At 69.6% G+C, this 55,731-nt stretch carries 56 protein-coding genes and 1 tRNA gene (2 of these 57 cut by a window edge); 22 read left to right on the top strand and 35 right to left on the bottom strand.

Features of this window, described 5'->3' with window-relative positions; genetic code table 11:
* On the top strand, positions 1-110 hold the 3' portion of the coding sequence (locus JOD67_RS27820; RefSeq protein ID WP_205120662.1) for a helix-turn-helix domain-containing protein. 763 nt of this gene lie to the left of the window's left edge; the window shows 110 of its 873 coding nt (coding positions 764-873); the start codon falls outside the window, past its left edge; it ends in the stop codon at positions 108-110.
* Between the two features lie 80 nt (positions 111-190).
* Here JOD67_RS27820 and JOD67_RS27815 read toward each other — a convergent pair whose 3' ends face one another.
* From JOD67_RS27815 to JOD67_RS27790, 6 genes are all read right to left on the bottom strand, one after another.
* A complete protein-coding gene (locus tag JOD67_RS27815) occupies positions 191-964 on the bottom strand; it encodes an SDR family NAD(P)-dependent oxidoreductase (RefSeq protein ID WP_205120661.1) in 774 nt (257 codons plus the stop codon).
* A complete protein-coding gene (locus tag JOD67_RS27810; RefSeq protein WP_205120660.1) occupies positions 964-2,202 on the bottom strand; it encodes a beta-ketoacyl-[acyl-carrier-protein] synthase family protein in 1,239 nt (412 codons plus the stop codon). Before JOD67_RS27810 ends, JOD67_RS27815 begins: the two co-directional genes overlap by 1 nt.
* A gap of 91 nt (positions 2,203-2,293) precedes the next feature.
* Positions 2,294-2,539, bottom strand: a complete 246-nt coding sequence (locus JOD67_RS27805; RefSeq protein ID WP_205120659.1) for an acyl carrier protein — start codon at positions 2,537-2,539, stop codon at positions 2,294-2,296.
* Between the two features lie 74 nt (positions 2,540-2,613).
* Entirely contained in the window at positions 2,614-3,612 is a 999-nt protein-coding gene (locus JOD67_RS27800) for a beta-ketoacyl-ACP synthase III (protein WP_307782573.1), read from the bottom strand.
* Positions 3,609-4,811 (bottom strand): acyltransferase domain-containing protein, encoded by a 1,203-nt coding sequence (locus tag JOD67_RS27795; RefSeq protein WP_205120657.1) that lies wholly within the window; start codon positions 4,809-4,811, stop codon positions 3,609-3,611. Before JOD67_RS27795 ends, JOD67_RS27800 begins: the two co-directional genes overlap by 4 nt.
* 249 nt (positions 4,812-5,060) lie before the next feature.
* Positions 5,061-6,236 carry a PucR family transcriptional regulator gene (locus tag JOD67_RS27790; RefSeq protein WP_205120656.1) on the bottom strand — a complete coding sequence of 392 codons (1,176 nt, stop codon included), beginning with the start codon at positions 6,234-6,236 and terminating at the stop codon, positions 5,061-5,063.
* A gap of 140 nt (positions 6,237-6,376) precedes the next feature.
* On the opposite strand from JOD67_RS27790, the gene JOD67_RS27785 reads away from it, so the two are divergent.
* Positions 6,377-7,411: a PHP domain-containing protein gene (locus tag JOD67_RS27785; protein ID WP_307782572.1), complete on the top strand. Its 1,035-nt coding sequence runs from the start codon at positions 6,377-6,379 to the stop codon at positions 7,409-7,411.
* Here JOD67_RS27785 and JOD67_RS27780 read toward each other — a convergent pair.
* The 3 genes from JOD67_RS27780 to JOD67_RS27770 form a co-directional block, all read right to left on the bottom strand.
* On the bottom strand, positions 7,408-8,142 hold the full coding sequence (locus tag JOD67_RS27780) for a Type 1 glutamine amidotransferase-like domain-containing protein (RefSeq protein ID WP_205120654.1): 735 nt from the start codon (positions 8,140-8,142) through the stop codon (positions 7,408-7,410). The two genes, JOD67_RS27785 and JOD67_RS27780, sit on opposite strands and share 4 nt — an antisense overlap.
* A 12-nt stretch (positions 8,143-8,154) precedes the next feature.
* On the bottom strand, positions 8,155-8,562 hold the full coding sequence (locus tag JOD67_RS27775; protein WP_205120653.1) for a PPOX class F420-dependent oxidoreductase: 408 nt from the start codon (positions 8,560-8,562) through the stop codon (positions 8,155-8,157).
* Between the two features lie 64 nt (positions 8,563-8,626).
* The gene (locus JOD67_RS27770; protein ID WP_205120652.1) at positions 8,627-9,109 is read right to left on the bottom strand and encodes a GNAT family N-acetyltransferase; all 483 of its coding nucleotides are present in this window, start codon (positions 9,107-9,109) and stop codon (positions 8,627-8,629) included.
* 66 nt (positions 9,110-9,175) lie between these two features.
* Here JOD67_RS27770 and JOD67_RS27765 point away from each other — a divergent pair, with 66 nt between their 5' ends.
* Together JOD67_RS27765 and JOD67_RS27760 are read left to right on the top strand one after the other, a co-directional pair.
* Complete coding sequence (locus JOD67_RS27765) at positions 9,176-9,373, top strand: NfeD C-terminal domain-containing protein (protein ID WP_205120651.1); 198 nt, start codon at positions 9,176-9,178, stop codon at positions 9,371-9,373.
* Between the two features lie 70 nt (positions 9,374-9,443).
* Positions 9,444-10,937, top strand: coding sequence for an SPFH domain-containing protein (locus JOD67_RS27760; protein WP_205120650.1), 1,494 nt, complete (start codon positions 9,444-9,446; stop codon positions 10,935-10,937).
* 112 nt (positions 10,938-11,049) lie between these two features.
* Here the strand turns inward: JOD67_RS27760 and JOD67_RS27755 are convergent, their stop codons facing one another.
* From JOD67_RS27755 to JOD67_RS27710, 10 genes are all read right to left on the bottom strand, one after another.
* On the bottom strand, positions 11,050-11,661 hold the full coding sequence (locus JOD67_RS27755) for a GIY-YIG nuclease family protein (RefSeq protein ID WP_205120649.1): 612 nt from the start codon (positions 11,659-11,661) through the stop codon (positions 11,050-11,052).
* 534 nt (positions 11,662-12,195) lie between these two features.
* Entirely contained in the window at positions 12,196-13,179 is a 984-nt protein-coding gene (locus JOD67_RS27750) for an ABC transporter permease (protein ID WP_205120648.1), read from the bottom strand.
* The gene (locus tag JOD67_RS27745; protein ID WP_205120647.1) at positions 13,176-14,135 is read right to left on the bottom strand and encodes an ABC transporter permease; all 960 of its coding nucleotides are present in this window, start codon (positions 14,133-14,135) and stop codon (positions 13,176-13,178) included. The genes JOD67_RS27750 and JOD67_RS27745 overlap by 4 nt, the downstream gene beginning before the upstream one ends.
* Positions 14,132-15,628: a sugar ABC transporter ATP-binding protein gene (locus tag JOD67_RS27740; RefSeq protein ID WP_205120646.1), complete on the bottom strand. Its 1,497-nt coding sequence runs from the start codon at positions 15,626-15,628 to the stop codon at positions 14,132-14,134. Before JOD67_RS27740 ends, JOD67_RS27745 begins: the two co-directional genes overlap by 4 nt.
* Positions 15,625-16,767 (bottom strand): ABC transporter substrate-binding protein, encoded by a 1,143-nt coding sequence (locus tag JOD67_RS27735; protein WP_205120645.1) that lies wholly within the window; start codon positions 16,765-16,767, stop codon positions 15,625-15,627. The genes JOD67_RS27740 and JOD67_RS27735 overlap by 4 nt, the downstream gene beginning before the upstream one ends.
* 28 nt (positions 16,768-16,795) lie before the next feature.
* Entirely contained in the window at positions 16,796-17,284 is a 489-nt protein-coding gene (locus JOD67_RS27730; RefSeq protein WP_205120644.1) for a VOC family protein, read from the bottom strand.
* A 164-nt stretch (positions 17,285-17,448) separates the two neighbouring features.
* Positions 17,449-18,021: a TIGR03086 family metal-binding protein gene (locus tag JOD67_RS27725; protein ID WP_205120643.1), complete on the bottom strand. Its 573-nt coding sequence runs from the start codon at positions 18,019-18,021 to the stop codon at positions 17,449-17,451.
* Positions 18,022-18,076: 55 nt separating this feature from the next.
* Entirely contained in the window at positions 18,077-19,306 is a 1,230-nt protein-coding gene (locus JOD67_RS27720; RefSeq protein WP_205120642.1) for a WD40 repeat domain-containing protein, read from the bottom strand.
* Positions 19,306-19,797, bottom strand: coding sequence for a SigE family RNA polymerase sigma factor (locus JOD67_RS27715; RefSeq protein ID WP_205120641.1), 492 nt, complete (start codon positions 19,795-19,797; stop codon positions 19,306-19,308). The genes JOD67_RS27720 and JOD67_RS27715 overlap by 1 nt, the downstream gene beginning before the upstream one ends.
* 78 nt (positions 19,798-19,875) lie before the next feature.
* Positions 19,876-20,772 (bottom strand): helix-turn-helix transcriptional regulator, encoded by an 897-nt coding sequence (locus JOD67_RS27710; protein WP_205120640.1) that lies wholly within the window; start codon positions 20,770-20,772, stop codon positions 19,876-19,878.
* Between the two features lie 103 nt (positions 20,773-20,875).
* On the opposite strand from JOD67_RS27710, the gene JOD67_RS27705 reads away from it, so the two are divergent.
* Together JOD67_RS27705 and JOD67_RS27700 are read left to right on the top strand one after the other, a co-directional pair.
* Positions 20,876-22,291, top strand: coding sequence for an MFS transporter (locus tag JOD67_RS27705; protein WP_205120639.1), 1,416 nt, complete (start codon positions 20,876-20,878; stop codon positions 22,289-22,291).
* Positions 22,292-22,417: 126 nt separating this feature from the next.
* The gene (locus JOD67_RS27700) at positions 22,418-23,608 is read left to right on the top strand and encodes a C39 family peptidase (protein WP_205120638.1); all 1,191 of its coding nucleotides are present in this window, start codon (positions 22,418-22,420) and stop codon (positions 23,606-23,608) included.
* Between the two features lie 371 nt (positions 23,609-23,979).
* Here JOD67_RS27700 and JOD67_RS27695 read toward each other — a convergent pair whose 3' ends face one another.
* Complete coding sequence (locus JOD67_RS27695) at positions 23,980-24,801, bottom strand: class I SAM-dependent methyltransferase (RefSeq protein WP_205120637.1); 822 nt, start codon at positions 24,799-24,801, stop codon at positions 23,980-23,982.
* Positions 24,802-24,880: 79 nt separating this feature from the next.
* On the opposite strand from JOD67_RS27695, the gene JOD67_RS27690 reads away from it, so the two are divergent.
* Positions 24,881-25,837 carry a hypothetical protein gene (locus JOD67_RS27690; protein ID WP_205120636.1) on the top strand — a complete coding sequence of 319 codons (957 nt, stop codon included), beginning with the start codon at positions 24,881-24,883 and terminating at the stop codon, positions 25,835-25,837.
* Here JOD67_RS27690 and JOD67_RS27685 read toward each other — a convergent pair.
* Genes JOD67_RS27685 through JOD67_RS27675 form a run of 3 tightly spaced genes read right to left on the bottom strand, consistent with a single transcriptional unit; the run spans position 25,834 to position 29,768 of the window.
* Positions 25,834-26,646 (bottom strand): class I SAM-dependent methyltransferase, encoded by an 813-nt coding sequence (locus JOD67_RS27685; RefSeq protein WP_205120635.1) that lies wholly within the window; start codon positions 26,644-26,646, stop codon positions 25,834-25,836. The genes JOD67_RS27690 and JOD67_RS27685 overlap by 4 nt on opposite strands.
* Before the next feature lie 54 nt (positions 26,647-26,700).
* Positions 26,701-27,357 carry a LysE family translocator gene (locus JOD67_RS27680; RefSeq protein ID WP_205120634.1) on the bottom strand — a complete coding sequence of 219 codons (657 nt, stop codon included), beginning with the start codon at positions 27,355-27,357 and terminating at the stop codon, positions 26,701-26,703.
* Positions 27,348-29,768: an ATP-binding protein gene (locus JOD67_RS27675; RefSeq protein WP_205120633.1), complete on the bottom strand. Its 2,421-nt coding sequence runs from the start codon at positions 29,766-29,768 to the stop codon at positions 27,348-27,350. The genes JOD67_RS27680 and JOD67_RS27675 overlap by 10 nt, the downstream gene beginning before the upstream one ends.
* Positions 29,769-29,930: 162 nt before the next feature.
* Between JOD67_RS27675 and JOD67_RS27670 the strand changes: the two genes are divergently transcribed.
* On the top strand, positions 29,931-30,392 hold the full coding sequence (locus JOD67_RS27670; protein WP_205120632.1) for a hypothetical protein: 462 nt from the start codon (positions 29,931-29,933) through the stop codon (positions 30,390-30,392).
* A gap of 149 nt (positions 30,393-30,541) precedes the next feature.
* Here the strand turns inward: JOD67_RS27670 and aceE are convergent, their stop codons facing one another.
* A complete protein-coding gene (gene aceE / locus JOD67_RS27665; RefSeq protein WP_205120631.1) occupies positions 30,542-33,307 on the bottom strand; it encodes a pyruvate dehydrogenase (acetyl-transferring), homodimeric type in 2,766 nt (921 codons plus the stop codon).
* A 155-nt stretch (positions 33,308-33,462) separates the two neighbouring features.
* Between aceE and JOD67_RS27660 the strand changes: the two genes are divergently transcribed.
* Entirely contained in the window at positions 33,463-33,876 is a 414-nt protein-coding gene (locus JOD67_RS27660) for a YjbQ family protein (RefSeq protein ID WP_205120630.1), read from the top strand.
* Here the strand turns inward: JOD67_RS27660 and JOD67_RS27655 are convergent.
* Positions 33,873-34,508 (bottom strand): dihydrofolate reductase family protein, encoded by a 636-nt coding sequence (locus tag JOD67_RS27655; protein ID WP_205120629.1) that lies wholly within the window; start codon positions 34,506-34,508, stop codon positions 33,873-33,875. The genes JOD67_RS27660 and JOD67_RS27655 overlap by 4 nt on opposite strands.
* A gap of 109 nt (positions 34,509-34,617) precedes the next feature.
* Between JOD67_RS27655 and JOD67_RS27650 the strand changes: the two genes are divergently transcribed.
* Positions 34,618-35,499: a LysR family transcriptional regulator gene (locus JOD67_RS27650; RefSeq protein ID WP_205120628.1), complete on the top strand. Its 882-nt coding sequence runs from the start codon at positions 34,618-34,620 to the stop codon at positions 35,497-35,499.
* A 624-nt stretch (positions 35,500-36,123) separates the two neighbouring features.
* On the opposite strand, the gene JOD67_RS27645 is transcribed toward JOD67_RS27650, so the two are convergent.
* The 5 genes from JOD67_RS27645 to JOD67_RS27625 all read right to left on the bottom strand — a co-directional run bounded on the left by JOD67_RS27645 (position 36,124) and on the right by JOD67_RS27625 (position 39,232).
* Positions 36,124-36,195, bottom strand: a tRNA-Val gene (locus tag JOD67_RS27645).
* A 44-nt stretch (positions 36,196-36,239) separates the two neighbouring features.
* Positions 36,240-36,704, bottom strand: coding sequence for a peroxiredoxin (locus JOD67_RS27640; RefSeq protein WP_307782571.1), 465 nt, complete (start codon positions 36,702-36,704; stop codon positions 36,240-36,242).
* Positions 36,704-37,147, bottom strand: a complete 444-nt coding sequence (locus JOD67_RS27635) for a DUF3052 domain-containing protein (RefSeq protein WP_205120626.1) — start codon at positions 37,145-37,147, stop codon at positions 36,704-36,706. Before JOD67_RS27635 ends, JOD67_RS27640 begins: the two co-directional genes overlap by 1 nt.
* A 241-nt stretch (positions 37,148-37,388) precedes the next feature.
* Positions 37,389-38,078 carry a response regulator gene (locus tag JOD67_RS27630; protein ID WP_205120625.1) on the bottom strand — a complete coding sequence of 230 codons (690 nt, stop codon included), beginning with the start codon at positions 38,076-38,078 and terminating at the stop codon, positions 37,389-37,391.
* Positions 38,075-39,232, bottom strand: a complete 1,158-nt coding sequence (locus tag JOD67_RS27625) for a sensor histidine kinase (protein WP_205120624.1) — start codon at positions 39,230-39,232, stop codon at positions 38,075-38,077. The genes JOD67_RS27630 and JOD67_RS27625 overlap by 4 nt, the downstream gene beginning before the upstream one ends.
* A 125-nt stretch (positions 39,233-39,357) precedes the next feature.
* Here JOD67_RS27625 and JOD67_RS27620 point away from each other — a divergent pair, with 125 nt between their 5' ends.
* The 3 genes from JOD67_RS27620 (at position 39,358) to JOD67_RS27610 (ending at position 42,526) form a co-directional block, all read left to right on the top strand.
* Positions 39,358-40,038 (top strand): YqeB family protein, encoded by a 681-nt coding sequence (locus JOD67_RS27620; protein ID WP_205120623.1) that lies wholly within the window; start codon positions 39,358-39,360, stop codon positions 40,036-40,038.
* Positions 40,035-41,300: an amidohydrolase family protein gene (locus JOD67_RS27615; RefSeq protein ID WP_205120622.1), complete on the top strand. Its 1,266-nt coding sequence runs from the start codon at positions 40,035-40,037 to the stop codon at positions 41,298-41,300. The genes JOD67_RS27620 and JOD67_RS27615 overlap by 4 nt, the downstream gene beginning before the upstream one ends.
* Positions 41,301-41,524: 224 nt before the next feature.
* Positions 41,525-42,526, top strand: a complete 1,002-nt coding sequence (locus tag JOD67_RS27610) for an MFS transporter (protein ID WP_372442370.1) — start codon at positions 41,525-41,527, stop codon at positions 42,524-42,526.
* Here JOD67_RS27610 and JOD67_RS27605 read toward each other — a convergent pair.
* Both JOD67_RS27605 and JOD67_RS27600 read right to left on the bottom strand, forming a co-directional pair.
* Complete coding sequence (locus tag JOD67_RS27605; protein WP_205120621.1) at positions 42,523-43,758, bottom strand: MFS transporter; 1,236 nt, start codon at positions 43,756-43,758, stop codon at positions 42,523-42,525. The genes JOD67_RS27610 and JOD67_RS27605 overlap by 4 nt on opposite strands.
* Positions 43,759-43,777: 19 nt before the next feature.
* Positions 43,778-44,815, bottom strand: coding sequence for a Gfo/Idh/MocA family protein (locus tag JOD67_RS27600; protein WP_205120620.1), 1,038 nt, complete (start codon positions 44,813-44,815; stop codon positions 43,778-43,780).
* Positions 44,816-44,955: 140 nt separating this feature from the next.
* On the opposite strand from JOD67_RS27600, the gene JOD67_RS27595 reads away from it, so the two are divergent.
* From JOD67_RS27595 to JOD67_RS27585, 3 genes are all read left to right on the top strand, one after another.
* Positions 44,956-46,083 carry a Gfo/Idh/MocA family protein gene (locus JOD67_RS27595; protein ID WP_205120619.1) on the top strand — a complete coding sequence of 376 codons (1,128 nt, stop codon included), beginning with the start codon at positions 44,956-44,958 and terminating at the stop codon, positions 46,081-46,083.
* A 163-nt stretch (positions 46,084-46,246) separates the two neighbouring features.
* Positions 46,247-46,471, top strand: coding sequence for a ribbon-helix-helix domain-containing protein (locus JOD67_RS27590; RefSeq protein ID WP_205120618.1), 225 nt, complete (start codon positions 46,247-46,249; stop codon positions 46,469-46,471).
* Positions 46,468-46,881 (top strand): PIN domain-containing protein, encoded by a 414-nt coding sequence (locus JOD67_RS27585; RefSeq protein WP_239554078.1) that lies wholly within the window; start codon positions 46,468-46,470, stop codon positions 46,879-46,881. The genes JOD67_RS27590 and JOD67_RS27585 overlap by 4 nt, the downstream gene beginning before the upstream one ends.
* Before the next feature lie 71 nt (positions 46,882-46,952).
* On the opposite strand, the gene JOD67_RS27580 is transcribed toward JOD67_RS27585, so the two are convergent.
* Genes JOD67_RS27580 through JOD67_RS27570 form a run of 3 tightly spaced genes read right to left on the bottom strand, consistent with a single transcriptional unit; the run spans position 46,953 to position 50,791 of the window.
* Positions 46,953-48,290, bottom strand: coding sequence for a mannitol dehydrogenase family protein (locus tag JOD67_RS27580; protein WP_205120617.1), 1,338 nt, complete (start codon positions 48,288-48,290; stop codon positions 46,953-46,955).
* Entirely contained in the window at positions 48,291-49,703 is a 1,413-nt protein-coding gene (gene uxaC / locus JOD67_RS27575) for a glucuronate isomerase (RefSeq protein WP_205120616.1), read from the bottom strand.
* Positions 49,700-50,791, bottom strand: coding sequence for a LacI family DNA-binding transcriptional regulator (locus tag JOD67_RS27570; RefSeq protein WP_307782569.1), 1,092 nt, complete (start codon positions 50,789-50,791; stop codon positions 49,700-49,702). Before JOD67_RS27570 ends, uxaC begins: the two co-directional genes overlap by 4 nt.
* 226 nt (positions 50,792-51,017) lie before the next feature.
* Between JOD67_RS27570 and JOD67_RS27565 the strand changes: the two genes are divergently transcribed.
* The 6 genes from JOD67_RS27565 to JOD67_RS27540 all read left to right on the top strand — a co-directional run.
* A complete protein-coding gene (locus tag JOD67_RS27565) occupies positions 51,018-51,848 on the top strand; it encodes a sugar phosphate isomerase/epimerase family protein (RefSeq protein ID WP_205120614.1) in 831 nt (276 codons plus the stop codon).
* A gap of 15 nt (positions 51,849-51,863) precedes the next feature.
* Positions 51,864-52,949, top strand: a complete 1,086-nt coding sequence (locus tag JOD67_RS27560) for a Gfo/Idh/MocA family protein (RefSeq protein ID WP_205120613.1) — start codon at positions 51,864-51,866, stop codon at positions 52,947-52,949.
* A complete protein-coding gene (locus JOD67_RS27555) occupies positions 52,946-53,803 on the top strand; it encodes a sugar phosphate isomerase/epimerase family protein (RefSeq protein WP_205120612.1) in 858 nt (285 codons plus the stop codon). Before JOD67_RS27560 ends, JOD67_RS27555 begins: the two co-directional genes overlap by 4 nt.
* A complete protein-coding gene (locus JOD67_RS27550) occupies positions 53,800-54,654 on the top strand; it encodes an alpha/beta hydrolase family protein (RefSeq protein ID WP_205120611.1) in 855 nt (284 codons plus the stop codon). The genes JOD67_RS27555 and JOD67_RS27550 overlap by 4 nt, the downstream gene beginning before the upstream one ends.
* Positions 54,655-54,718: 64 nt before the next feature.
* The gene (locus JOD67_RS27545; protein ID WP_205120610.1) at positions 54,719-55,249 is read left to right on the top strand and encodes a hypothetical protein; all 531 of its coding nucleotides are present in this window, start codon (positions 54,719-54,721) and stop codon (positions 55,247-55,249) included.
* Positions 55,250-55,302: 53 nt separating this feature from the next.
* On the top strand, positions 55,303-55,731 hold the 5' portion of the coding sequence (locus JOD67_RS27540) for a Nif3-like dinuclear metal center hexameric protein (RefSeq protein WP_205120609.1). Its footprint extends 414 nt past the window's final position; the window shows 429 of its 843 coding nt (coding positions 1-429); its start codon is at positions 55,303-55,305; the stop codon falls past the right edge of the window.

Below are 55,731 nucleotides of genomic sequence, written 5' to 3'. Positions count from 1 at the left end.
TCCGCGTCTTCAGCCGTCTCGCGGACGCTGCCGTCTACGGCGCCGAAGCCCGAGCACTCCTCCAACGTGCTCTTGAACATCGCACTACCCACCATGGCCAACGCCGCTGAGATGGCTTCATTGCCTCGCCGCGCATGTGCCGGCGGGCCTGCAACTAGGTCAACGGCGCGGTCGGACAGGCAGGTCCGTATCAGAACAGGGTGAAGCCGCCGTCGATGACGACGATGGAGCCGGTCATGAAGCTGGAGGCCTCGCTGGCGAGGAAGGTCACGGCGGGGCCGAGCTCGTGGGGTTCGCCCCAGCGCTTCAGGGCTGCGGGCTCGACGCAGGTTGCGCGGAACTCCGGTTGATCGACCGGCGACTGTTCGGTGAGGAAGTAGCCCGGGGCGATCGCGTTCACGCGCACCCCGTGCGGCGCCCACTCGGCGGCCAGCGCGCGGGTCAGTTGGTGCACCGCTGCCTTCGAGGCGAGGTAGGCAGGCTGCCACCGTGGCTGGTTGACGATGAACGCGGACATCGAGCCCACGTTGACGATCGTCCCCGGCATGCCCGCAGCCACCAGCCGCGAGCACACCGCCCGCGAGCAGTGGAACACCCCGTCCAGGTTGGTCGACAGCACGTCCGACCAGTCCGACGGCTCCACCTCCAGCGCCCGCCCCGGGATCGAGATCCCCGCGTTGTTCACCAGCACCGACACCGGAGCTCCGAGCGCGTCCGAGACGGCGGACACGGCGGCGTCCACCGACGACGCTGAGCGCACGTCCGCCGAAGTTGCGAACGTACGAATCCCCAACGCCGCAAGCGACTCCGCGGCCGAAGCAACAGCGGCACCGTCGCGCGCCACCAATCCCACAGCAGCGCCCGCCTCGCCCAGGGCACGGGCGATCGCGAAGCCCAACCCGCGCGACCCGCCCGTCACCAGAGCGACGCGGCCGGCCAGCGAGAACGAGTCCAGGACGCCCATCAGACCGTACGGAACGCGATGACCAGGTTGTGCCCGCCGAAGCCGAACGAGTTGTTGATCGCGGCGAGCTGCCCGGTCGCCGGGAGCTCGCGCGGCTTGACCGCGACGTCGAGGTCGATCTGCTCGTCCTGCTCCTCGAGGTTGACCGTCGGCGGCACCACGCGGTGGTGCAGCGCGAGGATCGTGGCGATCGACTCGACCGCGCCGGCAGCGCCGAGCAGGTGGCCGATGCCGCCCTTCGGCGCGGTGACGACGATCTTCGAGGCGTGCTCGCCGAAGACCGCGCGGATGCCGACGTTCTCGGCGATGTCGCCCACCGGCGTCGACGTCGCGTGCGCGTTGATGTGCACGATGTCCTGCGGCGTCAGCTGAGAGTCCTTCAGCGCCTCACGCATCGCCGCCGCGTTGCCCCGGCCCTCCGGGTGCGGCGCGACGATGTGATGCGCGTCGCCGGACGCGCCAGTACCCGCGACCTCGCAGTAGATCCGCGCGCCCCGGGCCCGCGCGGTCTCCTCGTTCTCCAGCACGAGCATGCCCGCGCCCTCACCGAGCAGGAACCCGTCGCGGCCCTTGTCGAACGGGCGCGAAGCGTGCTCCGGGTCGTCGTTGCGCCGCGAGACCGCCATCATCGCGCCGAACGCCGCGAGCGGCAGCGGGTGGATCGCCGCCTCGGCACCACCGACGAGCGCCACGTCGGCCTTGCCCGCGCGGATCAGCTCCACGCCGTGCCGGATCGCCTCGTTGCCGGACGCACACGCGGCGACCGGCGTCTGCACGGCGGCCTGCGCACCGAACTCCAGGCCCACCCAGGCGGCGCCACCGTTCGGCATGATCATCGGGATCATGAACGGGGTGACGTGCCGGGGGCCCTTCTCCTTCAGCATGTCCCAGGCGGTCAGCAGGCTGATCACGCCGCCGATGCCCGACGCGACCGAGACCGCGATGCGCTCGCCCGGCACCTCGGCCTCATACAGGCCCGCGTCCTGCCACGCCTCCCGCGAGGCGATCAGCGCGAACTGCTCGAACCGGTCGAGCTTGCGCGCCTCGACCCGCTTCATGACCTCGGCCGGCTCGACCGCGGCGCGCGCGGCGATCCGCGAGGGGAGGAGCGAGAACTCCTCCTCGGTCAGCTTGCCGCCGTAGGAGCGCCCGTCGAGCATTCCCTTCCACGTCGACGGAACATCGCCGCCGGCAGGGGTCGTCGCCCCCACGCCCGTCACGACAACCTTGGTGCTCATCGGGATCTCCTCCGGTGGTGTTCAAAACTGGTGTCGAGTGCCGGGTGAGGATCGACCCACCCGGCCCCTGACGTACGTACGAAAGAGCGAACTAGCCCTGCGAACGCTCGATGTAGGCGACGGCGTCGCCGACGGTCTTGAGGTTCTTCACCTCGTCGTCGGGGATCTTCACGCCGAACTTCTCCTCAGCCGCGACGACGACCTCGACCATCGACAGCGAGTCGACGTCCAGGTCGTCGGTGAACGACTTGTCCAGCTGGACGTCCTCGGTCGGGATTCCCGCGACCTCGTTCACGATGTCCGCGAGCCCGGCGCGGATCTCCTCGGTGGTGGCCATGTGCCTTGGTGCTCCTTCTTCGTCGGATGTACTTCCGCGCCCATTCCTTGGACCCGGGCGATTAGGTAGCGAGACTAGGGGATTGTGACGACCTGGGCCGCATAGACCAGCCCCGCGCCGAACCCGATGAGCAACGCCGTATCGCCGCTCCTCACCTCGCCGGTTTGCAGCATTCGCTCCATTGCCAAGGGGATCGACGCCGCCGACGTGTTGCCCTGCTCGGCGATGTCGCGCGCGATCACCACGTGCTCGGGCAGTTTCAGCGCCTTCACCATCGCGTCGGTGATGCGCATGTTGGCCTGGTGCGGGATGAACGCGTCCAGGTCGGCCGCCGCCACTCCGGCGCGGTCGAGCGCCTCCTGCGCGACCTTCGCCATCGAGTACGAAGCCCACCGGAACACCGCGTTGCCCTGCATGACGAGGTACGGGTACGCGCCCTCTTCCATCGCGGCGTCCCACGCCACCGGCTGCTCGATCGTCTTGTCCTGCGAGCCGTCCGAGCCCCAGACGACCGGTCCGATGCCCGGCTCGTCCGACGGACCCACGACCGCCGCGCCCGCGCCGTCGCCGAACAGGAACGCGGTCGTCCGGTCGTCGGGGTTGGCGATGTCGGAGAGCCGTTCGACGCCGATCACGAGGACGTACTCGGCGGACCCGTTCCGCACCATGCCCTGGGCGAGCTCCACGCCGTAGCAGAAGCCCGCGCAGCCGGCGCCGATGTCGAACGCGGCGGCGTCGTGCGAGCCGAGGTCGGTCGCGATCGCCGGCGCGATCGCCGGCGTCTGGATCAGGTGCGACACGGTCGAGATGAGGACGCAGCCGATCTGGTCGGGGGAGATGCCCGCGTACGCGAGCGCCTTGCCGCCGGCCTGCACGGCCATCCAGCGAACGGTCTCCTCAGGCCCGGCGACGCGCCGGCTGACGATCCCGGACCGGGTCCGGATCCACTCGTCGGAGGAGTCGATCCGGTCGACGATCTCGGAGTTGGGGACGACCCGGGCGGGGCGGTAGCCACCGACGCCCAGGATCTTGGCGTTGTCTGCTCCTCGTACCGGGCGGATCACCGCCGTCACGGGGTCCCCACCCCGGCCGGATGCGGGTGCAACCGGACGATGGGTTGGCCCGGTGAGACGGGATCGCCGTCCTCCACGAGCCATTCCACGATCGTGCCTCCGTGCGGTGCCGCCACGGGGAGGTCGTCCCGCAGGCTGTGCACGCTGCCGACCAGAGCGCCGGGTTGGAGCTCGGTGCCGGTAGAAGGGTGGTCTTGGGCCACGCTGAACGTGCCCTTGACCGGCGACACGAGCAGCCGCCAGGTCGGGTTGCCCTCCAGCGGGCTGCGTTCACCGTGCTTCTCGACGAACGCGCGGGCGTCGTCGAGCTGGTCCGGGGTCTTGAGCGCGAACGTCTCGACGCCGCGCAGCGCGCGCCGGGCGATGCCGGTCAACGTGCCGGCGGGCGGGATCTCCAGCATGCCGGTGACGCCGAGGTCCTGCATCGCCTGCATGCACAGGTCCCAGCGGACGGGGGAGCTGACCTGCTTGACGATCCGGTCGAGCACCTCGCGGCCGTTGTGCACGACGTGGCCGTCGCGGTTGGACAGCAGCCGAGTACGGGGGTCGTGGGTGCTGATCGCGCGGGCGTACCCGCCGAGCAGCTCGACCGCGTGGTGGACGTAGTGGGTGTGGAACGCGCCGGCGACCTGCAGCGGGACGAGCCGGGTCTTCGCGGGCGGGTTCGCGCTGAACTTCTCCAGGTCCTCCAGCGTGCCGGCGGCGACGACCTGGCCGGGACCGTTGTTGTTCGCGGCGGTGAGGCCGTGCTTCGCGATCGCGTCGAGGACCTCTTCGGGGTCGCCGCCGAGGACGGCCATCATCCCGGTGGGGGTCTTCGCGGCGGCCTCGGCCATCGCCTTGCCGCGTTCGCGAACGAACACCATCGCCTGCTCGGCGGTGATCACGCCGACGCCGGCGGCCGCGGTGACCTCACCGACGCTGTGGCCGGCGGCGAGGTCGATCCGGCGGAACGCGGACGCGGAGGGATGGGGGAACAGCGCGAGGGCCGCGACGAGCCCGGAGGCCACGAGCAGCGGCTGCGCGATGGCGGTGTTGCGGATCGTCTCGGCGTCGGCCTTGGTGCCGTAGTGCACGAGGTCGATGTCGCAAACCGCCGACAACCAACGCATACGTTCGGCAAAGGTGGGGTCCTCGAGCCACGGTTCGAGGAATCCAGGGGTTTGCGCCCCTTGCCCGGGCGCTACGACGACCAGCATGCCTTCCACGATCGCAAGTGAACGGTGGGTGACGGGCATCCTGAGGAGACGAAGATTTGCGGTGGGTTGCTGTGGGGTTCCTACAAGTAGCTTTCAGAAGGTCGCACCGGTCGGCGGCATAAGGCGTCCCCGTCCAGCCACCCCCGCGCGACGACGGCGCCCGGAATGTCCGAACATGTCGCCGCCGCGGTGAGCGCCGTCGGCGCGTTGGTGTCTGGACAGGAACGCCGCCGCCGACTCTCTTGCGACCTAGCGCGCCTCGGGCGCCTGTTCTTCCGGAGCGAGCAATCGGCCGAGCGTGAGGGCGATCCGGAGGGTGTAGGCGTGCCGCGGGTTCGACGGGCTGTAACCGGACAGCTCGGTGATGCGCCTGAGCCGGTAACGCACGGTGTTGGCGTGCACGAACAGCAGGCGTGCGGTCGCCTCGACCGAGCCTCCGGTCTCGAAGAACGCGGCGAGCGTCTCCAGCAACACCGGTCCGGTAGCCGCGAGTGGGGCGTAAACGTCGCGTACGAGCTGCCGCCGGGCGTGGCCGTCTCCGGACAGCGCGCGCTCGGGGAGCAGGTCCTCGGCCGCCACTGGGCGCGGCGCGTCGGGCCAAGCGGGGGCCGCGCGGAGACCGGCGATCGCCGTTCGCGCGGATGTGGAGGCGGCGAGCAGGTCGGCGACGATCGTTCCGAAGACGACCGCGCCCTGGCCGAAGTGGCTGGCGACGCGGCCGGCGGATTTTTGTGGATCTTCCACGCCTCCGAGGATCACGACCATGCGGTCGCCCTGGACGCCGGTGAGGACGTCGAGCCCGGCGTGTCGGCCGTCCCGGCGCATGCGGGCGACGACCGTCTCGGTGTCGCCGCCGGGAGTACGGCCGACGACGACGAGCACCTGGCTCGACTCCGACCAGCCGAGCGCGGCGGCTCTGGACCGGATGGCCTCGTCGGCCTCGCCACGCAGGATCGAGTCGACGATCAACGCCTCGAGCCGGGCGTCCCACGCACCGCGCTGCTCGGCCGCCCGCGCGTACACGGCGGCCGCGGCGAACGCGATCTCGCGGGAGTAGAGCAGCACGGCCTCGCGGACGGTCGGTACGTCGTCCTTCGGGACGATGTCGACGACCTTCTCCTCGACGACCTCGATGCCGATCCGGATCATCTCGACGGTCTGATGCAAGGTCACCTTGCGCGCGATCTCGCGCGGCGCCGTACCGAGCACATCGGCGGTGACGATCGGACCGGGACCGGGATCGCGGAACCAGGCGACGAACGCGGCGATGAAGGTCTGCGCGACCAGACCGATCCAGGAGCGGTCCTGCGGGTTCATGCCGCGGAACCAGTCCAGCCGGTCCTGCATCCGGTCGATCGTCGCGGAGGCGAGCATGCCGGAGGCGCGTTCCAGATGCGCTGCGGTCGTCGCCCGGCTCCTCGGCATGCCGTGGAGTCTGCCACGAGAGTGCTGGTGGGAACCGCTTCATGGTCTGGCGGCGTCTCTTCTCCGGTACGGGCGGGCGCCGGCGTACTGGGGGTCGGCGGCGCCCGCTCCAACCCCACCCACGTGGTAGACACGTGCCTGTGAACGACGTTCTGCCTCCGATCCGGCAGCTGCAGCGGATCGGGTTCCTGCTCGAACGCAAGCGCGAGGAGACGCACCGGGTCCGGGCGTTTCGCAAAGCAGCGTGGGCGTTGCAGAAGCTGTCGCCCAAGGAGCTGGACGCCCACGTCGCCGCAGGATCGCTGACCGACGTACCCGACGTCGGCAAGACCACGGCCAAGGTCGTCATGGAGGCGGCCGAGGGCAGGACCGCCGACTACCTGGCGAAGCTCGAGTCGGTCGTTGGCCCACTCGTCGCCGGGGGAGACGCGCTGCGCTCGATGCTGCGCGGCGATCTGCACACCCACTCGGAGTGGTCCGACGGCGGCAGCCCGATCGAGGAGATGGCCGAGACCGCGATCGAGCTCGGCCACGACTACATGGCGCTGACCGATCACTCGCCCCGGTTGAAGGTCGCGAACGGCCTGTCGATCGAACGCCTCCGCGAGCAGCTCGACGTTGTCAAGCGTGTCAACGCCGAGTTGGCACCGTTCCGGATCCTCACCGGCATCGAGGTCGACATCCTCGAAGACGGCCGCCTCGACCAGTCACCGGAGATCCTCGCCGAGCTCGACCTCGTGGTCGCGAGCGTGCACTCGAAGCTGCGCATGGAGTCCGACGAGATGACGCGGCGGATGGTGATCGCGATCGCCAACCCGAACGTCGACGTCCTCGGCCACTGCACCGGTCGCCTCATCACCGGCGGACGAGGAACGCGGCCAGAGTCGACGTTCGACGCCGAGATCGTGTTCGAGGCCTGCCGCCGCTTCGACGTGGCCGTCGAGATCAACTCCCGGCCGGAGCGCCTCGACCCGCCGAAGCGCCTGCTCCGGCTGGCCGAGGAGATGGGCTGCGTCTTCTCCCTCGACACCGACGCGCACGCGCCCGGACAGCTGGACTGGCAACCGTACGGCTGCCTCCGCGCCGAGGAGTGCGGCGTCCCCGGCGACCGGATCGTCAACACGATGGAGCTCGACGACCTCCTCGCCTGGACCGAGCAGCACTCCGTCGACTAGGGCTGGAACAGCTTCCACTGCCCCGCGGAGACGACCTCGGCGACGCCGTCGACCACCTTGATCGCGGAGTCGTCGTCGATCGCGTACGTCGGCGCGGGAATCCGCGCCGCCCACAGCTCGGCGTTCGGCAACGAGGCGTCGGGATGGTCCGGGTTCTCGAAGTGCGGGATCACCCCGAAGTCGACGAGCCCCGCGCCCTGTCCCGTGACCAGGATCCTGTCCACGTCCCCTTGCGGCGTGGCGAAGACGACAGGCTCGGACTTCAGCGGTCCGTCGCTCTCGCGGGGCGGGTCCACGAACGTCTCGACGAACGTCGAGGTCGCGGCGATGCTCCCGGCACTCACCCCCACATAAACCGCCTCGGAACGCAGCGTCGGCAGCAGCTCGGTCAGCCCGGAGCGCCGCATCCAGTTGGCGAGGAACAGCGGGTCGCCGCCCCCGACCAGTAGGGCGTCGGCGTCCCGGACCGTCGGGACCCACGCGTCCTCCTCGATGCTGGGCAGCACCGACAGCTCCAGCAGGCCCAACGACTTCCACCCCAGGTCGGCCAACCGCGCCGGACTCCCACCGGACATCGTCCGCAGCACGTGCCCGCCCCCGCCGGGGAACGGATAGATGGCGGTGGGGATGTAGAGGGCGTCGCACTCGGCGATCGGCTTGCCCAGCAGCTCGACCAGCGCGTCCTCGATGGTTCCGTTCCTGATCCCGGACGAGGTGAGTAGGACTCGCACGGTTCTCCCTTCCTAGTGGACGGTCTTCGTGGATGGATACCAGGTCTCACCGACAGGTTCCCCTGCAAGGTTCCAGCTCCAGGAGACCGTCGGCGTGATCCGCAGATAAACCCCAGGGCCGACCATGCCGGTACGTTCGAAAGGCTGCTCCCCGATCCCATAGATCCGGATCCCCCGGGCGACGAACGGGTCGAACGAGGGGTGGTCGTCCACCACCACCGCGACCTTCGTCCTGCCGGCGGCGAGATTCCGGAACTTTCGGGTCTTGACGATCCCCGGCGGTCCGCCGACCCACAGGTGGGTGCCGTCGTACTCCACCGCGACCGGCATCACGTCCGGCTGCCCGTCCTCCCCGAGCGTCGCGAGCCGTCCGAGCGTGTGCGCGCGGAGGTAGGCGGCTTCGTCCTCGCTGAACGCCATGCTTTCTCCCTTCGACACTGCTGACACCGCTCACACGAACAGCGTCCGCCCGGATCGACAGGACTCAGGCGAGTTTCAACAGAAAGCTGATGCCCGGCTTGCCGCTGAGCGTGACGTCGCCGGTCGGTTCGAAGCCGACGCGCCCGAGGATGACCCGCGAAGCGGCGTTGTCGAGCGTCGTCTCGGCCCGGATCGAGGTGAGCCCGTACGTCGGCGCCAGCTCCAGCACCTCGCGGACGGCGGCGGTCGCGAGGCCGCGGCCGGCGGCGTGTTCGGCGATCCGATAGCCGAGGTCGGCCGACCCGTCCTCCGTCACGTAGACGAGGTTGACACGCCCGACGATCGAGCCGTCCGGCTCGACGAGGACGTGGAAATGGTCGGTCCCGGCGTCCTGGAGAGCGAGCAGATCGCGATGCCGCTGGTCGAAGCTCGCGAAGAACGCGTCGCCCCGGTCGGGGATCGACGCGGCGAAGTAGGCGCGGTTCTCCCGTTCGAACTCGAGGAGGGCCGGGGCGTGGTCGGCGCGGAGACGCTGGAGTTCAGGCACGGGGAGAAGGCTACGAGACGACCCGTCCGCCGGTAGGGTCAGCCGAAAGGTTGGCGAAGGGGAGCGATGATCGGCAAACAGGGCAGGGTCACCGGGACGATCGGGCCGGGTCTCGTCGGCGAAGTGATGTTGTCCATCCGCGGCGGTGTCGAGGCGTTCTACGCGTACTCGAGCCTCCCCGGCCAAGAGTTCGGGCTCGGCGACCTGGTGGTCGTCGTCGAGTACCACGCGCCCCGCACGGTGTACGTTGCCGCTGCGGTGTGACGGATCCAAATCCACCGCTGACGCGTCGTAGCCCCCATCAGGGGAGGATCTGGCGAGGGGAGCCGGTTCAATGGAGTGGTACGTGCTGTTGGGCATCGCGGCAGGAGCGATCTTGGTGGTCGCGCTCCTGTTCCGAACGATCTGGAAGGTGGCGGAGCCCAACGAGGCGCTGATCATCTCCGGTCTCTGGGCACGCAGTAAGAACGCCGATACGGCGGAAAGTTTGATCTTCAAGATCGTGACGGGAACGGGCACGCTCGTGCTGCCCGGGTTCCAGACCTCGCGGCGGCTGCTGCTCGACTCGCGCGCGGCGACGCTGCAGGTCGGCTGTGTCACCAAGCAGGGCATCCCGGTGCAGGTACGCGGTGTCGTCATCTACAAGGTCGGGGACGACTTCGCGTCGATCGCCAACGCGGCAAGGCGATTCCTCGACCAGCAGGACACGATGGACGCCAAGATCCACGAGCTGTTCGCGGGTCACCTGCGTTCGATCATCGGCAACCTGACCGTCGAGGACCTGGTGCTCAACCGCGAGCGGCTGACGTCGGAGATCCGCGGCTCGTCGGCAGACGAGATGAGCAAGCTCGGTCTCGTGGTGGACTCGCTGCAGATTCAGGAGATCGACGACACCACCGGCTACATCGCCAACCTGGGCAAGCCGCACGCCGCGGCCATCGCGGCGCTTGCACGTGCTGCCGAGGCGCAGCGTGACCAGGAGGCGACGCTCGCCGAGCAGGCCGCTAACGCGGAGAAGGCCGCCGCCGTACGTGCGAGCCAGATCCGGCAGGCGGAGTACCAGGCCGAGGTCGACCAGGCCGCCGCGACGTCGAAGCAGGCGGGTCCGTTGGCCGACGCTTCGGCGAAGCAGGACGTCATCCGGGCCGAGACCGAGGCCGCCCAGCTCGCCGCGAACCTGGCCGAGCAGAAGCTGCAGTCGGAGGTCCGCAAGCCGGCGGACGCCCGGGCGTACGAGACCCGGACGATCGCCGAGGCGGACCGTGACGCGCGGATCTCGGCGGCTCAGGCGCAGGCACAGGAGACCGAGCTGCGCGCCCAGGCCGACGCGACCCAGGTGAAGACGGCAGCGACCGCCCAGGCCGAGGCGACCCGCATGCGCGGTGAGGCCGAGGCGTCGGCGACGCGCGCGACCGGTGAGGCCGAGGCGGACGCATCGAAGGCCCAGGGTCTCGCGTTGGCGGAGGCGGCGCGGGCGAAGGGTCTCGCGGAGGCCGAGGCGATCAAGGCTCGGGCCGCGGCGCTGGCGGAGAACCAGGACGCGGTCGTCGCCCAGCAGCTGGCGGAGAAGTGGCCGGAGATCGTCAAGGCCGGCGCCGGCGCGTTCAGCAACGTCGACCACATGATCGTGATGAACGGTGCGGACGGTGTGTCGGATCTGCTGACCAAGGCGCTGACGATGGGTGGGACCGGGCTCGGGCTCGCCAAGCAGATGCTCGACGCGATGAGCACGACGAAGGACAAGGACAAGGCGGTGGAGAACGGCAAGCCCACCGAGGCGATCCTGTCGTCCACCATCGACCCGCCGGCCGTCCCGCCGGCGAGCTAGACGGGTTCGTTCAACCGGAACAAGCAAGCAGCCGGATCCTCGACACTCTCGTCGACCGACCTACCACGGTCGGACCTAGACTGACGAGGATGAAGAGGATCCGCTGCTTGATCTAAGGTGCAATTTTCTCAAGATAGTGGTCGCGTTCAGACCACCAAATCTGCTCCCACTGAGCTGCGGCTACGAATCCTTCTCGACGCGAGTTTCCAGCATTCAGTGTTCCGAGGGTGTGGATCAGCAAGCTCTCGATGTCCTGCACCGTATTGCGCGATCCGGTGAGCAGTTGACGCGGATGGTTTCGCAGCCGTTGAAGGCCTCGATCATCTGTGCTTGATAACGTGCCGCGCCATCCGAACCAGGAGAATCTGTCCCACTTTCCAGCATGCGGGCTTCGGTTTTTCCCCAAGTAGTGCTGCCGAAGGCGCATCCCAAGACTCATCCCCCCGGCGATGGTCTGGCCGACGTAGTACGGCCCGTGCGCGCTATGCAGCACATAGATGCCCCGTTGGTGCCAGAAGTTGGCCACCTTCAGTCCGGGGCGGTTAATGCCGATCCGCCCGAGGATCTCTCTGTAACGGCCAGTCTCGCTACCTTTCCAGTCGACTTCGTCGGCCTGCCAATGCATTCCGTAGGCACGAATGAAGCCAGCCTTCGAAGTTGCTTGCCGCTCGAGATCGTCCTGACCCATTCCGTTGTCCTCAGGGAAATAGATGTCGACGACCACCCGATGTGGTGTCCGTCAACGGTGCGGTCGAGACGATCGGTTGGCGATCCGAGCCTCAGCCCACCACGTCCCGGCCACGGCCAAGTCATCGTGTGCTCGGGCTATCACAGCATAAGTCGGATAGGCGTCCGCCCGCGGCGGAATGCACGGCTTCGGGCAGACCGAGCAGGGCGAGGGAGCTCTTGAGGCGGTCGCGTTACATGCACCGCCCGGTGAGGTTCGGCGAGAACGCGCCGCCTCGGGAGAGGCCCTTTGTCGAAGGGGCTAGCCTCGATCTTTCGTCCGGCGGTTTGGTTCGCCCGGTCCAGGCCGACCTGGGGCCAACGATCAGGTTTACATGATCGTTGGCCCCTTTACGTGGGGTGGACGCCAGGTAATGGGGCCACTGGCCGCGTAAGGCGGCCACGACGCTCACCCATGGAGTGCCTTCCCGCTCGGATCACTCGAGATGTCGCAATCCCAAGTTCCCCAGCAGGACAGGCACTTCCGTCTTTCACAGGCCAATGTCGCCCACCAACACCTGAAATCCCGAGGCTAGGTGGTGTCCCGCGACGTTCCCCGCGCGTAGAGCCAGGCGAGGCCGAGGATGATGCAGCCGTACAGGACCTGCTTCACCGGCTCGTCGACCGTCAGCAGGTTCAGCATCGTGTCCAGCACCGCGAGGATCAGCGCGCCGAGGATCGTGCCCGTGTAGCCGCCGATCCCGCCGAGGATCGAGGTCCCACCGATCACCGCCGCCGCCACGGACGGCAGCAGGAACGAGCCGGCGAGTTGGAGGTCGACCGACCCCGACCGGCCGCCGATCAGGATCCCCGCCACCGCGGCCAGCAGACCGCACGCCGTGTAGACCGCGGTCTCGACCTGCCACACCCGCACCCCGGCCAGCCGTGCCGCGACGCGGTTGTCGCCGACCGCGTAGACCAGCCGCCCCAACCCCGTCCGCCGCAGCCCGAACACCAGGACGCAGCCGAGCACCAGCCACACCAGCAGGTTCCACGGTACGAAGCCGACGATCGTCCCGCGCCCCAGCTCCAACACCAGCGGCGACATCCGCGTCGCTCCCGAGAGGAACGACTGCGACCCCACCGTCAGCAGCCCGGTCAGGATCCCGGCCATCCCCAAAGTCATGATCAACGGGTTCACCCGAAAGACACCGACGGCGAGCCCGTTCACCAATCCCACCACGAGCCCCACGCCCAGACCGGCGAGGATCGCCACCGCCGGGCTCCCCGACGCGGACAGGACTCCCGTCACGTACGCCGCCGCGGTGGCCGTCATCGCCACCGACAGGTCGATCCCACCGGTGAGCATGCACAACGTCTGCCCGCCCGCCAGCAAGGCCAACGGCGCCGTCACCAGCAACGTGTTCCGCAACTGCCCGGCTGACGCGAAGCTGGAGTCGATGATCGTGTTCGCCACGACCAGCAGAACGAGAATCCCCAACAGGGCAAGCAGCGAACGATCGCCAGAGACGACCCGGGTCACGAACGAACGCTGCCGCGCGTCGACATCGGTCATGCCGGCTTGCCCCTTCCCAGCCGGAGCCAGCCGCCGACCATCACCACGACCACCACGACCACGCCGCCGACGACCTGGCCGTACGACGGGTCGACGCCGAGCCCGAGCATGATGTTCGGGATCAGGTACAGGCACCACACCGCGATCACCGGCCCGACCAGCCCGCCCACGCCGCCGGTCAGCGCCACGCCGCCGAGCACGATCGCCGCGACCGACGCCAGCGTCGAGGTCACCGCGATCGTCGCCTGCGGGCTCCCACCCGCGGTGAACGCCGTCGACGCGAGGCCCGCGAGCCCGCAGAACAACCCCGACACCGTGTACGAGACCACCTTCGTCTGCAGGGGATTGACCCCCGACAGGAACGCCGCGTTCGAGTCACTGCCGACCGCGAAGATCGCGATGCCCGCCTTCGAACGACGCAACGGCAGCCAGATCACCAACAGCGGAACGACCAGGCACGCGAGCGCTGGCCACCAGGCCGTCCCGTCCGCACCCAACACCAAAGCCTGGAAGCCGGGGGAGGCCCCGCCACCCGGCGACGGCAGCACGAACAGAGCCACACCACCGAGCACGAACGACGTCGCGAGCGTGACGATGATGTCCGGCACCTTCGACACGTTGATGACGAACCCGGTCAGAGCCCCGATCCCCGCGGCGACGGCCAGGCAGCCAGCGGCCACCAGGAGCGAGCCGCCGAACGACGTTCCCTCCATGAACCGGGCCGACAGGCAGTTGATCAGCACCAGCATCGCGCCGACGGACAGGTCGATGCCGCCGCCGATCACGACGACCGACTGCGCCATCGCCAAGTACGCAAGGGCAAGCGTCGATGCGAGCAGCGTCTGGATCTCGAACGCGCCGAACGTCGGCACCTGCGTGATGTTCCACACCAACAGCAGCGCGAAGATCACCGTGACCGCGCCGGTCCACGCGGAACGCCGAAGAGTACGTGTCATGCCTGGTCCGCCAACGTCTCGGCCAACCCGTGTGCGGAGTTGAGCAACGTCGCCTCGTCGGCCTCGGCGGATGGCATCTCAGCGACGATCCGCCCGCCGTACATCACCAGCACTCGGTCACACGCCAGCGGTACCTCGCGCAGCTCCGACGTGAACATCAGCACCGACCGCCCCGCGTCGGCGAGCTCCCGGAACAGGTCGTAGATCTGGTGCTTCGTCCCGACGTCGATGCCTCGCGTCGGGTCGAAGCAGAGCAACGTGTCGAAGCCCGCCACCAGCCACCGGCCGATCGCGACCTTCTGCTGGTTGCCGCCGGACAGTCGCTTCACCTGCGCCTGCGCGCGCGTGTCGATCGACAGCCGCTTGATCGCGTCGGACACCTTCTGGCGTTCGCGATCGGCGTTGATCCAGCCCCACTTGCTCGGCCGTGCGTACGTCGGCGTCGCGAGGTTCTCCGCGACGGGACGCTGCGGCAGCAACGCCTCCAGCCGGTCGCCGGGCACGAGCGCCAGCCCGCGCCGGATCGCATCCACCGGGTGCCGGGCGGACAGCGGTTGCCCGGCGACGACGATCTCGCCGCCGGACGCGCGCCGATCCCCGGAGAGCAGGGCGAACAGCTCGTCCTGCCCCTGCCCCTCCAGCCCGGTGATGCCGAGCACCTCGCCCTTCGCGATCGAGAACGAGACGTCCCGTACCCGATGACCGTCGGACAGGTTGCGTACGGACAGCGCCGGCTCGCCGGGCACAACCGAGCGCACCGGCGCGACCTTGGCGGGCTCGGTGACAGCGAGCGCCGCCCGTTCGCCCAACATCGCGGCGACGATCCGCTGTTCCAGGTCCTCCGCCCGCGCGTGCGTGACGACGTTCCGCCCGTCCCGCAGCACGGTCACCTGGTCGCACAGCTCCTGCACCTCGAGCAGCCGGTGCGAGATGAACAGCACTGACCTGCCGTCCGCCTTCGCCCGAGCGATCGCCCCGAACACCTGCTGCGCGTAGTCGGCGGGGAGAGCCGCGGTGATCTCGTCCAGCAGGATCAGCCGCGGGTCGTGCGCGAGACTGCGCGCGAGATCCAGCATGCGCAGCAACGGCAGAGCGAGCTCGCCAGCCCGCGCACCCAGGTCGACGTCGCGGATCTCCAACAGCTCGAGCTGGCGCCGGAACCCGGCGTGCGACGTTCCTGTCAACTTCAGGTTGTCAGCGAGGGTGAGGTCGCGAGCGAACGCCGGATCCTGGAACACCGGCGCCAGTCCCGCGGCCCGAGCGTGCGCCGGAGAACGCAGCCGTACGCGCTTCCCGTCGACCTCGACGACGCCGGAGTCCGGGCGGAGCACGCCGGTGAGGATCTTCACCAGCGTGCTCTTGCCCGCTCCGTTCGCACCGACCAGGCCGTGCACCTCACCGCGCCCGACGACCAGGTCGACCGAACGCAACGCGACGACCGACCCGTACCGCTTGGCGATCTCGCTCGTGTGCAGGAGGGGTGTGTCCGTCACTCCCCGGGACCCTTGCACGCGAACAACTGCTCCGGCGTGTAGTCCGTGTGCGGCTTCACCTCGACCTGCGAGCTGTAGGTCGGGTCGCGGTCGGGGAAGTAGTTCTTCTCCAGCTCGGACTTGGTGGTGTCGTAGTCCCACACCTGCGGGGTCAGCGTGGTCTCGCGCGGGACTTCCTTGCCGTCGAGAACATCGATCGCGAGGGACGCGCCCACGCCGCCGATCGTCGCCGGGTTGGTGACGGCCGCGCCGCGTACGCCCTTGTCGTACTGGTTGAGCAGCTGGTTGAGGAATTCGTTGTTGTCCGCGCCGACGACCGGTACGGGCGGCTTCTTCAGCGTCTGGAAAGCGTTCACCACGGTGTAGTCGATGCCGGACGTCCAGATGCCGTCGACCTTCGTCGAGGTGTTCAGCAGGTCGAGTGCCTGCTGGCCGCCCTTGGAGAAGTCCCAGCCTGTGAAGACTTCCTTGACGACCTTGATGTCGGGGTACTTCGCGAGAGCCTCGGTGAAGCCCTTGTGCCGGTCGTCGTCGGCCGGAACGCCCGCGATGCCGCGCATCTCGACCACGTTGCCCTTGCCGCCGATCGCCTTGGCGAGCCATTCGCCGCCGAGCCGGCCGTACGCGACCTGGTCGTTGGTCGCGACGTGGGCGCTCGGCTCGGTCACGGCCTGGTCGACCGAGACGACCACGATCCCCTTCGCGGTGGCCTGCTTGATGACCGGGTTGAGCTTCTCCCGGTCCGACGGGTTCACGATGATCGCGTTCACGCCTTGGGAGATCAGGCTGCGCAGGTCGGCGATCTGCTCGGTCGGCCCGCCGTTGCGGTTGGTCACGACGACCTTGCTGACCTTCTTGCTGGCCAACGACTCCGCCTTGACGGCGCAGATCATCTCCTCGCGCCAGCCGTTGCCGACGAGCGTGTTGCTGACCCCGATCACGTACTTCTTGTCGCCGGCGCCACTGCCACTACCGCTCCCAGTACCGGTGTTGGTCGAGCCGCCACCGCCGCTGCATGCCGCCGCCAGCGCCATGACAGAGACGGCGAACGCCGCACTCAACGTCACCCGGTAGGGACGACGGGTACCCATGTCCATCTGCAGCCCCTCCTCCTCGGTGATCGCCAAGACTAGTCGCAAGACCACCCCCGAGCGGAAGGTTGGACCGTTAGAGAACCTCGTTGCCGTACATCTCGCCCAACGGGTCGGCGATCAGCTCCACCCGGGCTCCGTCGGGGTCGCTGAGGTAGAGGGAGGTGCCGCTCTCCTCGAGGTACTTCACGCCCGCGTCGTCGAGCCGCTGCTTGGCCTGTGCCCACTGCTCGGGCTCCATCGAGATGCACAGGTGGTGCAGGCCGCCGAGCACCTCCGCGTACGGGCCGAGATCGAGCCCGGGGAAGTCGAAGAACGCGAGCAGGTTGCCGTTGCCGAGGTGGAAGAAGAAGTGGTTCGAGCCGCGGTAGTCGCGGTTCTCGAAGATCTCGGTCAACGGGAAGCCGAGGATGTCCTGGTAGAAGCGGACCGTCTGCTCGACGTCGGAGGACAGCAGCGCCACGTGGTGGACTCCGCGCGCGGACGTGGAGCGTTCGGACTTGATATAAGTCGTGCGAATACGGTCCCGCTCGGCCTCGATGCGGTCCAGGTCGATCTCTGCCATGGCTGCACCCTAGCCTCGATCTTTCGTCCGGCCGTGGGTTCGCCCGGTCCCGCCCCGCCCCGGGGCCAACGATCATGTTGACATGATCATTGGCCGCTTTACGTGGGGTGGACGCCAGGTAGAGCGGGCACTGGCCGGGTAAGGCGACCCCCGAAATTCCGAGGCTAGGGCTGGCGGCCTATCAGGCCCAGCAGGCGGTCCTGGAGGGATGCGTCTGCCGGGACCGACACCTCCGCGCCGAAGACCTCGACATCGGGCCCGAACGCGCCGGGCGTGCGGTACTGCTCCATCAGCTCGGCCGGAGTCGCGGTGGTGCTGGCCCAGAGTCGTTCGACGTCGACCGGATCGATGGTCTCGTCCTGCCCGGTCGCCCGGGCGAGATCCCACCCGTGCAGGGGAAGGTCGTCGCTGACGACGCCGTCGATCTGCGCGGCGAACGTCATCTTCCCGGTGGGCGTCTCGACCTCCTGCCCGGCGACCGCGGGATCGTCGAGGAGGTCCTGAACGGCCTTACGCGCGGCGCGAAAGTCCGCCAGCCGATCCTCCGTCCGCTCCGGCGCGGAGCGGCCGATGGGCCTGAGCATGTAGCCGTGCATGGCGATGATGTGGTCGACGACGTCCCCGGCCGACCACTTCTCACAGGGAGAGGGGTTGTCCCATTGCTCGGCGGCGACCGCCTCGACGTTCGCCTCGAAAGCGTCCGCTCGCCGCTGGTAGCGCTCCACGATCTCGTTCATGCCCCCATCTTGGGCGAGGACGGGTGAGCAGGGATCCGTACGCACCACCTGCCCACTACGTGACGACCACCTGCGGCAAGCCCGGCAACAGGAACACCGGCGGCAGGCCCTCTTCGGCGTCGCGGAGCTCCGAGGCTCGTTCGCACGCGCCTTGGAGCGTGCACCGCACGATCACCTCGGCACCGAAGCCGCCGTTCGGCACCTGGACGACGGCGAGCAAGGAGCCGTTCGGCTCCCACGCGACCTGCGAGAACGCGTAGCTGTCGACGCGCAGCACGACCCGCCGTTCCCGCAGGTCGTAGACGACGAGGCGCCACGCCGTGCTGTAGTCGCCCTGCTCGGGGCCGTCGCCCTCGATCCCGGTGGCGTACCGGCCGTCCGGCGAGAACGAGGTGACGGTCTGATGGGCTGGCCAGAGGTCAGTCTGGGGGTCGCGGAGGTCGACGACACGCTGGTAGATCAGCGGCTCGCCGAACCTGGCGACGAGGCGGGTCCCGCCGCCGGTCAGCCCGACCACGCCGGCGTCGGGAAGGGGCCTCGTCTCGCCAGTACGGGGATCCCACAGTCCGGTGGCGCCGGGCTGGTTCCCCTTGTGCTCGTAGGTGAACGCCACCTTGTCGCCGACGAACCCGGTGAGGTTCGCGATCGGGTAGGGGATCTTGGTGCGCCGGATCTCCTCGCCCGTGGTGGTGTCGTAGGCGATGAACGTCCGTGGGCTGACGGAGTAGATGTTGGTCGAGGTCACCACCGTCCGGCCGTCGCTGGACACCCTGGGGCCGCCGCCCTCGAGCACCTTCGGCGGGGACCCCTTCAGGTCCCAGAGCCTCGTCTCGATCTTGTTCGTCTTCTGGTTGCAGCATTCCTCGGCGACGACGACGTTCTCCCCGGCAGCGAGCAGCCCGGCCCGGGAGCCCGCGGGGAACCTGCCCACCTCGGCCAGTCGGTCGGGGCCAAGGCTGACCTTTCCGTCGTGGTACCAGGGGACGGCGGGGTCGGCGCCGCGTGGCAGTTCTCGCGGCTCCAGCGCTATCGGCTGCCCCGGCGTGGTCGTCCGGGCGGGCTCGATGCCGCCGGGGTTGGTGCCGCGCGACCCCAGCAGGCCGAGGCCGAGCGGGATTCCGACGACGAGGACGATCGCTCCGGCCAACGCCGCGAGCAGGCGGCGGCGCTCGATGCGGCGGCCGGCGACATGTGCGTCCTCGGCGAACGGGCGGGTCGGGGCCTCGACGGAGTCCGCATGCCGCCGCAGCGTCGAGCTGAAGAGCTCCTCGGGCTCGTTCGGCATCAGTGGACTCCTCCCTGGTGGTCGTAGCGGGCGCGGAGCGCGGCAATGGCTCGGTTCGTCTGGCTGGCGACCGTTCCCGCCGTGCAGCCCAGGATGTCGGCGACCTCCGCGGGGGTCAGGTCTTCGTAGAAGCGCAGCACGACCACGGCTCGCTGGCGGGGCGGCAGGCTTCGTACCAGCGCCCACACCTCGTCGCGGTCGGCGAGGTCCGGCTCCGGCGTGGCGGTGGGCTCCGGAACGGCGTCCGTAGGGCGTTCCTCCCGGCGCCAGGCGCGGCGCCACCAGCTGATGTGCACGTTGACCATCGCGCGTCGGACGTACGCGTCCGGGTCCCGCACCCGCGACCAGGCGAGGTACGTCTTCGTCAGCGCCGTCTGGACCAGGTCCTCGGCCTCGTGCCGGTCACCGGTCAGCAGGTAGGCGGTCCGCAGCAGGGCGTGCTGGCGGGCAGCGACGTAGGCGTCGAACGACTCCGCCCCCGTCTCCGCCACCAGCGTCCCCCTCTCCGCATGCGCGTTCACACAGAGGAAGACGCACTGAGAAGGCAGATGCTTGCACGAATCTCCGAACTAGTGCTCGTGGTCGTGGTCGAGCTTCCGTCGCGCGGTCTCCGGGTCCATCGCGCGCAGGTCGGCCATCCGGGCCCGAGCCGCGTCGTCCAGCGGCGTGTAGACGATCATCCGCGCCTCCGGCGGGACCGTGAGCGCCATGCTCGTCGTCATCATCCGGACCTCCCCGAGCGAGGAGTGCCGGAACACCTTCACCCGCGTCCCCGGCGACGCCACGTCGTGGTTGGCCCACAGCCGCGCGAACTCGGGGCTGGACTCGCACATCTCCCGGACGTACGAGGTCCACGCCGGCTCGCCCACATGCCGCCCGAAGACGGCGCGGAGCTGGGCGACGAGGCGGGGCAGCTCCTCGGCTCGGTTGACGAACGGGTTGCAGCACTCCGGCCGCGTGAACAGCAGCCGCAGCACGTTCCGATCCGTCCGGGAGGGATCGCCGAAGCCGCCGAACAGCCGCCGGTACATCTCGTTCGTCGCGAGCACGTCGAACCGCCCGCTGTAGACCGACGCCGGCAGCTCCGTCAGACCGTCGACCACCAGCCGGACCTCGTCCGGCAGCTCGCCCGGGTCGTCCGGAGCAGGCGCCGCGGGCACGCCCGCCAGGTGGTAGAGGTGCGCGCGCTCGTCGGCGTCGAGCTGCAACGTCCGGGCCACCGCGTCGAGCACCTGCACGCTCACGTTGATCCGCCGGCCCTGCTCGAGCCAGGTGTACCAGGTGATGCCGATCCCGGAGAGCTGCGCGACCTCCTCGCGTCGCAGCCCCGGCGTCCGGCGCCGCGGACCGGGCGGCAGCCCGACCATGTGCGGGGTGATCCGGGCGCGCCGAGAGCGCAGGAACGCCGCGAGCTCGGTGCGTACGGCGCGCCGCGGGCGGCGTTCGGCGAGGTCGACGACGGTCACGCGTTCCATCATCGCCCGCGTCCCGAAACCGTGCCAGGTGCTGCCAACACCAGCATCAGCGGACTCCTGTTCCTGGTGTCAGCCACCGGAGAGGGTCGGGCCCATGACCGACCTCCGTGCCAAGCCGGCCGCGGGAACGACGCAGACAAGCCGCGGCTGGCTGCTCGCCACGATCCTCGCCGGACAGTTCATGGCCATCGTCGACGTCACGATCGTGAACGTCGCCGTACCGGCCATTCGCACCGATCTGCAGTCCTCCGGCGCCGGGCTCCAGCTCGTCGTCGCCGGCTACACGATCACCTACGCCGTCCTGCTCGTGACCGGCGCGAGACTCGGCGAGGTCCTCGGCCAGAGCCGCGTCTTCCTCGCCGGCCTCGGCCTGTTCACGCTCGCCTCGCTGCTCTCCGGGCTCGCACCCTCGACCGAGCTGCTGATCGCGTTCCGCTGCTTGCAGGGCGCGGGCTCGGCGCTGATGGTGCCGCAGATCATGAGCCTCATCCAGCGCACGTTCCCGGGCGAGGAACGCCCACGCGCGCTCAACCTCTACGCCGCCGTGATCTCGGCCGGCGCCGTCGTGGGCCAGGTGCTGGGCGGCCTGCTCGTGGCCGCGGACCTGTTCGACCTGTCCTGGCGTACGGTATTTCTGCTGAACGTGCCGATCGGCCTTGCCCTGTTGGCGATCGCGCCCCGACTGCTGCCGAAGCCAGGACCGCGCGCGACTCGTTCGTTCGACCTGCCCGGCCTCCTCACGTTGTCCCCGGCGGTGCTGCTGCTCGTCCTGCCGCTGGTGCTCGGACATGAGCAGGGCTGGCCGGCGTGGACGTGGCTCAGCGTGGCCGGCAGCGCTGTCATGGCGGTGGTCTTCGTGCTGGTCGAACGTCGTGTCGCCTCCCCGCTGCTCCCGGCGCGTGTCCTCGGCGCCCGTGGGCTCGTGCCGGCGATCGGCGCGCTGTTCGGGCTGATGGTGATCTACGCGGGCTTCCTGTTCATCACCGCGGTGCACCTGCAGGGCGGGCTCGGGTACAGCGCGCTCGTCGCGGGGCTGTTCTTCGCTCCCGGCGCGTTGGCGTTCGGTGTCCTCAGCCTGCAGTGGCGCCGGCTGCCGGCGCGCTGGCACGGCCCGATGATCCCGGTCGGGCTGGTGCTCGTCGGTGCCGGCTACGCGTGGACGGCGGCGACGTACGTGGGCGGCCGTCAAGCCGGCGTTGGCACCGTGCTCGCGTCGATCCTGCTCGGCGCCGGGTTCGGGCTGTCGTTCTCGCCGTTGATGGCGCGGGCGTTCGTCAACGTGCCGTTGCCGGACGCCGCGGACGCCAGCGGGATCATGTCGACGGTGCTGCAGCTCGGCCAGGTGATCGGCGTGGCGACGTTCGGAACGCTGTTCCTCAGCGTGCTCGCGGACCGTTCGTCGGCGTCGGCCGTCACGATCACGCTGGTCGCGATGGCCTGCGCCGCGGTCGTCTCCGCGGCCTTCGCAATGCGGGTGATCTCCGCCCAGAAGGACGTTCCGGCGAGGTAAATTTCTGCCATCTTCAGCGTTGGAACTTGACAACAACCTCCCACTCGCGATTCAACAGCGGCAGGAGGTGCTGCCATGGGCACGTGGCCGCGGACTGTCGTGGTGGGACTCGTTGTCGGAGTGAGCATGGTTGCTGTGGCCCCGGTGTCGGCCGCCGAGGAACAGGGCGCCTGGCCGACCGACTTCCACGCGTGGTCGAGTCGTGCGGACTTCGCCCGCGCCGACCTCGGCCGCGGCGTGATCCTCGGCGCGAACGGTGCCGGCTCGGTCACGCTGGCCAGCGGCGCGACGCGGGGAACGTGGACGTCGGACTGGTACGCGACGCCGACGGACTTCTCCGAGCTGGTGCCGTCCTGGCAGGCCGACACGCCCGCGGGCACGTTCGTCTCGATCGGGCTGCAGGCACGGACGGCGACGACCGAGAGTCGCTGGTTCGTCATGGGGGACTGGGCGTTCGACACCTCTGTCATCCAGCGGCGGTCGACCGACGGGCAGTCGGACACGGTCGGGCGGATCCTCACCGACACGTTCCGTTCGCGCACCTCTCCTCCGGGCGGGCAGCCCGTCGCGTACCGGCTGCGGGTGACGCTGAACGGGACGTCCTCAGCGAAGCCGGTGGTGCGGCAGCTCGCGGCGACCACGTCCCGCAAGAGTGCGCTGCCGGCGGTGGGGAGTAGGCCGTTGGCGAACGAGGCGGTCGAGCTCGCGGTGCCCTCGTTCTCGCAGACGATCCACAGCGGGGAGTACCCGGACTTCGGCGGCGGTGGCGGCGTGTGGTGCAGCCCGACGTCGACCGCGATGGTGGTGAAGTACTGGCAGACGGGGCCGTCCGCCGAGGACCTGGCGAGCCTGCCGCCGGACCCCAAGTTCGACGAACGCGGCCGGCACGACCCGGAGGTCGCGTGGGCGGCGCACCAGGTGTGGGACTACGTGTACGAGGGCGCGGGGAACTGGCCGTTCAACACGGCGTACGCGTCGGCGTACGGGCTGGACGGCTCGGTGCGGCAGTACTCCACGCTGCGTGGGCTCGAGGCGTGGGTGCGGCGCGGTGTGCCGGTCGTGGTGTCGATCAACTGGGACAACACCGACGCCGATCCTTCGAACAACCTCGATGGATCCTCGATCACCGGGACAGACGGGCACCTGATGGTCGCGGTGGGCTTCACCGCGTCGGGTGACGTGATCGCGAACGACCCCGCGTCGCCTTCGAACGCGGCGGTGCGGCACGTGTACAAGCGGGCGCAGTTCGAGCGGAACTGGCTGCGAGCTTCCAACGGCACGACGTACGTGATCAAGCCTTCTTCGCTTGCTGGTTGAGGTTTGTCCACAGGGCTTGCGTTCGTGGACGCCGTTGTCGGTCGGACCTGACAGGATCGTCCTCGTTGGGCATGGCAACGGGGAACGGGGTCGGTCGATGAGACGCATCGGGTTGTTCGGCGCGCTGTGTGCGCTGCTGGTCGCTACGGGACTGCCGGTCGGCGCTTCCGCCGCGGCCGCCGATCCGCTGCCCGCGCCCGCGTGCAGTGCCTGGGTCGGCCCGGAGGAGGCTGGATCCACAACACGCCGCCCGCCGGTCGCCCCTCGGTCCCGTTGTACCGGTGCTACTGGCCGGGCAACGACGACCACTTCCTGTCCACCCACACCGACTGCGAAGCCGTGCCGGGAGTGCGCCGCGAGGGCCTGATGGGCTACGCCGAGACCTTGTGAGCCCGCAGACCGTAGGTCAGTGGCAGGTCCTGCCCGCCCACCGGCAGGCGGTACCAGCCGTCCGGGTCACCCACCATGACGCCTTCGCGATGCTGCATCTCGTCGCGGACGTACTCGGTGAGGCTGTCGACCTTCAGACCCGCCCGCACCGCGGCAGTGACGACCTCGCCGATGCCGTGCGGATAGCCGACCGAGGGCTGCGACAGCGACACGTCACCGTCGGAGTACGTGCCCTCCCACTGGTCGTGCTGCGCCACGCCGCCGAGATACGCCGACCCGAACACCAGCGGTGAGGTCGAGTCGAGCATGAGCGACAACGGGTGGATCTCGACCACGACGAGTCGTCCACCAGGACGCAGCGCGCGGGCCGCGCCCGCGAACCAGGCGCCTAGGTCCGCGATCCAGCAGAGCGCCCCGTTCGACGCGAAAACCACGTCGAACCGCCCGTCCAGCTCCGCCGGCAACAGCTGGGCATCGGCCTCGACGAACGCCGCCTCGAGCCCGGCCCGCGAAGCCAGATCCCGCGCGTACGCCACCGCGGCCGCCGAGAAGTCCACGCCAGTCACCCGCGCGCCTTCCCGTGCCCACGAGAGGGTGTCGAGCCCGAAGTGGCACTGCAGATGTAGCAGGTCCAGCCCGTCGACCGGTCCCAGCTCGGACCGGACGATCGACGTCAGCGCGGAGCGCCCTGCCAGGAACCCCTCGACGTCGTAGAACGTCGTGGCACCCGTCGTCGTGTGGATCTCGGTGAGCCGCTCCCACAACGACCGGTTCACCTCGAGGTTCGCCTCGTGCTCGCTCATAGCGGTCACCGTGGCAGAGTCCCCGACCGCCGGCATCGGTGTCGACTGCCCATCTTTGAACTGGCATTAGTCTGACCCGATGGCCACGCACCCGTCGCTGTCCGCGTTGCTCTCGCAGGTGTTGATCTCGCTCAGCCTCGCGTTCGAACGAGCCGGGTCCGGGAAGCACCCCCTGCCCGGGTTGGAGGTCTGGTCCAACCTGCTGCGCTGCGTCGACGACGACGGCCTTGTCGAGGGGGACCTCCCGGAGGCGACGCGGCTGTCCAAGCGGGCTGTGCGCTCGCGGGTCGGGAACGCGATCCGGCAGGGCTGGTTGCGAGTCGAGAGCGGCAAGCCCGGAACCAGGAACGCCCACCTGAGACCGACCGTGCAGGGGCAGGAGGTGCGGCAGTCCTGGCCAGGGCTGACCTCCGACGCGTTGGCCGTGTGGACAGACCAGGCGGGCACGGACGCCGCGGCGCTGAAGGCGTCCCTCAGGGCGCTGGTCGGCAAGCTCGAGCTGGAGCTCCCGCACTTCCCGGCGAGCTACGGCGGGGTCGACTGGAGCGTCACCGGGAACGGCGGGCAGGACTGGCGCCCGGTCCGGCGAGCTGCCGGCGACACCACGAAGGACCTCGAGCTGCCGGCGCTGCTGTCGCAGGCGCTGATGGCGTTCACGCTCGAGTACGAGGCCGACGCCGGCATCGCCAGCTGTCTGGCGCTGGACGCCAACGTGATCCGCTTCCTCGGCGCCGAAGGGCGGCCGGTCACGGTCCTGCCCCGCCAGCGCCGCGACGGGCTGGACACGATCGAACGGCACGGGTTCGTCGAGCGGTACGACGAGGGCGGCACCACGTACGTCCGCCTCACCGTCCGCGGACAGGAGGCTCACGACACCTACGCCGCACGCCTGGCCGCGGTCGAGAAGGCTTGGGACGAGCGCTACGACGTCGCCGCCCTCCGCAAGGCTCTCGAGGCGATCGTCCACACCCTCCAGCTCGACCTCCCGCACCACCCGATCGGCCTCTTCGACCCGCGCACGGGCGTGGTGGTCTAGCTCGGCTTGCTGGCTCGCAGCGAGTACGTCACGGGCAGGTCCTGTCCGCCCATCGGCAGGCGGTACCAGCCGTCGTCGTCGCGCACCATGATGCCGAGCCGGTTCTCCTTCTCGTCGCGGAGGAACTCCGTCAGCGCGTCGACATGGAAGCCCGCGCGGATCGACGCGGTGACGACCTCGCCGAGACCGTGCGGATAGCCGACCGAAGCCTGCGAGAACGAAGCCGAGCCGTCCGCGTACGTGCCCTCCCACTGGTCGCGCTGCGCATCGCCGCCGAGGTACGCCGTGCCGAACTCGACCGGCGACGTCGAGTCCGTCATGAGGAAGATCGGGTGCACCTCGACGACCACGAGCCGCCCGCCCGGCCGCAGGACCCGCGCCGCGCCGCTGAACCAGGCGTCCAGGTCGGCGATCCAGCACAGCGCCCCGTACGACGCGAACACCACGTCGAACCGCCCGTCCAACTCGGCGGGCAGCTGCTGCGCGTCCGCCTCGACGAACGTCGCCTCGAGCCCGGCACGCGCGGCCAGGTGCCGCGCGTACTGCACCGCCGCGGGCGAGAAGTCCACGCCCGTCACCAGAGCGCCTTCCCGAGCCCACGACAGCGTATCCAGCCCGAAGTGGCACTGCAGATGGAGCAGGTCCACGCCCGCGACCGGCCCCATCTCGTCGCGCGCGATCGAGGTCAACGCCGACTCATCGGCGAGGAAGCCCTCGACGTCGTACATCGACGTATCCGTCGTACTCGTGTGCAATGCGGTGAGCTGATCCCACAGGGACCGGTTCAGCTCGAGGTCGTTCTCGCCCATGGCCGTCACTGTGACAGCAGGAACGGCCGCCGTCATCGGTGACGTCTACCTAGATTAGGGCGCCTTCTCCACCGCGAGGCGGACCCCGAGACCGATGAAGATCCCCCCGATGACGCGTTCCTGGATCCGGCGCACGCGCGGGCGGCGGAGGAACGCCGCGACCCTGCCGATCAAGGTCGCGACCAGGCTCATCCACAAAGCCCCGTTGGCGAAGCTGATCAGCCCGAGCAGCAGCGCCTGGGGGAGCATGGCCGTCGGCCCGCCGCCTACGTCGGCGAACTGCGGCAGGATGCTCAGCCAGAACAGCGCGACCTTCGGGTTCGTCAGGCTGGTGAGTACCCCCAACCCGACGACGCGGACTGCCGACGGCGCGACCACAGGCGCCTCGTCCTCCGCCTCGGACGCGGCCGGCGCTCCCCGCTTCTTCCGCGAAGCGAGGAGCGCGAGCACGCCGAGGACGACGAGGTACGCGGCGCCGAGGTACTTCACGATCTCGAACGCCAGTGCCGACTGGAGCAGGATCGCCGACAGCCCGAGCGCCGCGGCGGAGGCCTGGATGATCTGCCCCGTCGACGTTCCGAGGGCGGTGAGCACGCCGTACCGCGTGCCGTACTTGACCGAGTTGCGCATCACCAGCGCGGTGTCGATGCCCGGCACCATCGTGATGACGAGGTTGATCGCGGCGAACGCGGCGAGCTCACCTACTCCCATGTCGGCCAGGCTAGCCGGCCTGATTCCAAACGCTGCCGGACGGCGGGCGCGTGGGGGCTGCCCATCCGCTCGTACTCCGCCAGCGCGGTGCGCCAGTGCTCGACGGCTTCCGGGCGACGGTCCAGGTCATGCAGCGCGCAGCCGAGGCCGTTGTGCGTACGTGCCGTCTCGGTCGGTGCGCTGACGTCGGTGAGCACGGTGAGCGCCTGCTGGTGAAGTGCGACTGCTGTGCCGGCGGAGCCGGATCGGCGGCGGGCTTCGGCGAGGCCGTTCAACGCCTTCGCGACGATGCGCGGGCTGCCGAGGTCCCGGGCCAGTCGCAGCGCCCGCTCCTGGCAGTCGATGGCTTCGGCGACGGCCCCGAGTGCGGCGCGGGCCGTCCCGAGGTTGCTCAGCGCGTCGGCCTCGCCCTCCCGGTACCCGACCTCGCGGTAGAGGTCCAGGGCACGCAGATGGTGCCGTTCCGCCTCGTCGTACTGCCCGTTCAACCGGTAGGCGCAGCCGAGCTCGTCGATGTCGTTCGCCGCCGCCACCGGGTCGCCCATCGCCTCGTTCATCGCGGCCGCCCGGGTGTGGTGCTCGATCGCGGCGGGGTAGTCACCGACCGAGGTGCTGACCAGCCCGAGGGTGCCCAGCACGGCCGCCACGATCTGCTCGTGATCCGCCTCGAGCGCCAATGCCAGGCAACGATCCAGCTCCTTGGCCGCACGGTCGAACTCGCCCAGCCGCCAGTGCGCGATGCCGACGTTGTGGCTGGCACTCAGCGCGAGGGGATCGTCGCCGCTGGCGCTCGCGAGCTCCCATGCTCGACGGAAGTGCGCGAGCGCCTCGCTGCTCTGTCCGAGCCGGTCGCAGGCGACGCCCAACCTGCGGTAGGCGGTGCTGGCCGCGACGGGATCGTCGGTGCCCGCTGCGTAGCCGTGCAGGAGCTTCGCGTCGTTGTGGAAGCCGCCTCCGTCCAGGTGCCGGGCCAGCGCCGCGGACACCGCCACCGCGAAGTCGTCCCGGCCGAGCTCCACGGCCCGCCTGGCGCCGGCGATCACGTTCGTGCGGTGGGAGCCGAGCCACTCCGACTCGAGGCCGCCGTCCTCCACGCCGGGGATCGCCGCGATCCCGGCCAGGTAGTGGTCGAGCAGCCGGTCGACCGCCGCGGTCCGGACCTCGGGAGGGTCGACGTCCCCGGCCAGCTCGGCGGCGTACTCCCGGAGGAGGTCGTGGAACGTCCATCGCCCCGCGGTCCTCCGCTCCAGCAGGTGCCCGGCGGTGAGCCGGTCGAGCAGCAGGTGCGTCTTGGCGGCGTCGAGCTTCGCGAGCGCGGCCGCTTCCAGGACGTCGAAGTCGTCGCCTGGGTGCAGCGCGAGCGCCCGGAACATCCGCGCCGCGTCCGCGTCCAGCGCGTCGTACGACCACGAGCACACCCCGCGCACGCTCGTCGCCGGATCGCCATCCCTCGCGTCCAGCACATCCAGCCGCGCCGAGACCTCCGCCAGCTCGGCCGCGAGGTCGGCGAGGGACACGAACCCGTGGTCCCGGACGGCGCGATCGCTGACGATGCTGACCGCCAGTGGCAGCCAACCGCACCGTTCGGCGATCTCCGCCGCGGCTTGCGCCTCGCGCTCGACGCGGTCGGCACCGATCGACCGGGCCAGCAGTTCGGTCGCCTCGCCCGGTTCGAGCGGGCCGACGCTGACGCGTCGTGCGCCCTCGCGGGTGGCCAAGCCGCGGAGCTCGTCTCGACTTGTCACGACGACGAAGCATTCGGGTACGGGTGGCAGCAGCGGCCGCACCTGCTCGGCGGAACGCGCGTTGTCGAGCACGATCAGGAGCTGTCGTCCGGCGAGCAGGCTGCGGTACAACGCCGCGCTCGCCTCGAGTGTGCTCGGCACGCCGTCCACGTCAGGCCCCAGCTGGCGGATCCAGCCGTCGAGCACGGCCCACGGATCGGCCGGCGGTGTCGGCCCGAATCCGTGCAGGTCGACGTAGAGCTGGCCATCGGGGAATCGGTCGCGGACCCGGTGCCCCCAGCGGACGGCCAACGCGGTCTTCCCTGCGCCCGCCGCGCCATCGATGATCACGATCGTCGGGCCGGCGGCCAGCTCGCTGTCCAGCCGGTCGAGCTGGCTGGCCCGGCCGGTGAACGTGGCCCTGGCCGGTGGCAGCTGCGCCGGGCGAACTCCGTCCGGCATCGTCGTACCCCGCCGGTAGTGCGCGATCAGCTCGTCGCGGCGGCCCGGATCGAGACCGAGCGCCGTGGCGAGCGCCTCCAGCGACGCGCGGCGCGGCCGACTGACCCGGCCGCGCTCGATGTTGCTGATGTTGCGGACGCTCAGCCCCGCTCGTTCGGCCAGCTCTTCCTGGGTGAGCCCGGCGACCCGCCGCGCCTCGGCGAGAGCAGACCTCGTGCCATCCATAAGACCCCCGACCCTCGCGCGGATTGTAGGCCGTGGAGCCCACGGTGCGGAAAGTTGCCGGTCAAGCTGCCGGTTCACTTCGTGGTGTTTCGGCCGGGCTCACGGTTCGATCCTTACCGGTCTCGCCGACGTTCGGGGGCCTCGTCTAGTGGAGGGACAACGATGGTGAAGTTCGGTTGGAAGAAGGTGGTGGGTACGGCCATGGCCGCGCTCACGCTGGGGACTGGCTTGGTCGGACTGAGCGCCGGCAGCGCCTCGGCCGCGGTGGTGGGCAAGGTCTGCGACGGCTGGGCGGTCGTCACCTGCACCAAGATCGTGCCGCAAGGTGGGCACAACGTCATCGCGCGCGCGACCATCACCGACCGCGACGGCGGCGAAGACTTCAAGGTCAAGGTCGAGTACCTCCACATGCAGCGACGGGTGAACGGCGGCGCGTGGGCGAACGTCAAGTGGAACCAGGACCTTGGCGACGGCTGGCGGGACGAGTGGGACGGCGCCGACACCAGCGTGTACACGTGCGGGCCCAACACCGAGGTGCGCTCCGTCGCCACGTTCACCTGGACGGGTGACCAACCCGAGAAGCAGTACGGCAAGATCACTCCCTGCGGCCCCCGCCGGCCGTAGAACCCGGTGATCATGTACGTGATCATGAAGCCAAACCCGTGCCATGCGCCGGTTTCCCTTCATGATCACGGACATGATCACTCGCCAGACGCGGACCGGCTCCCACTCGAAGACGAGTGGGAGCCGGTCTCAGCTTGTTCGGGCGATGCTCAGGCGTCGCCGCCTTCTTGGGCGACGTCGCGGACCGCCGTCGGGTCGTCGATCTGGTAGCGCTTCACCGCTTCGGCGACCGTCTCCGCCTTCACCTCGCCCCGGCGGGCCAGTGCCGCCAACGTGCCGACGACGACGGATGGGGCGTCGACGTTGAAGTACCGGCGTGCCGCGGGCCGGGTGTCCGCTAAGCCCCAGCCGTCCGTGCCCAGCGACGTGTAGTCGTTCGGAACCCAGCGCGCGATCTGGTCCGGCACCGCCCGCATCCAGTCCGACACCGTGACCACCGGGCCGGGCGTGCCGGTCAGCTTCGCGGTGATGTACGGGACCTGCTGGTCCTCGTCCGGGTGCAGGAGGTTCCAGCGCTCGGCGTTGACCGCGTCGCGCCGCAGCTCGTTCCACGACGTCACCGACCACACGTCGGCCGCCACGCCCCACTCCTCGTACAGCAGCCGCTGCGCGTCCAGCGCCCACGGCATGCCCACGCCCGAGGCGAGCAGCTGTGCCCGCGGCGTCCGCTCGTCCGCTTCGCCGTCGAACGGCGCGTACAGGTGGATGCCGTGCAGGATCCCGTCCACATCGACGTTCTCCGGCTCGACCGGCTGCGAGATCGGCTCGTTGTAGACCGTCAGGTAGTAGAAGATGTCCTCGCCGTGCGGGTGTTCCTCGGTCGCCCCGTACATCCGCTGCAAGGCGTCCTTGACGATGTGCGCGACCTCGAAACCGAACGCCGGGTCGTACGACACCGCCGCCGGGTTGGTCGACGCGAGCAGCTGCGAGTGCCCGTCCGCGTGCTGCAGGCCCTCACCGGTCAACGTCGTCCGGCCTGCCGTCGCGCCGATCAGGAACCCGCGCCCCAGCTGGTCGCCGTACGCCCACATGAAGTCGCCGGTCCGCTGGAACCCGAACATCGAGTAGAAGATGTAGACCGGGATCATCGGCTCGCCGTGCGTCGCGTACGACGTGCCCGCCGCCAGCACCGAGCCCATCGCGCCGGCCTCGGAGATGCCCTCGTGCAGCAGCTGGCCCTTCTCCGACTGCTTGTACGACAGCAGCAGCTTGCGGTCGACACCCTCGTACGTCTGCCCGAACGGGTCGTAGATCTTGGCCGTCGGGAACATCGAGTCCATGCCGAACGTACGGAACTCGTCCGGCGCGATCGGCACGAACCGCGGCCCGATCTCGGGGTCCTTCATCAGGTCCTTGAGCAGCCGGACGAAGGCCATCGTCGTCGCGACCTTCTGCTTGCCCGACCCGCGTTTGAGCTCGGAGTACGCGGGGTCGCCCGGCAGCTTGAGCATCTTCGGGCGTACTCGCCGCTCCGGCAGGAACCCGCCGAGCTGACGGCGACGTTCGCGCATGTACGCGATCTCGTCGGAGTCCGCGCCCGGGTGGTAGTACGGCGGCAGGTCGTTCTCGTCGATCGCCTTGTCGGAGATCGGGAGGTAGAGCCGGTCGCGGAAGCGCTTGACGTCGTCCTTGGTCAGCTTCTTCATCTGGTGGGTCGCGTTGCGGCCCTCCAGCGACTCGATCGTCCAGCCCTTGATCGTGTGGGCGAGGATGACGGTCGGCTGACCGACGTGCTCACGCGCGGACTTGAACGCCGCGTACACCTTGCGATAGTCGTGCCCGCCGCGCGACAGCTTGCGCAGGTCGTCGTCGGTGAGCCCCTCGACCATCTTGCGCAGCCGCGGGTCGGCGCCGAAGAAGTTCTCCCGGATGTACGCGCCGGTCTCGACGGAGTACGTCTGGAACTGGCCGTCCGGCGTCGTGTTCATCTTGTTCACGAGCACGCCGTCGACGTCCTGGGCGAGCAGCGGGTCCCAGTCGCGACCCCAGATCACCTTGATCACGTTCCAGCCCGCGCCGCGGAAGAACGACTCGAGCTCCTGGATGATCTTGCCGTTGCCGCGGACCGGGCCGTCGAGCTGCTGCAGGTTGCAGTTGACGATGAACGTGAGGTTGTCGAGCTCCTCGCGCGCGGCGACACCGATCGCGCCGAGCGACTCGACCTCGCTCATCTCACCGTCGCCGAGGAACGCCCACACGTGCTGGTCGGACGTGTCCTTGATGCCGCGGTTCTGCAGGTAGCGGTTGAACCGAGCCTGGTAGATCGAGTCGACCGCGGTGAGCCCCATCGACACCGTGGGGAACTCCCAGAAGTTCGGCATCAGCCGCGGGTGCGGGTAGCTCGACAGGCCGCCGCCGAGGCCGTGCGAGACCTCCTGGCGGAACGCGTTCAGGTGGTCCTCGGTGAGCCGGTCCTCGAGGAACGCGCGGGCGTAGATGCCGGGGGAGGCGTGGCCCTGGAAGAAGACCGCGTCGCCGCCGCCGGGGTGGTCCTTGCCGCGGAAGAAGTGGTTGTAGCCGACCTCGTACAGGCTCGCCGCGGACTGGTACGTGGCGATGTGGCCGCCGACCTCCAGGCCCTTGCGGTTGGCGCGCGAGACCATGATCGCGGCGTTCCAGCGGATGTACGCGCGGATGCGGCGCTCGACGTACTCGTCGCCGGGGAACCAGGGTTCCTTGTCGGGCGGGATCGTGTTCAGGTAGTCGGTGCTCCGCAACGCGGGCACGCCGACCTGCTTCTCCCGGGCGCGCTCGAGCAGCCGCAGCATCAGGTAGCGCGCACGTTCCTGTCCGCGCTCGTCGAGGACGGCATCAAGCGATTCGATCCACTCACGGGTCTCGTCAGGATCGATGTCTGGGAGCTGGGTGGGGAGACCATCTGTGATGATGGGCCTACGCTCTGCTCCGGAAGCCACGGCGGTCCCTCTTTCTCGTCGTTCTCTCTCGCTCCCATACTCTCCCGTCGGCGCGACAACGTCACGTCCGTGTGCGGAGCGCGGGCGAGGGCGGCACCCACCCTATGCGGTGGGGGTCGACGACGCCGACCCGACGCTCGCTAGCCTCGGCGGTCATGCGTAGCTCACTGGTGTCGGTCCGAACGGGTTCGAGCGAACGTGTCGTGGATCTCACCGGGGAGTGCGAACGGTTCCTCGCTGGCGCCGCTTCGGGTGGCGACGGGCTGCTGCACGTCTTCGTCCCGCACGCGACGGCGGGGGTGGCGATCATCGAGACGGGCGCGGGGTCGGACTCCGATCTGCTGGCGGTGTTGCGCGATGTGCTGCCGCCGTCGTTCGGCTGGTCGCACCGGCACGGGTCGCCCGGGCACGGCCGCGACCACGTGCTGCCGGCGTTCGTCGCCCCGTACGCGACGTTGCCGGTGCTGGGCGGGCGGCTGGAGCTCGGGACCTGGCAGCGGGTGTGCCTGGTGGACACGAACGTCGACAACCCCGAGCGCGGAGTGCGGCTCTCGTTCCTCGCTGGCTAGGCCTTGCGCGTGAAAGTCACGTGGGTGACGCCGCTGGGCGAGGGTGTCGACTCGATCACGTAGTCCTTCTCGATGCCCTCGATGTCCTCGCCCCACAGGCGTACGCCCCGCCCGAGCAGGATCGGGACCACCACGAGGTGCATGTGGTCGATGAGCCCGGCGGCGAGGAACGCGCGGATCACTGTGGCTCCGCCGCCGATGCGTACGTCCTTGCCGTCGGCCGCCTTGCGGGCGGTCTCGAGCGCCTCGGCGGGCGTCGTGTCGAGGAAGTGGAACGTCGTGCCGCCCTCCATCTCGATCGGCTCGCGCTGGTGGCGGGTGAGGACGAAGACCGGGGTGTGGAACGGCGGGTTGGGCCCCCACGCGCCCTTCCAGTCGGGGTCGTCCTCCCACCCGGGGTGACCCCACTTGCCGGCGCCCATGATCTCCGCGCCGATCTTGACGTCGGTGTCGCGTACGAAGACGTTGTCGACCCCGCGACTGCCGCTCGTCCGCTGCCAGGACTGGGTGCCGAACATCCACTGGTGCAGCCGGTCGCCGGCATGGCCGAAGTGGAGCTCCTTGCTCTGCCCGAAGCCGGTGCCGAAGCCGTCGAGGGAGATGGCGAAGTTGTGGACGCGTGCGAGCGACATGGCGTTGGAGCTCTTTTCCTCGGAGGGCGTCGAACCTTCCGATCATGGCCGCGCCCTGTGATGTCGTCCAATGCCAAATCGGAACGGTTTTCATAGATAAACTTGATCTGTGCTCAACGTGACTCGCTTGAAGGTGCTGGACGCGGTTGCCCGCCATGGATCGGTGACAGAAGCGGCGAAAGAGCTGCATTACTCCCAGCCATCGGTGAGTCACCATCTCGGTCGCCTGGAGGTCGCGACCGGGGCGAAGCTCGTTCAGCGGGTGGGGCGCGGGATCCGGCTGACTCCCGAGGGGGAGCTGCTGGCGCAGCGGGCGACCGAGATCCTGGGTCGGTTGGACGCGGCCGCCGTCGAGCTGGCGGCGCGGGTGGGGCTGCGGGCGGGACGCGTACGGCTGGCGGGCTTTCAGACCGTCCTCAGCACGCTGGTGCCGAAGGCGGCCACGGAGCTGTCCCAGCTGTATCCGGGCATCGAGCTGAACCTCGTCGACGCGCACCCCGCGGTGGGCTTGGACCTGCTCCGTGCCGGCAAGGTGGACGTGGCGCTGATCTTCAGCCACACGGGCGCGCCGCTGGAGGAGGAGGGGTTTCGGCTCACGCACCTGCTGGACGACCCGCTGTACCTGGTCAGCAACGCACCGGACCAGCGACTGGAGGACCACCGCGACTCCGCCTGGGTGGGCGGCTGCGAGCACTGCCGAGCCGCCACCGTCACGGCGTGCGAGCCGGCCGGCTTCTCGCCGCGGTTCGCGTTCTTCTGCGACGACACGGTGGTGTCCCAAGCCCTGGTGTCCGCGGGGCTGGGCGTGGCGATCCTGAACGGACTGGCCCTACAGGCCCACGAGGCGCCCGGCATCCACGCCACCCTGCTGCCCGACACCCCGCGGAAGATCTACGCCGCAACCTACGGCGACCCACCCGACCCGCCGGCCACCACTGCGTTGCTCGAGATCCTGACCGCCCAGCGCCAGGCGTCGTTGGCAGGCGCCTGAGCCGCTGAGCGTTTCGAATGAGGGCGCCCCTGTAGCGATCTATTCGATAGAGGGCGTCCCTCATTCGAAACGTCGGGGGCAGCTCGGCCGCCAGGGAGGGGAGTGCTTTGGATGAAGGGCACCTTCATCCAAACCTATTGGATGAAGGTGCCCTTCATCGAAGCAGTGGGAGTGGTGGCGAAGGGGATGGGGCGCGGCGAGAGTTGGCGCGAGCTGGTCGACGGGGAGTGACAGGCGCGGGGACCTGGCAGGGAGTCGATCAGGCGCCACGTCGATCTCGTCCATGCGCATTTCCGGTCGCGGCGGAGCTAGTCAAGGGCCGCGCAGCGGTCGCGAAGCGACGCTGCCCCGTCTGCGAAGCCGCCGCGGCGCCCTTTACTCGCTCCGCCGCGACCGGACAATGGCGGACGAGATGACGAGGCGGAGCACCCACTCCGCCGCGTGCGGGTGCCCTCCGTCAGCCACCACGCTCGGTGGTGGCGGCTTCCGGGGGCCGAGGACGACTCGTCTGGCCGAAGGCCGCCCCGGTCGCCGCAGGGCCACCCGCCGCCACCGAGCACTGTGACCCGAAGCCGCGAAGGCCGCCCGCGGCCGCCGCGTGCGAGCGGTCACCATAAGCAACGGTGGGGCCGGACGGTATCGAACCGCCGACACTCGCGGTGTAAACGCGATGCTCTACCACTGAGCTACGGCCCCGGGGAGGTGGACCAGACGTTCGGTCCGAGGCGCAATCGTACAGGTCAGCCCTCGACCGATCCCAACGCGGCCAGCAGCTCGGAGATCGAGCGGGCGTCGGCCAAGGCGTTCACCACCTGCCAGCGCACCACGCCCGCGCGATCGAGCACGAACGTCCCCCGCAGTGCGCAGCCGCGTTCGGCGTCGAAGACCCCGAAAGCGCGCGCAACCGCACCGTGCGGCCAGAAGTCCGACAGCAACGGAAACCGAAGGCCCTCAGCGTCCCCGAACACCCGCAGCGCGAACATCGAGTCGCACGACACCGCCACCAGCGACGCCGCCGCCGACAGAGACGGCAGCGAGTCCCGCAGGGCGTGCAGCTCCCGGGTGCAGACGCCCGTGAAGGCGAACGGATAGAAGACGACGACCACTGGTCGTTCGTCCAGAAGCGAGGCCAATGAGACCTCGCCGCCGTGCTGGTCACGAAGGGTGAAGTCCGGCGCGGTCGATCCGACCGCCAGACCGGGCACTACCGCTTCGGATCGCGCCGGGCCCGGGGCAGTGCCAGCCGCGTACCGGACCATTCCGGCGCCACCGGCACACTCGAGGTGGTCGAAAGCCCAGCGGTGGGCGCAGCCTCAGCGATGTCGCTCGGGTCGACGTGGCCATCGCGGCCGACCTTGGGCGTCAGCAGCCAGATCACGCCGCCGTCGCCGGTGAGGTACGTCGTGGTGCCGATCAACGCGTCGACCAGATCGCCGTCCTCGTCACGCCACCACAACACGACCGCGTCGACGACCTCGCCATAGTCGTCGTCGACCAGTTCGTTCCCGGTGATCTCCTCGATCGACTGGCGGAGCTCCTCATCGGAGTCCTCGTCCCAGCCAATCTCCTGCACCACCTGGCCCTGCTGAAATCCCAGCCGCTCGGCCGGCCCAGACTGGCCTGCGGCCTCGCCTGCGGTCGCACTCACGACGTCCGTCCTCCTGACTCTCACTCGCACTGGCGGCTTGCCGGTCCCGCCCGGTGTTGGCGTAGTCCAGCGTGCCGAGCCTCTCCTACGCAAGCTGACGGAGTGTCGCGCCTGGCCCCATCCCCTGCGTTGGGTGTGACCTAGGGTGGCAGACAGGCAGCCCTCGATGAAGGAGAACCGGACGTTTCGGCGCGGCCTGTCGCTAAACGTATCGGCTTCAGTGCCGATCCAGGCCTACGCATCAGCCCTCCAGCTCCGCGTCGAGCAGGCCGGCGTCGTGGGCGAGGAGGGCGATCTGAACGCGGTTGTTCAGCTCCAACTTGGCCAGAATGCGCGAGATGTGCGTTTTCACCGTCGGCACCGACAGGTACAGCTCGGCGGAGATCTCGGCGTTCGCCTTGCCCTGACCCACCGCGACGGCGATCTCGCGTTCGCGCGGGTTCAACCCGGAAAGTCTGCTCCGGGCCTCGGCGCGTCGCGCGTCGGCCGGCGACGAGGCGACCCGCGCGATCAACCGCGCGGTCACGGCCGGCGACAGGACGGGCTGCCCAGCCGCCACCCGGCGGACCGCCTCGACGATCTCCGCGGGCGGCGTGTCCTTCAGTACGAAGCCGGAAGCCCCCGCCCGCAGCGCCCGCAGGACGTGTTCGTCCGCGTCGAACGTGGTCAGGACGATCACCTCGGGCGCCGAGGGCCGCGCACGCAGCGTCTCCGTCGCCGCCAGCCCGTCCATCGTCGGCATCCGGATGTCCATCAGCACCACGTCGGGCGACAGCGACGCGACGAGCGGCAGTACCTCCGAGCCGTCGCCGGCCTCACCCACGACGAGCAGGTCGGGCGCGCCGCCGAGCATCATCGTCAGCCCGGCACGCAGCAACGGGTCGTCGTCGACGATCAGTACGCGCGTGACCGTCTCGGCAGCCCCTGTCATGCCGGCCAGGGTAGCCAGCCCGCGAGCCGGAACCCGCCATCGGCGGTCGGCCCGTACTCCAGCCGCCCCGCGGCCAGCGCCGCACGCTCGGCCAGTCCGAGCAATCCCTGCCCCGACCCGGCGCCCGGCGCGGACGCCTCAGCAGCCGGGTTCTGCACCTCCACCGACAATCCCGTCCCCGGCGACCCGGAGAGCAGGATGGTCACCGGCGCAAGCGGTGCGTGCTTCCGCGCGTTCGTCAACCCCTCTTGAACGATCCGGTACGCCGTCCGCCCCAGCCCGTCCGGCACCGTCCCCGACACCGATGAACGCAGCTCGACCACCGACCCCGACTGCGAAGCCTCCGTCACCAGCCGGTGCACGTCCGCCAACGTCGGCGTCGGCAGCTCACCCGCCACCGGCGCCCGCAGTACGCCGATCACCTCGCGCAGGTCCTGCAACGCCTGGTGTGCGCTCGCCCGGATCACCCCAGCCGCCTTGGCGATCTCCGCCGGCGGCGCATCGGGCCGGAACTCCAGAGCCCCCGCGTGCACGCTCAACAGCGACAGCCGGTGCCCGAGAACGTCGTGCATCTCCCGCGCGATGTCCTCGCGCGCCCGGGCCTGCGACTGCTCCGCCCGCAGCTTCGCCTCCGCCTCGGCCCGTACGGCACGTTCCTCCAACGTCAGAACGAGCTGCCGCCGATGCCGGATGAACAGCCCCCACCCCACGACGCCGAACGTCAGCACCGCGTTGAACGCCACCACCACACCGAGCGGTTCGTCCGGCTGCGGCCCGACGAAGCTGTAGACGACGAGGAACGTCGCGAACCCCGCCATGCTCGCACCGGCCACCAGCAAGGTCGTCTTGACAGGCCGATAGAGCGCCACCGTGAACAACGCGACCAGCTGCGCGCCGTCGATCACGTCGCCGATCGACGACAACGGGATCAGCGCGATCGCGATGCCGACCGGCCAACGACGGCGGAACCAGATCGCTGCCAGGCCCACGATCCCGAGGATCTGCTCGAAGAACAGGACCGACTCGGGGACGCCCTCCTCCTCGAGGATGCCCAACCAGACCACGCCGTACGCCGCCGCGAGCGCGAACAGGCCGAAGTCCGTGGCCCAGTCACGCCAACCGCGGCGGCGGCGCGACGGCACGGTCTCGGTCATGTGGGGAAACCTACCCGCGTCCGCCGCACCCGCGACGAATGTCGCCCAGCCCCAATACTTTGGTCAACGCGATCAATGCCGACGGACGATGCCGGCCCACCCCCCATGTTCCTAGCGTGGACGACATGAGCAAGACCGTCGTGTCCCAACCCACCTGGATCTATCCCGTGGGCTTCGTCGGCCTCGCCGCGCTCGGTGTTGGCGCGGGCATCGGGCTGAAGGCGATCGCCGGCTGGGTGGTGTCGCTGCCCTGGGCGCCGTTCCAGGGCCCGTTCGAGGCGCTGGAACGGATTCCCGAGCCGTACACCTCGATCGGCCTGCCGATCGTCGGCGGCCTGGCCGGAGTCGTCCTCGCGGTACTCATAGCCTGGGATCTCGCCAAGCTGACCGTCACCGACGCCGACGTGGCGATCTCCCGCGCAGGTGAGGGACGTACATTCGCGCGGGCCGCGGTCGGCGCGGTGTTCCTCGACGCCAAGCACCTCGTGCTGCTCGGCACGAAGGGCGACGAACTCGTCCGCGAGGCGGTGGACCTTGACAAGGCGAGGTTGACAGAGGCGTTCACCGGGCACAGATTCCCTTGGCGTGAAGGGGATCCGTACGAAGACGACTTCCGTATGTGGATCGAGGATACGGAGGACATCCCCGCCGGCGCCAATGCGCTGCTCCGAGCGAGAGAACGCGCGGTCGACCACGGGGACAAGTCGTACGCGAGCGAGATCCGCACCGAGCTCGCCAAGCTCGGCGTCGTCGTCCGCGACTGGAACAAGCGCCAGTACTGGCGCCTCACGAGGGGATTGAGATGAGACAGCTGTCCCGCAGGCACGTGCTCGCGATGCTGCCCACCGCGGCACTGCCGCTCGCCGCGAGCGCGAGGGACGCGTGGGCCAGGCCGAGGCGGAACACGTTCGCGATCACCGACGTCCGCGTCTTCGACGGCCGTCGCGTGATCGAGCGCGGCACCGTCCACGTCGTCGGCGGTCGCATCGCCGGCGTCGGCAGGTGCCGGTTGCCGAACGGGACGCACGTGTACGAAGGCGCCGGCAGGACCGTGCTGCCCGGGCTGATCGACTCCCACGTCCACTCCTACGACGAGGCCGGCCGCGACGCCCTGCGCTTCGGTGTGACGACTGAGCTCGACATGTTCGGCGACCCGTCCGTGCTCGCCGAGGCGAGGCGCGACCGCCGTTCGACCAGGAAGCTCGAGCGCGCGGACCTGTGGTCGGCGGGCATCGGCGTCACCGTTCCCGGCGGTCACCCGCGGGCCCAGGACATCCCGCGCCTCACCCCCGACGACGACCCGTACGCGTTCGTCGCCGCGCGGGTACGCGAGGGCTCGGACTACATCAAGGTCGTCCTGGAGCGCCGCGCCGACTTCAAGACGCTCACGCCGGAGCAGGCGAAGGCCGTCGTCACCGCCGCCCACCGGCACCGCCGGATGGCGGTCGCGCACGCGGAGTGGACCGGCGACGCGAGCACGGCGCTCGACGTGGGCGTCGACGGGATCGTGCACGCGATCTCCGACCAGCAGATCGACGACACCTGGGTGCGGCAGTTCCGCCGGAACCGCACGTTCATGGTCCCGACGCTGTCGGTGTACGACTGCGGCGCCGGCGCGGACTCGCTGATGGCCGACGAACGGGTCGCGCCGTACCTCTCCGAGACCCAGTACGACACGTTGTTGCAGCGCAACCCGCGCTGCAACGGTGGCTGGCTCGTCGACGCCCAGGCGAACGTGGGCAAGCTGCACCGCGCCGGCGTACCCATCGCCGCCGGCACCGACGCGCTGATGCCGGGCACCGCGTCCGGCGCGAGCATGATCGCCGAGCTCGCCCTCCTGGTCGGCGCCGGTCTCTCCCCGGTCGAGGCGCTCGCGGCCGGAACGTCCACGCCGGCAAGGCTGTTCGGCCTGGGGGACCGCGGCCGCCTGGCGCTTGGCCGCAAGGCCGACCTGCTCCTCGTCGACGGCGACCCGACGCGCGACATCGACGACCTCCGCAACGTCGCGAGGATCTGGAAGAACGGTTACCAGGTCGACCGCACCCCACCGCCTCCCACGGAGGACTGAGATCATGGAGGCTTGACGGAGGGATCGGAACCGAAGCCGGTGCGGCGTGACGTGATCGCCGCGCTGGCGGTGACGACCACGATCGGGTACGGCGTTCTCTACTACGCCTTCGCGCCGATCCTCGACCCGATGGCGGCCGAGCTCCGCATCTCCACCACGGTCGCGGCGGGCGCGCTGACGCTCGCGATCCTCGTCACCGCGGTCATGTCGATCCCGGTCGGGCGCTGGCTCGACAGCCGCGGCGGACACGGGCTGATGACCGGGGGGGGGGGGGGGGGGGGGGGGGGGCGGTCCTCGGCGCGGTCGCCGTTCTCGCCTGGTCGCAGGTGCAGAACGTGGCCCAGCTGTACGGCGCGTTCGCGCTCGTCGGCCTCGCGTCCGCGATGCTGCTGTACCACCCGGCGTTCGCGGTGGTCGTCGCGATCACCGCGCCCGAGCGGCGGGCGAACGCGCTGCTCACGATCACGCTCGTCGGCGGGCTCGCGAGCACGATCTTCATCCCGCTCACCGGCCTGCTCATCGAGGAGTTCGGCTGGCGCGACGCGCTGCTGGTGCTCGCCGCGATCGTCGCCGGCCTCAGCGTTCCGCTGCACGCGATCGCGCTGCGCCGTACCCGCGCGCCGCGCACCGACCGGCACCACAAGGCGTCCTCGCCGAAACGCGTCCTGTCCGACGCCGGCTTCTGGCTGCTCGTGGTCGCGTTCGTCCTGCAGAACGCCGGCCAGTCGGTGCTGGCCGTCTACCTGGTCACGTACCTCACCCGACTCGGGCACGCCGCGACCGTCGCCGCCACGCTCGCCGGCCTGCTCGGCTTGCTGTCGGTCACCGGACGCGTGCTCACCACGCTGGCGATGAAGCGCTGGTCGATCGCCGCGATCACCGCCGGCGTGTTCGCCGTCCAGGGCGTCGCGACCGCCCTGCTGCCCGTCGCCGGCCGCTCGACCGCCGGCGCGGCGGCGTGCATCGTGCTCTTCGGGTTCGGCTTCGGCATCTCCGCGATCGCGATCCCGGCGATCCTGATCGACCGGTACGGCACGCCCGGGTACGGAACGATCGCCGGCACGCTCGGCACCCCGGTCTCGCTCTCCCGAGCCCTCGCTCCCCTCGGCGGCGCCCTGCTCGCGGCGGCCCTCGGCTACGACGCCCTCATCCTGATCGCCGGCCTCGCCACCATCGCCTCCGGCCTCAGCATCGCCTGCCTGCGCTGGCTACCCAGCAGGCCCTAACCGCCTCGTTCGCTCTCCGCCAGCGCCGCCTTCGCGGCCTCGTCCTCCCCGCGCAGGGACAGCGCGAGGATCAGTGCCGCGAGACCGGAGGCGCCGGCGGCGGCCCAGAAGATCGGGCCGAGGTGGTCCGAGCCGAGGCCGCCGAACAGGCTGCCCACGATGCGGCCGGATCCCATCACCAGCATCGAGTACAGCCCCTGCGTGGTGTGCCGGATCTTGTCGGGCGCGCGCCGGTCCAGGATCACCCGCGCCGCGACCATCGAGCAGACGATCACCGCGCCGTGCACGATCTGCGTACCGACCACGACGCCCGCGGTCGGCACCGCCGCCAGCAGCACCAGCCGCAGGGCGCCCACCGCGCAGCCGACGACCATCAGCCAGCGCCAGCCGAGCCACTTCACCAGCACGCCGAACGCCGCCATGTACGCGAGCTCGATCAGCACGCCGAGGTTGACGACCAGCCCCAGCCAGCGCGCCGGGATCCCCGCCTCCTCGGTCGCGAGCAGCGGGTAGTACGTCGAGTACGCCGCGATCGACACCTGCAGCAGGAACATCGCGACCATGAACCACGCCGTGTCCGGCCGCTTCAGCAGCTCACCGGCCGCGCGGCCGAGCGTACGCATCGAGGTGAGCAGACCCTCGCCTCGTTCGTGCGCCGGCTCGGTCGCCGGGAGCCAGAACGTGACGACCAGCCCGACGATCGCCAATCCCGCTGCCAGCAAGGGCAAACGGCCCATCGACCCCTGCTGGTCGAGCAGGAAGAACAGCAGGACGCCGGGCACCATGAAGCCGAACGTGCCCCAGATCCGCACCTTGTGATAGCTCACCTGCGCGATCCCCGGCACGGCGCGCTGGGTCGCGAAGAACACACCGTCCAGCAACGGGCGAACGGGTTCGCGAACGACGTTGAACGCCAGGTACAGCACGAGAATCCACACGAAGCCGCTGCTGAACGTCAACCCCACGAGGATCACCGCGGACAGCAGGAGCAGCGCGAGCAGCAGCCGGTCGGCGCGGAAGTACGCGTCGGCCAGGAACGTGACCGGCGACGGCGACAGCACCGCCGCGGCGCCGGCGACGGCGAACACGATCCCGATCTCCGCCGCGGACAGCCCGTGCTCGGTCGCGAGGAACAACGACATGAACGGCAACAGCGCGCCGTCCACGGCGTAGATCGTGACGTAGTTCGACTTGATGACGGTGAGCGGCCGCCGTTGGAGCCAGCCGCTCACCGTAGGACGGATCGTGAGCTCATGCGGAGGGGAGCTCCGCCGGCGCTACCGCCGTACCCGACTCCGCGGCGTCGTAGAACGCGCGGCAGGCGGCGAAGTTGCGCCACGAGTCCTCGACGCCACCCAGCACCGTGTCCTCGCCGCGGAACGCCTTCACCAGCTCGTCGGTGTCGTCACCCCACATGTTCCGCGGGTTGGCCTGGACCCACCCGTCGAGCTCCGACGCCGCGCCGGCGAGGGAGAGCTTGCCGGTGATGCTGTCGAACGAGGCGGCGCCCTCGGTGCCGACGATGCTCCAGTACGTACGTCCCACGCCCGGCCCGGTCCAGGTGTCCTCGATCGTCGCGACGACACCGTTCTCGAATTCCACGATCGCGTGGCCGTAGTCCTCGAACGGGAGCTTGGGGTGCTTGTAGTTGGCAGCGAACCCGCTCACCTTCGCGACCTCCGCGCCGAGCATCCAGCGCATCTGGTCGATCTGGTAGATCGAGTGGTCGATCCAGCCGCCACCAGGAGCGCGGCCCGCGGCGGTGAACCAGCCCGGGTCGGTGGCGTCCGGCCACCCGCGCGGCAGGCTGCCGGTCCACATCGCGAAGCTGGCGTTGATCAGCTGGCCGAACTTGCCTTCCTTCAGCCAGGTGTGGAGCTGGGTGTGGTTCGCCGAAGCGCGCGAACGGGTCTCGGAGCCGACGAAGCGGACGCCGGCCGTGCGGACGGCGTTCAGGATCGTGGTGGCTTCCTCGAGCGTGTTCGCCATCGGCTTGATGGACAGGATGTGCTTGCCGTTCTCGGCCGCCGCGACGCAGATGGAGGGGTTGTGCTCGGTGCTGCGGTACGCGGCGATCACGTCGACGTTCGGGTCGGTGAGGAACTCCTCGCCGGTGGTGGTGACGCGTTCCACGCCGACCTTGCCGGCCACCTCCTGGGCTCGAGCGGGGTCGAGGTCGGCGATGCCGACGAGCTCGACCTCGGGATGGGCGGCGAACGACTCGGCCAGGGGGATCGCGGTGTACCAGTGGTCAAGACCGATGATCGCGACACGTAGTGGGTCAGACATAGGCTCCATCCGATCATGGCGGCTCGGTGCCGGGTGCCGACGTGACCGGCACTGGACACCTGCCATCGTGTGCTCGCAAGACCCGCAACGATGAGGGTTTAAGAAGCAACGTTTCGAATATTGTGACGGAGGGCTCTTCGATGACGGAAGAGGGCAACCGGCCCATGCGCGTCGGCATGCTCGGCGCGGGCATGATCGCGACGGTCGGGTACGGCATCCTGCCGAACCTGCACCACATCGCCGACAAGGTCGAGGTGGTCGCGATCGCGGACCCGGTGCTGGAGCGTGCCCAGCAGGCGGCGAAGGACTTCAACATCCCCGCGGCGTACGCGACGCTGGAGGAGCTGCTCGACAAGGCCGAGCTCGACGCGGTGGTGAACGTGACGCCGATCACGTACCACGGCGAGACGTCGTTGAAGATCGTTCAGGCCGGCAAGCACCTCGCGACCGAGAAGCCGCTCGCCGCCACGATGGACGAGGCGGACGCGATCATCGAGACGGCCGCGTCGAACGGCGTGACGATCGTGTCGTCGCCGCCGGACATGATCGACCCCGTGTACCAGGAGGCGCAGCGGCTGCTGGCCGAGGGCATGGTCGGCAAGGTCGCGTTCGCGCGGGTCCGGTCGTCCCACGGCGGCCCGGGCGGCTCGATCCACGGTTGGCCGATGGACCCGTCGTGGTTCTACCAGCAGGGCTCGGGTCCGTTGTTGGACATGGGCGTGTACGGGATCCACGAGATCACCGGGCTCCTCGGGCCGGCGAAGCGGGTCGTGGCGTTCTCCGGCATCACCGAGCCGACGCGGCACGTCCGCGGCCCGGGACCGTTCTCCGGCCTGGAGATGGAGGTCACGGCGGACGACAACAACCTGTTCATGCTCGACTTCGGCCAGTCGACGTTCGCGGTCGTGGACGGGTCGTTCAACGTGCTGGCGTCGAAGAGCCCGAAGCTGGAGATCTTCGGCCGGCGCGGGGTGCTGAACGTGCTGCCGCACGGCAGCACGGACCCGCTGGAGGTCTTCCGGACCGACGTCATGCCCGGCGTCGACGGCTGGGCCGCCCCCGGCGGCTGGTCGCACCTGCGGGCGCGCCAGACCTGGTGGAGCAACCTCGGCCGCGGCATCCTCGTCGACCACCTCGTCGACTGCGTCCGGTCGAACGTGAAGCCGGTCCTGTCGGCCGAGCACGCCCGGCACGCGCTGGAGATCATGATCAAGGTGTCCGAGTCGTCCCGCTCCGGCCAAGCCCTGGACCTCACCACCTCGTTCTGACCGCCGCCTCGTCCACACCTGGATGCGACTTCCCTACTCAGAATGGGGTTTTCGTGGCCTTCTGCCACGTTGTAAACCCCGTTTCGGGTAGGGAAATGGGTGCGGCTGTGGACGCCGCCGTACGTATGGCACGTATGGCACTCGGGCGGGTAGTATCGGCGTCATGACGAAGACGACCGTCTACCTGCCCGAGGAGCTGAAGGCTGCCCTCGGGCGCGAGGCCCAACGCACTCACACCACGGAGGCGGAGCTCATCCGCACCGCGCTCGAGCGGCTGCTCGGGGTCGCTTCCGCGCGACCGAGGCCCAGCGTCGGTCAGGTTGCTGGGCCAGCGCTCACAGTCGAGGAGATGGATGAGGCCTTCGCCGAAGGCTTCGGCATCCGTTGATCGTCTGTGACACCAGCGGTCTCTACGCGCTGTACGTCGAGAAGCAGCCCGACCACGAGAAGGTCGCGGCAGCCATCGAGGACGAGCAGCTCGTCGTGAGTCCCTACGTCCTCACGGAGCTCGACTACCTTCTCCGCACCCGTACGGGTGTCGACGGCGAACTCGTGCTGCTTCGTGATGTCGAAGCGGGCGCATACGACGTCGAGGACCTGACGCTGACGGAGTACAGGCAGGCGATCCAGCTCATCGAGCGCTATCGCGACCACAACATCGGCCTCGCCGACGCGGCGAATGTCGTGCTCGCCGCGCGCCACCGCACCACCAGGATCCTGACCCTCGACGAGCGCGACTTCCGCATCATCCGGCCGCTGTGGGGCGATGCGTTCACGGTGCTGCCCGCTGACTCGTGACCAACGCGGGTTGAATGAAGGGCACCTTCACTCGAACCTATTGAATGAAGGTGCCCTTCATTCAAAGGCGATCAGCGGGTGAGGTCGCGGAGGGTCTCGACGATCACGCTGATGAGCTCCTTGTCCTCCGCCAGCGCCGCGTCCAACACTCCGAGCAATGAACGGACCGCGGTCTCGTCGTCGGCCTGGGCCAGGGGGATCAGCTCCGACGCGCGGGGATCGCGGACGTCCACACCCCGGCGGAGGTGGGCGATCCAGCCGGCCAACGCCACCGCGCCGGCCAGCGGCATCACGCCTGCGGCGCGGGCCTGGGTCACCACTGGTAGGACCCGGATCGGGAGCTTCAGCGAGCCGTCCATCGCGATCTGCGACAGGTTGTGCCGGATTCGCGGGTTCTCGTACCGCTCCAGCAGCGACGCCCGATAGGGCGCCAGGTCGGGGGAGGAGAACGGCAGGAACACCGACGCGAGCTCGAACCAGGACTCCACCCACTCCCGGCACACCGGATCCGCCACCGCCGACGCCACCGTCGCGTGACCTCGCAGCGGAGCCGCGTACGCGAGCAGTGAGTGTGACCCGTTCAGCAACCACAGCTTGCGCTGCTCGAACGGAGTCACGTCGTCGACGAACCGAGCACCACCCACCTCCCAAGCCGGCCGGCCGGACGGGAACGCGCCCGCCAGCACCCACTCGGTGAACGGCTCCGTCACCACCGGCGCCGCGTCGGCGAACCCCGTCAGCGACGCGACCTCGGCAATGTCCGAAGCGGTCGTCGCCGGCGTGATCCGGTCGATCGTGGTCGACACGAACGACACGTTCGACGAGATCCACTCCGCCAGCGACGCCGACACCGCGCCCGCAAGAGCGACCACCACGGACGCAACCGTCGGCCCGTTGTCCAGCAGGTTGTCGCACGGCACCACCGCGATCGGCCCGGCGTCCGATGCCCGGCGCGAGGCGAGTGCCAGCACCAACCGCCCCGGCACGGTCTGCGCGACGCCGCCTGGGATCGATGCCACATCGGCCGCGACCGACGGATCGGACAGGTCGAGCGACCCGGACGGCGAACGCCGGTAGGCCGCCTCGGTCACCGTCAACGTGAGCACCCCGACCGACGGCGACGCCACCGCCTCCGTCCACGCGGACAGGTCAGCCCCGTCGTACGCGCCCGACAACGACGTCACCAACTCGGCGCGGTCGCCCGAAGCCGACCGCACCAGCAGGTGATAGAGCCCGTCCTGCGCCGCCAACGGCACCGCCGCGTCGGGTCGCCGCCCGGTGAACGCCGCGATCCCCGCGTCGCCGGCGACATGCGTGTACCAGGCCTGGTGCGCCCGGTGGAACGCACCGAGCCCGAGATGCACATGCCGTACCGGCAACGCGGGTGTGGAACGGACGAGCGGAGCCATCTAAGCCACCCTGAAAGTTTCGGCCGGCAACCGGTACGCGAGATCGCGCGCCGTGTCCAGCGCCTCGTCCTCGGGCAGCCGGTGCTCGGTGACGAGCCGCGCGAGGTACGAGCAGTCCAGTCGCCGCGCCATGTCGTGCCGCGCCGGGATCGAGCAGTACGCCCGCGTGTCGTCCACGAAGCCCGCGGTCTTGTGGAAGCCCGCCGTGTCCGTCACCGCCTCGCGGAACCGGATGATCGCGTCGGGGGTGTCGGTGAACCACCATGGAGCACCGACGAACACCGACGGGTAGAACCCCGCCAGCGGCGCGATCTCCCGACCGAACACGTCCTCGTCGGTCGTGAACAGCACGATCCGGAAGTTCGGGTGTGTCCCGTACCGGTTGAGCAACGGCCGGAGCGCGCGGGTGTACTCCGCCGCCACCGGCAGGTCGCCGCCGACGTCGCGGCCGAAAGTCTCGAACGTCGACGTGTGGTGGTCGCGCAGCACGCACGGGTGCAGCTGCATGACGAGCCCGTCGTCGCACGCCATCCGTGCCATCTCGCTCAGCATGTGCCGCCGGAACGCCACCTGCTCCTCGCCGGCGGCGGTCCCCGCCAACGTGGCGGCGAAGATCCGCGTCGCGTCGGCCTCTGACAGCGACTCGCTCCCCGCGTCGTCGGCGCCGTGGTCGGTCGCCGTTCCACCGTTCGCCTTGAAGTACGCACGACGCTGCTCCAGCGCCGCGATGTATCCGGCGTACGAGGACGTGTCCTGGCCGGAAACCTCACCCAGCTTGGCGATCCGGTCAGCCCAGTCGGCACGCATCGGGTTGAGGTACGCATCGGGACGGAACGTCGGGATCACCCGCCCCTTGAAGTCCGCGTCCTCCGCGAGCGCGCGATGCGGCGACAGGTCGTCGCACGGATCGTCGGTCGTCGCGAGCACCTCGATGCCGAACCGCTCGAACAGCGCACGCGGCCGGCAGTCGTCGCTCGCGAGCCGCGCCGCGAGCTGGTCGTACAGGATGTCCGCGTTCTCCGCCGAGGGCGGGGTGCGGATGCCGAAGACCTCGACGAGCTCGGCCTCCAGCCAGTACCGCGACGGGGTGCCGCGGAACGCCCACCAGTGTTCGCAGAACGTCCGCCAGATCGCGCGCGGGTCGGCGCCGTTCGCACTGCCCGGCGGCACCCCGAGCCGGTCGAACGAGACTCCGTGCGCGTGCAGCAGGCGGGTCACATAGTGGTCGGGGACGACCAACAGGTTGGCCGGATCGGGGAACGGCTCGTCGTCCACCAGGAGCGCGGGATCGACGTGCCCGTGTGGCGACACGATCGGCAGGTCGGCCACCTCCTGGTAGAGGCTCCGTGCCACCGATCGGATCGAGGGGTCGGTCGGGAACAGCCGGTCTGGATGGAGCGTGATCTCGCTCATCCCGTCCTTTCTGCGCTGGGTGTGCGGGTGTGCCGGCGCGCGTCGCTGGAGGCCGGCGCCGGCCCGGTCGAATCGCGAATCGTCAACCTGGTCGGAAGAATCACCTGTCGGCGCGACTCCGCCGAGTCGCCGGCCAGGGCGGCGAGGAGGAGGTCGACCGCCGCCCGGCCAGCCGTCTCGATCGGCGCGGCGAGGGTCGTCAACGGTGGATGACAGAAGTCCGCGCCGAAGATGTCGTCGTTGCCGAGCACGCTGATGTCCCCGGGCACCGAGATGCCCCGCGCGTGCAGGCGCCGTATCACCCCGATCGCCAGCAGGTCGTTGAACGTGACGACCGCCGTCGCCTCCTCGAGCAGCACCGCGTCCGCCGCGGCGACCCCGGCCTCGACGGTCGGGGAGAGCGGGCCGATGCGTACCAGATCGACGTCCAGCCGGCGGCACGCCGACTGCAGCGCTCGCCATCGGCTGGCGTCGGACCAGGAGGCACGGGGTCCGCCGAGGTAGACGATCTTGCGGTGGCCGAGCGACACCAGGTGCTCGGTCGCGCGGCGCAGCCCGTGGGTGCTGTCGATCACCACGCCGGGTACGGGTGAGACCCGGCGGTTGACGAGGATCAGCGGCCCCCTCGCGTGCGCGGCACGGAGCTGGCGGTCCGAGAGCCGCGACGAGGCGAGGACGAACCCGTCGACAGCGCGGAACAACCGGTCGACCAGCGTCGCCTCGACCTCGGCGGACTCGTCGGTGTCGGCGAGCACGATCGTGTAGCCGGCCGCCGCGGCCTGCCGTTCGGCGCCGCGGATGAGGTTGAAGAAGAACGGGTTCGTGACGTCGGGGATCAGCAGGCCCAGCGTGGTCGTACGCCCGGAGGGGAGGGCTCGCGCGATCGGGCTCGGGCGATAGCCCATCTGCTCGGCGATCTCCAGGACACGGGCGCGGGTCGCGGCGTTCACCCGTTCGGGCCGCGAGAACGCACGCGAGACCGTCGAAGCCGCGACGCCGCACGCCGCGGCGACGTCGTGGATCGTCGGCGCGCGCGTGGGGCGACCCGCGTTGGCCACCGGTTCTGGCGCACTTCGTCGTGATGCCACCGGCTGCCTCCCTTCAACTCTGCCGAGCTGTGCCGAGCCCGATGTCGGACACTCGGGCCGCAGCCATGCCATGGCGATGGCATGATGTCGACACAGACTGGCAATCGGTTGCCAAAGTTGCAACAACCAGTGTGGCCGAGCACTCCGCAGAAAGCAGGATAGTGTCTGGAGCAAGAGTCGGTAAGCGCTTGCACAGACCGAGCGCGTAAGGAGCCGAGACCCAACGATGTGGACGTTGTCCGGATTCGCAGACGAGATCGATCCCGCGCCGGAGATCCAGTTCGAGGTGTTGACCGGCCTCGGCATCCGGCATGTGGAGTTCAGAAGCGCCTGGGGGACGAACGTTCTCGACCTCAGCGACGAGCAGATCGCCGAGATCAAGCGGTTGCTGAACCAGTACGGAGTAGCGCTGTCCGCCGTCGGCTCGCCGATCGGCAAGGTCTCCGTCGCCGACGACTTCGACGAGCACCTGCGCCGGTTCGAGCGCGCGATCTGGGTGGCGCACGAGCTGGGTGCCCCGTACATCCGGATCTTCTCGTTCTATCCACCCACCAAGGGCGAAGACCCCACGCCGCACCGCGACGAGGTGCTGCGCCGGATGTCGGCGCTCACGGACCGGATCAAGGGCGACGACCTCGTGCTGGGGCACGAGAACGACCTCCAGCTGTACGGCGACACCCCTGACCGGGCGCTCGACCTGATCGAGTCGGTCGGGTCGGAGCAGCTGCGCCAGGTCTGGGACCCGGCGAACTTCGTGCTGTCCGGCGCCCGCCCGTTCACCGACGGGTTCGCCAAGCTGCGTCCGTACCTCGCCTACCTGCAGATCAAGGACGCGGTGGCCGAAACCGGCCAGGTCGTGCCGGCGGGCGACGGCGACGGTCAGATCGCCGAGACGCTGCGCGCGCTGAAGGACGACGGGTTTGACGGCTTCTTCTCGATGGAGCCGCACCTCGCGCGGGCCGGGCATGCCGGCGGGTTCTCCGGTCCGGAGCTGTTCGGCAAGGCCACGCACGCGTTCACGGGTCTACTCGACGAGCAAGGCATCTCCTACCAGTAGCGAAGGGACTTTCCGATGCGGTTCGGCATCATCGGCTGTGGAGTCATCGGAGCTCTGCACGCCCAAACGGTGGACTCGCTGGCGCCGCGGGCCGAGCTGGCCGTCGTCGTCGACGCGATCGAGGAACGAGCGACCGAGCTCGCCGCGAAGTTCGACGTCGAGGCCTCGACCTCGGTCGACGCCCTCCTGGCGCGCGACGACATCGACGCCGTGACGATCTGCACGCCGAGCGGCGCGCACTCCGACGTGGCGGTCGCGGCGATCGAGGCCGGCAAGCACGTGATCATCGAGAAGCCGTTGGACATCCGGCTCGACGCGGCGCGGCGCGTGCTCGAGGCCGAGAAGAAGTCCGACCGCACGGTGATGGTGGTGAGCCAGCATCGGTACGACGTCGCGAGCCGGATCGTCAACGATGCCTTGCAGGGTGGGAAGTTCGGGCGGGTGACGTCCGCCAACGCGATCATGCCGTGGTGGCGCAGCCAGGGCTACTACGACTCCGGCGACTGGCGCGGTACGTGGGCGCTGGACGGCGGCGGCGCGCTGATGAACCAGGGCATCCACACGATCGACCTGCTGGCTTGGTTCATGGGCGAGCCGGTCGAGGTGACCGCGTACGCCGAACGCCTCGCGCACGAGCGGATCGAGGTCGAGGACACCGCGGTCGCGATCGTGCGCTTCGCCTCCGGGGCACTGGGTGTGGTGCACGGGACGACGGCGGCGTACCCGGGCGGTGCGACGCGCGTGCACGTGCACGGCGACCGCGGCTCGGCGATCATCGACCACAACAAGCTCGTCTATTACCACGCGGCCGAGGGCGACGGCGAGGAGTACGCGTACGGCGCGGGAGGCAAGGCCAACCAGGTCGAGGCGATCCTCGAGGAGTACGGCCCGCCTGAGGAGGGCGACGGGATGCCTGCGGTCGCAGGGCTGTCGACGACGTCGCACACGACACAGTTCAAGGACTTCCTCTCCGCTGTCGAGGAGGGACGCCCGCCGTTCGTCACGGTCGAGGCCGCGACGAACACGCTCGCGCTGATCCGCGCGATCTACGAGTCGGCCCGTACCCAGCAGCCCGTCAAGGTCAAGGAGCTCACCTCATGAAGTTCGCCGTCTTCACCGCGAGCCTCCCGGAGTGGACCCCCGAGGAGGCCGTGACCGAGCTGGCGCGGCAGGGCTGGGATGGCGTCGAGTGGCGGGTCGTCGACCAGAAGCCTCCTACTGGTGATGCCGGCTTCTGGTCGGGCAACAAGTGCACCTGGCCGCTGTCCTCGTTCACCGAGGACGTGCCGCGGATCAAGTCGATCACCGCCGCCGCGGGCTTGGGGATGCCGTCGATCGGCGCGTACGCGCGGTCGGACGAGGTCGCGGACGTCGAGAAGCTGATGGCCGGCGCCGCCGAGCTGGGTGTGAAGCAGATGCGCGTGCCGGTCGGCAAGCCGGGCGACGAGGGCTACAACGCGGCGTTTACCCAACGGCGCAAGGAGTATCAGGTCATCCAGGAGCTGTCGCAGCAGTACGGCGTGAAGGCGCTGATCGAGTTGCACCACCAGTCGCTGGTGTCGTCGGCTTCGGCGGCTGCTCGGTTCGTCGAGGGGTTCGACCCCGCGCATGTCGGCGTGATCCACGACATCGGGAACATGCTGCGCGAGGGGTTCGAGTTCGACCCGTGGAGCTTGGAGATTCTCGGCGATCATCTGGCCCACGTACACGTGAAGAACGCGGTGCCGAAGCCGTCGCCGGTCGACGGTGAGAACCGGACCGTGTGGAACTGGGAGTGGGCTCCGATGCGCCACGGCGTGGGGAACTACGACCAGCTGTTCTCCGCGCTTTCCGCGATCGGCTACGACGGGTGGCTGTCGGTGGAGGACTTCTCGACCGAGGTGCCGTTGAAGGAGCGGGTCGAGGACAACTTGGCGTACCTGAAGGAGGTCCAGGCTCGCACGTTCACGTCGTGAGCCTGCCGGATCCGTTGGCTGGGGTCGTCGGACCGTCCGACTGGCCACGGCGGCGGGCGGAGCTGCTGGAGCTGTTCTCCGCGCAGGTGTATGGACATACGCCGCCTTCCGCCGGCGTGCTCGAGGTCGATTTCGAGCTGCGGTTGCCCGCGGATGCTGCTGGCCCGGTGCCGGCGTTCGTCGGGCTGCGGTGGGAGCACGACGCGTGGCCGTGGGAGCTGGTGACGTCACGCGGGTACGCGTTGGCGACAGCTGTCTACACCGACGTACGCCCCGACGCCGACGACGGGCGGCCGCGCGCCGACGACGAGTGGGGCGCGCTCGGCGAGTGGGCTGCCGCGCTGAGCGGGCTACTGGATCGGCTCGCCGCGGATCCGCGGGTCGATGCCACGCGGGTCGCGGTGATCGGGCACTCGCGCTTGGGCAAGGCGGCCTTGTGGGCCGCGGCGCAGGACGAACGGTTCGCGATGGCGGTGAGCAACAACTCCGGCTGCGGCGGCGCCTCCTTGTCGCGGCGAGATGTCGGGGAGTCCGTGGAGGCGATCACGACGAGGTTCCCGCACTGGTTCGCGCCCGCGTTCGCGCACTACGCCGGGCGGGAGGACGAGCTGCCGGTCGACCAACACGAGCTACTCGCCTTGATCGCCCCGCGCCCGCTCGTCGTCGGCAGCGCCGCCGACGACACCTGGGCCGACCCCGAGGGCGAACGCCTGAGCGCCGAGGCCGCCGCCACGGTGTTCCGGCTGCTCGGTGCCGAGCCACCCACGTACCACCGCCGCGAGGGCGGCCACGCGCTACAAGTCGACGACTGGGAGCGCTACCTCGACGACGCCGATCGGTTCCTGTTATGAGCGTTCGATAACCCGCCTATATCCGCATTCCCTAGCTTCTCGTGCGACCGAGAAGGAGGGACACATGAAGCTCATCAAACGGGTGGCGGTCGTTCTCGCGGGGATCGCTCTGCTGGCCGGCGCCGGGGCCGGTCCGACAGCAGCGGCACCGCAGGCCGAGTCACGGCAGGCCGTGTCACCGCAGGCCGTGTCGCCGCAGGCCGCACCCGAAGGCGGCGCCCAGGCGATCGCGCCGCCGGCGGACCTGCTGAAGCTCCTGGAGACCAAGCGGCTTCCCAGCGACGTGAAGTGCTGGAAGTTCAAGATGACCGTCAACGGCTGGGACGGTGTCGGCTGTTTCGAGTGGAACGGCGACGACCTGTGGGTCAAGGACAGCGACGACAACGGTAAGAACTTCCGGATCCATGCCGAGATCACCGGCGGCCGGCACAGCTACTGCAACGCACCTGGCGGTCCCGGCTGGAGCCAGTGCAACTACAACTACGACGAGTCGGCCTGTGTCAGGCTGCACGGCTACCACCCACCGCACGCGGCGGGCCTGCATTCGTCGTGGGCGGGCTGGGTCAGGGTGAGCAACGGCAAGAGCTGCCAGTAACCCTCTATCGGCCGTCGTCGGCATCCGTTCAGGCGTCTCGATAGCCTGAGCGGATGCCGACGCTTGGCGAGGTTGTCGCCGTACTGGACGAGTTGTACGACCCGTCGTGGACGGCCGACTGGGATGCGGTCGGGCTGGTCTGCGGCGACCCGGCGAACGAGGTCGGCAAGGTGCTGTTCGCCGTCGATCCCGTACAGGCCGTCGTCGACGAGGCACTGGAGTGGGGTGCCGGGCTCGTCGTCACCCACCATCCGCTGTTCCTCCGCGGCACGCACAGCGTCGCGGCGACGACGCCCAAGGGACGCGTCGTCCACGACCTGCTCACCCACGGCGCCGCGCTGCACGTCTGCCACACCAACGCCGACTCGGCGAACCCGGGGGTTTCCGACGCGCTCGCCGACGTCCTCGGCCTCACCGACACGCGGCCGCTCGACCCGCGTACGGACGATCCGAACCTCGGCACCGGCCGGATCGGCAAGCTC

The sequence above is a fragment of the Tenggerimyces flavus genome, assembly GCF_016907715.1.
Lineage (GTDB): Bacteria > Actinomycetota > Actinomycetes > Propionibacteriales > Actinopolymorphaceae > Tenggerimyces > Tenggerimyces flavus.
The sequence above is the reverse complement of the archived record's forward strand: the minus strand, read 5'-3'. Positions and strand labels throughout refer to the sequence as shown.

What these genes read in the sequence shown, in the direction of transcription:
- JOD67_RS27615 (WP_205120622.1), top strand. Translation starts at nt 40,035, where the DNA reads ATGAGACAGCTGTCCCGCAGGCACGTGCTCGCGATGCTGCCCACCGCG.
- JOD67_RS27705 (WP_205120639.1), top strand. Translation starts at nt 20,876, where the DNA reads ATGACCGACCTCCGTGCCAAGCCGGCCGCGGGAACGACGCAGACAAGC.
- JOD67_RS27745 (WP_205120647.1), bottom strand. Translation starts at nt 14,135, where the DNA reads ATGACACGTACTCTTCGGCGTTCCGCGTGGACCGGCGCGGTCACGGTG.
- JOD67_RS27695 (WP_205120637.1), bottom strand. Translation starts at nt 24,801, where the DNA reads ATGAGCGAGCACGAGGCGAACCTCGAGGTGAACCGGTCGTTGTGGGAG.
- JOD67_RS27590 (WP_205120618.1), top strand. Translation starts at nt 46,247, where the DNA reads ATGACGAAGACGACCGTCTACCTGCCCGAGGAGCTGAAGGCTGCCCTC.
- JOD67_RS27730 (WP_205120644.1), bottom strand. Translation starts at nt 17,284, where the DNA reads ATGGCAGAGATCGACCTGGACCGCATCGAGGCCGAGCGGGACCGTATT.
- JOD67_RS27630 (WP_205120625.1), bottom strand. Translation starts at nt 38,078, where the DNA reads ATGACAGGGGCTGCCGAGACGGTCACGCGCGTACTGATCGTCGACGAC.
- JOD67_RS27725 (WP_205120643.1), bottom strand. Translation starts at nt 18,021, where the DNA reads ATGAACGAGATCGTGGAGCGCTACCAGCGGCGAGCGGACGCTTTCGAG.
- JOD67_RS27580 (WP_205120617.1), bottom strand. Translation starts at nt 48,290, where the DNA reads ATGGCTCCGCTCGTCCGTTCCACACCCGCGTTGCCGGTACGGCATGTG.
- JOD67_RS27545 (WP_205120610.1), top strand. Translation starts at nt 54,719, where the DNA reads ATGAAGCTCATCAAACGGGTGGCGGTCGTTCTCGCGGGGATCGCTCTG.
- JOD67_RS27620 (WP_205120623.1), top strand. Translation starts at nt 39,358, where the DNA reads ATGAGCAAGACCGTCGTGTCCCAACCCACCTGGATCTATCCCGTGGGC.
- JOD67_RS27565 (WP_205120614.1), top strand. Translation starts at nt 51,018, where the DNA reads ATGTGGACGTTGTCCGGATTCGCAGACGAGATCGATCCCGCGCCGGAG.
- JOD67_RS27700 (WP_205120638.1), top strand. Translation starts at nt 22,418, where the DNA reads ATGGTTGCTGTGGCCCCGGTGTCGGCCGCCGAGGAACAGGGCGCCTGG.
- JOD67_RS27720 (WP_205120642.1), bottom strand. Translation starts at nt 19,306, where the DNA reads ATGCCGAACGAGCCCGAGGAGCTCTTCAGCTCGACGCTGCGGCGGCAT.
- JOD67_RS27555 (WP_205120612.1), top strand. Translation starts at nt 52,946, where the DNA reads ATGAAGTTCGCCGTCTTCACCGCGAGCCTCCCGGAGTGGACCCCCGAG.
- JOD67_RS27805 (WP_205120659.1), bottom strand. Translation starts at nt 2,539, where the DNA reads ATGGCCACCACCGAGGAGATCCGCGCCGGGCTCGCGGACATCGTGAAC.
- JOD67_RS27795 (WP_205120657.1), bottom strand. Translation starts at nt 4,811, where the DNA reads ATGCTGGTCGTCGTAGCGCCCGGGCAAGGGGCGCAAACCCCTGGATTC.
- JOD67_RS27765 (WP_205120651.1), top strand. Translation starts at nt 9,176, where the DNA reads ATGATCGGCAAACAGGGCAGGGTCACCGGGACGATCGGGCCGGGTCTC.
- JOD67_RS27670 (WP_205120632.1), top strand. Translation starts at nt 29,931, where the DNA reads ATGGTGAAGTTCGGTTGGAAGAAGGTGGTGGGTACGGCCATGGCCGCG.
- JOD67_RS27675 (WP_205120633.1), bottom strand. Translation starts at nt 29,768, where the DNA reads ATGGATGGCACGAGGTCTGCTCTCGCCGAGGCGCGGCGGGTCGCCGGG.
- JOD67_RS27560 (WP_205120613.1), top strand. Translation starts at nt 51,864, where the DNA reads ATGCGGTTCGGCATCATCGGCTGTGGAGTCATCGGAGCTCTGCACGCC.
- JOD67_RS27815 (WP_205120661.1), bottom strand. Translation starts at nt 964, where the DNA reads ATGGGCGTCCTGGACTCGTTCTCGCTGGCCGGCCGCGTCGCTCTGGTG.
- JOD67_RS27595 (WP_205120619.1), top strand. Translation starts at nt 44,956, where the DNA reads ATGACGGAAGAGGGCAACCGGCCCATGCGCGTCGGCATGCTCGGCGCG.
- JOD67_RS27625 (WP_205120624.1), bottom strand. Translation starts at nt 39,232, where the DNA reads ATGACCGAGACCGTGCCGTCGCGCCGCCGCCGCGGTTGGCGTGACTGG.
- JOD67_RS27750 (WP_205120648.1), bottom strand. Translation starts at nt 13,179, where the DNA reads ATGACCGATGTCGACGCGCGGCAGCGTTCGTTCGTGACCCGGGTCGTC.
- JOD67_RS27600 (WP_205120620.1), bottom strand. Translation starts at nt 44,815, where the DNA reads ATGTCTGACCCACTACGTGTCGCGATCATCGGTCTTGACCACTGGTAC.
- JOD67_RS27685 (WP_205120635.1), bottom strand. Translation starts at nt 26,646, where the DNA reads ATGGGCGAGAACGACCTCGAGCTGAACCGGTCCCTGTGGGATCAGCTC.
- JOD67_RS27760 (WP_205120650.1), top strand. Translation starts at nt 9,444, where the DNA reads ATGGAGTGGTACGTGCTGTTGGGCATCGCGGCAGGAGCGATCTTGGTG.
- JOD67_RS27810 (WP_205120660.1), bottom strand. Translation starts at nt 2,202, where the DNA reads ATGAGCACCAAGGTTGTCGTGACGGGCGTGGGGGCGACGACCCCTGCC.
- JOD67_RS27655 (WP_205120629.1), bottom strand. Translation starts at nt 34,508, where the DNA reads ATGTCGCTCGCACGCGTCCACAACTTCGCCATCTCCCTCGACGGCTTC.
- JOD67_RS27660 (WP_205120630.1), top strand. Translation starts at nt 33,463, where the DNA reads ATGCGTAGCTCACTGGTGTCGGTCCGAACGGGTTCGAGCGAACGTGTC.
- JOD67_RS27690 (WP_205120636.1), top strand. Translation starts at nt 24,881, where the DNA reads ATGGCCACGCACCCGTCGCTGTCCGCGTTGCTCTCGCAGGTGTTGATC.
- JOD67_RS27775 (WP_205120653.1), bottom strand. Translation starts at nt 8,562, where the DNA reads ATGGCGTTCAGCGAGGACGAAGCCGCCTACCTCCGCGCGCACACGCTC.
- JOD67_RS27680 (WP_205120634.1), bottom strand. Translation starts at nt 27,357, where the DNA reads ATGGGAGTAGGTGAGCTCGCCGCGTTCGCCGCGATCAACCTCGTCATC.
- uxaC (WP_205120616.1), bottom strand. Translation starts at nt 49,703, where the DNA reads ATGAGCGAGATCACGCTCCATCCAGACCGGCTGTTCCCGACCGACCCC.
- JOD67_RS27790 (WP_205120656.1), bottom strand. Translation starts at nt 6,236, where the DNA reads ATGCCGAGGAGCCGGGCGACGACCGCAGCGCATCTGGAACGCGCCTCC.